Origin of the sequence: uncultured Helicobacter sp. (assembly GCF_949282165.1) — a bacterium.
In the GTDB taxonomy this organism is placed as follows: domain Bacteria; phylum Campylobacterota; class Campylobacteria; order Campylobacterales; family Helicobacteraceae; genus Helicobacter_F.
On record NZ_CASDOV010000016.1, the window covers coordinates 1 to 57,504 of the forward strand.

Genomic DNA, 57,504 nt, shown 5'->3' on the forward strand with positions numbered 1-57,504 from the left:
GTTGCTTCGAATCTGAAAGACTAGAATCTAAGCTTTCCTTAGAATCTGAATCCGCTCTAGATTCTAGATTGTTTGGATTCTGTGTTGTAAATTCTGCAATTTTTTTTAGGCTTAGATTCTGCATTTGTGTATCTTTTAGACTTCTGCGCATCCTAGATCCTGTGTGCGAGAATCTGTGAGGAATTGCACAGATTCTATGCTGCTTAGATTCTGTATTTTTTCATTTCTTAGAATCTCTTTGGATTTTTTGCTTGTCTTTGAATCCGCGTTAGATTCTGTGGAATTAGATTCTGAATCTAACTCCAAACCTTGAATCTAGATTCTGAATCTGTGCTAGATTCTAAGTTTCTTAGAATCTAGTGTTTTATGCGAGAGGGGGAGCGAGGCTTACAATGTGCAGGTAGGGCTAAGTGGCAGCCTAAGTGCGCGAAGTCGCTCCTCCTCGTTTTTTTACAACTTGGGCGGGCGGGTAAGCACTCTTTAGCCTCCCTCCACCCCGATTGAGCTTTTTATCGGTGCGTCCCGCACACTGAATCTATCTAATTGGATTTTTGCGCTACAAAAATGGTGCAATTTTGCTAGGCTCGTGCTACCGCACGCCCCATTATTTGAATCGGGCAAAGTCTTGATGAGGTTTTTTGAAGTGGGGAGGTTTGTGAATCTGTTCTGGATTCTGAATCTGCCCTAGATTCTATATTGCTTGGATTCTGTGTTGCAGATTCTGTGGATTCTTTGGGACTTAGATTCTGTCGTTGTGTGTTTTTATAATCTCGCTAGATTCTGCGATTGTTTCAGAATCTGTTGGATTAGATTCTAAATCTGCATTAGATTCTGTGTCTCTTAGATTCTGTCTTTGCGCATTTTTTAAAATCTCTGTTTTGGATTTTGTAATTGTCTTAGAATCTGTGTGTGGGGGTAGGTTTTATAAGGCTAGATTCTAAGCTTAAAACTAAAGTATCGAAGCTAGATTCTATGTTTTCCCTATATTTTGAATCTATTAGGCTAGATTCTATTTTTTTGAATCTTACTTGGATTCTGTAAGACTAGATTCTAAATCTATGCTTGGCTTTGTCCTCTTAGTCTCGTGTGGATCGCGTAAGTCTGCCGCTAGCCAATTGCCATTGTGCGAGTGTGGGCGGGTGTTATCACAACAGGTGCGGTGTGGTTTGGAGGGAGTTTGCGCTAAATTTTAAAAAACTACGGTTTTGCCTTATTTTCTAAAGAGCTGCGTTTTCTAAAAACCTTAGATTTTGCGCTTAAAGCTTTAAATCTAGACTCCAAATCCATTAGATTCTAAAATTTTTTAAATTTTTGGAGTGAGATTCTCATTGCAAATCCAAAACTTTACATGTAGATTCTATGCTTTGTTTTTGAATCTGTTTTGGATTGCGCGGATTTTGTAAATGTCTTGAATGTTAAAAACTTTCGTTTGTTTCCTTTGAGCCTCAACCTTTAATCTAGCTCTTAAAGTTGCGTTAGATTCTCTAGATTTTGCAATGTTGCTTATGGACTTAGATTCTATAATGTAACCTTTCTATACAAATCTGTGTAAGTTAGGGCTTTGTAATGGAGAAAAATGAAAAGTTTAGTAGCAATCGCTAAAGAAAAATGAGTAAAAATGTAAAAAATCTTAGAATCTCGCCCAGATTCTGTATTTGGCTTAAAGACTTGCTTTGGGGGCTTTTGGATAAAAGGTAAGGGCGGAGTAGGGCAGGCGGGGATATATGATTGGTTAGGGCGCAGCTTTTTGGATAGCAGGCTTTAAGGGCGGAGTAGGGCAGGGAGCAGTGAGCAAAGGGCAGCCACCATCAAGCCCTAGATTCGCGTCCCTATGAGTGATAATCCAAGCTATGAGCGATAATCCGAGTTTATCTCCACATATTTGTGCCCCAAATCACAGCCATAGCTCACATACACCCCCTCGCCAATCCCCAAATCACACACGATTTTAAACTCCGCAGATTCCATAGCCTTGTGCGCCTTGGACTCCACTTCGGGGGTGAATAGGATCTCGCCCCTGTCATAGACAGCCACGCCGCCGATGCTGATGCGCAGCAGCTCCTCGCGTGCCTCTATGCCGCTCGCGCCTATGGTGGAGGCGATACGCCCCCAATTAGGATCGCCCCCAAAAATCGCGGTTTTGACAAGCAGGGAGTTGCTAAGGGCTTTGGCAGCGCGCCGTGCCTGTGCCTCATCGCGCGCGCCTTTAACCTCAAACGCCACGACTTTGCTCGCCCCCTCGCCATCGCGCACTATATCAAGCGCGAGTTTGTGCGTGATCCTCTCTAGCGCGATACCAAACGCCTCCTCGTCATAGACGCCACTCGCGCCATTAGAGAGCAAAAACACCGAGTCGTTGGTGCTCATATCGCCATCGACACTGATGGCATCGAAGTTCTTTTTGGCGTATGTTTGGAGCAGTCTTTGCGCGTGGGCTGGGGGGATAGGCGCGTCGGTGGTGATGAAGCAGAGCATAGTCGCAAGCGAAGGGGCTATCATACCCGCGCCCTTTGCCATCGCGCCGATTCTAAAGCTCTTACCATTTTCTAGCTCCACTTCTAGGGCGATTTCCTTGCTAAAGGCGTCAGTGGTGCGTATCGCGTCACTAGCGCGCTTGTGTGAATCTGGGCTAGATTCTAGCTCAAAGCTCTCAAAAGCCCCTATGATTTGCTGCTTTGGCAAACGCACGCCAATCACGCCCGTGCTTGACATAATGGGGTTTTGGACGCAGGGAAAGCGCTTTTGCAAAGCCTTTAAGATCTCGCATATATCTTCCACTCCCGCCTTGCCCGTCATCGCGTTGGCGTTTTTGGTGGTGATGAGCACGAAGTTACTTTTTTTCCCAGCGACATATTGCCTAAAATGCACGATGGGCGCGGCGGCGAAGGTATTGCTTGTAAAAAGTGCCTCCACGCTAAAGCCCTCCTTGGCGTAGATGAACGCCATATCAAGGGCATTATCTTTTTTGAGCCCCGCTGCCACACCATCGGCTATGAATCCACGCGGCGCGCACACGCCCCCGCTGATAGGATAGAGAGTAAAACCCTTAGACATAATCCACCTCCCTAGGTTTTTGTTTGCGCATAATCAGACGCTTTGTTACCCTTATATCCTCCGAGCTCCCAATAAGTAACATTTTGCACTCGCTCGTAACGATGGCATCGCCCGTGGGCATCGTGATGAGCTTGCCATCTTTTTGGGTAATCGCCACGACAGAGACATTCGTAACCTCCCTAAAATGCGCGTCTTTGAGCTTGCGCAGCACAAGCCAGCTGTATTTTGGCACGATGATCTCTTCTAAATCTAGCTTGGTGTTGCGTTTGTAGAGGAATTGCTCTAGGAGGTTTTCCATATCAGGGCGGATTGCCATCGCTGAAATCCTTTGTGCAAGGAGCTTAGAGGCTGATACGACAAAATCACAACCGAGTTTTTTTAGCTTATCGACTTCCTCTTGGGTGTTGGCGTTGGCGATGACATAGTAGGGTTTGCGCCCTAGTTCTTTTTCAAAGAGTCTCACACTCGCGATAAGTGCGATGTTTTCAGTGATATTTGGCGAAAAGGTAACAATGCCCTTTGCCGATGAAAGATGGGTTTTTAGCATCGCAAGCTGCGTGTGTGGATCGCCTATAATGTAGTAGGGGTATTTGTGCAGGCGCGCTTCTTGCTCAAATGTCGGGGTGTTATCCACCACGACAAAGGGGATTTGGGATTCTTTAAACTGCTTAGTGAGCTCGATAGTGTGTTCATTATGGTAACAAATCACATAGTGATTGCGCAAGCGGCTGATTTTGTAGATCATATTTTGCTCCTTGATAAGCGCGATGAGCGTGCTGTTGTTGAAAATACTAATCGTAAATGCGACACTAAAAGTAACAATACCCGCACCACACACCATTAATATCGTGGTAAAAATAATCGTGATAGTGCCAAAATCCCGCTCTTTTAGCGCACCAAAGCCGGTGTTGGTAAAAGTATAAGTCGTCTGAAAAAACGCCTGCATCAAGTCGTAATCCTCTAGGACAAGGTATCCTATCGTCCCAAATACGACAAAAAACTGGATAAGAATGAGGGGGATTCTAAAGGGCTTAAGCTGCTGATAGAGTTCAGAGCTCAAGCTTATATCGGGCTTTGCGTGAATCTCGGGCTTGAGATTTTTTTTTACCCTAGCCAAGGCGTGGAGGTATCCTGCTCTAAGACTTCTTTCTCATCGTGCGTAGTGTCGAGGCAGCCACACGCACACGCACGCTTGTGCCATCTTCTAGTTGGATTTTTATCCTGCGTAGGTTTGGTAGAGAGCGTTTTTTGGTTTTGTTGTTTGCGTGGCTCACATTGTTGCCAACCATCGGACCTTTTCCTGTAAATACACATTTTCTAGACATACTTGCAACCTTTTTAAGTGAAATTAAGCCCGCAATTATACAAAAATATCGCAAGGTTTTGCTTAAATGTGTCAGCTTTGCTGCGGTGCGGGCATAAGATTCTAAAAAATACAGAATCTAATGCGCACATGCGCCCTTAAGCCTTGTCAAAGGCTCGCGATTATGGTATAAAAGTTTGTGAATACTTAAACATTGGAGCGATAATATGAAAATTCTAGGCTTTGATATTGGGATTGCCTCGATTGGCTGGGCGTTTGTGGAGAATGGGGAATTAAAGAAGTGTGGAGTGAGAATCTTCACAAAGGCAGAAAATCCCGAAAATGGCAAATCCCTTGCCCTGCCACGCAGGGAGGCTCGCAGTGTGCGGCGGCGGCTTGCACGGCGTAAAAGTAGGCTAGAGGCACTCAAGCGGCTTTTGGCAAAGGAATGGGGCTTGTGCTATGAGGACTATATCGCCCTTGAAGGCATGCTGCCTAGGGCGTTTGTGGGTAAAAATTTCACTAATCCCTATCAGTTGCGCTATGAGGGCTTAGAGAGGAGGCTAAGCAAGGAGGAGTTTGCCCGCGTGATTTTGCATATCGCCAAACATCGTGGCTATGGGAACAAAAACGCCAAAACCGCTAAGAGTGAGGAGGGCAAAAAGGAGCAGGGCAAAATAAAGGCGGCATTGCAAGAAAATAGTGCCAAACTCGCAAAATACCGCACGATTGGCGAGTATTTTTATAAGGAATTTTGTGAAGTGGCGGAGGTAGGCAGCGAGAATCCCACGCAAGCGGGGGCACAAGGGGTGCAAAAGAGCATACGCAACAAAGGTGGGGAATACACAAATTGTGTGGCACAGGAGGATTTGCAAAGGGAATTGCAACTCATTTTTGAGTGTCAAAAGGGCTTTGGATTCCCCATTACACAAGAATTTCAAGACAAGATTCTAGATATAGCCTTTTTTCAGCGTCCCTTGAAGGATTTTTCACACCTTGTGGGGAGCTGCACCTTTTACCCCGATGAGCCGCGCGCACCGAAGTTTTCTTTGAGCACGATAGAGTTTGTTACGATAAGTAAAGCTATCAATTTGCTCTCTTATGTAGCTAAAGAGAGTGGCGAGGCGTGGGAGAAAGAGCAGTGGCGGAAAATGCTAGATTCTGTATTTAATGCAGTATGTGAGAAGGGGAGTGTGAGTTTCGCACAGGTGCGTAAGATTCTAAACATCGATGAAAATTTTCGCTTTAAAGAAGTGGATTACACCGCTAAAAATCCCGAGAGTAAGAAGTTTGTGGAGTTTTGGAATCTAAAAAGATTTTGTGAGATTCTAGGCGAGGCAAGGCAGGAGAGAAGCCTAGTGGATTGTGTGGCACGAGATATTACGCTTAATAAAAATGAAGAACAATTAAGAAAAAAGCTTTGTGATTATGGGAAATTTAGTAAGGAGCAAATAGAGAATCTCTTAGGGCTAGACTTTAGCCACCATATCAGCCTAAGCTTAAAGGCATTAGGGGAGATTTTGCCGCTTATGCGTGAGGGGGTGCGCTATGATGAGGCGTGCAAGCTAGCGGGGCTAAAGATGCGGCATAACGAGCAAAAGAGCAAGTTTTTGCCCTCCTTTAATGAGAGTATCTATGCGAGTGAGCTAACCAATCCCGTGGTGTATAGGGCGATAGCGGAGTATCGCAAGGTGTTAAATTCTCTTATCAAAAAATATGGGAGATTCCATAAGATTCACATCGAGCTTGCGCGTGAAGTGGGGAAAAACTTCGCAGAGCGTAGAAAGCATGAAAGAGAGATAGAATCTAACTACCAAAAGAGGCAGGAAGCCATACAAAAATGCGAGGCGATGGGGCTAAGCCCAAGTGAGGGCAATATCCTAAAAATGCGGCTTTTTATAGAGCAAGATGAGACTTGTATGTATAGTGGCAAAAAGATAAAAAGAGAGGATTTGTTGAGCCAAAAAGCCCTAGAGATCGATCATATTTTGCCCTATTCGCGCAGCTGCGATGATAGCTACAATAACAAGGTGCTAGTCTTTATAAATGAAAACCAAAATAAGGGCAACAAAACGCCCTTTGAGGCGTTTGGGAGTGATGCTACTAAATGGGCAGGGATAGAATCTCTTGTCTCTGGGAGTGGGTATCCTAAGCAAAAAGCGCGGCGTATTTTGGAGCGGCGATTTAGCGATAGGGAGGCGGGGTTTAAAGAGCGCAATATCGTGGATACGAGCTATATCGCGCGTCTGATTGCTCGCTATACGCGTGAGTATCTTGCTTTTCTCCCGCTAGATTCTAACGAAAATACTGCTTTGATTGCTGGGGAGAAAGGCAGCAGGGTGCATGTGGGCGTGGTGAGCGGTATGCTGAGCGCGACTATGCGGCATTTTTGGGGATTGCCTATCAAAAATCGCGATGAGCACACGCACCACGCTATCGATGCGGTTATCATCGCTTTTATCAATGCAGGGCTTATACAGCGGTTTTCGGAGTTTAAAAAGGCACAGGAGAGCCTAAAAGCCCGCTTGTATGCTAAAGAGCTAGCAAAAGAGGAGTTTAAGAAACAACGGGCATTTTTTGAGCCTTTTGCAGGGTTTAGAGAAAATGTGTTACAAAAAGTATCAGAAATTTTTGTCTCGCGTCCGCCGAGGAAAAGGGCACGAGGGGCGTTGCACGAGGAGACATTTTATTCCTTTGATGATAAAAAACTGCTCAAGCAATATGGTGGCAAAGAAGGCTTGCAAAAGGCATTGGAGCTAGGCAAGATACGGAGAATTGGGACAAAAATCGTGGCAAATGGGGCAATGGTGCGCGTGGATATTTTTAAGCACACACAAAGTGGGAGATTCTACGCAGTGCCTATCTATACGATGGATTTTGCCCTAGGGGTGCTGCCTAATAAGGCGGTGGTGAGTGGCAAGGAAAAGAGTGGGATCATCAAGGATTGGCTAGAGATGGATTGTGGCTATGAGTTTTGCTTCTCGCTTTTTAAAGATGATGTGATAAAAGTGCAAAAGAAAGATATGCAGGAGGCGGAGTTTGGGTATTTTGTGTCGTTAGGAACGGCAACGGCAAGTATTGCTATCATAAAGCACGATAATAAATTCGAAAACCTTACGCCAAATCAGGCAAAGCTTTTTTCTAACGCAACACAAAAAGAAGTCGTCGCCAAAAGTCTAGGCATACAGAATCTCAAAGTCTTTGAAAAATACAAAGTCTCGCCGCTAGGGGAGCTAAAGCCTGCTAAATATGAGCCAAGGGAGCCTATCGCCCTCAAAACCACGCCTAAAAAACACTCCAAGAGACGCACAAGCACAAGCGAGGGCTAGCGATGGGCTATGATGAAGCCTTTAGAAATGTCATTATCACGAGTAGAGCGCACCTAAGCCTGCAGGACAATCATCTCGTGGTGCAAAATGGGGAGGAGAGGGCGCGGCTGTATATCAAGGATTTGCATTGTGTGATTTTAGAAAGCCCGCAAATCACGCTCACTCAAGCCCTCCTAAATGCCTTGGCCCAATCTAAAGTCCTCCTGCTTACTTGCGATAGGACGCACGCTATTAGCGGGGTTTTCACGCCGTTTTTGGGGCATTTTGCAAACGCACAAGTGGCACGCGAACATATCGCTGTGAGTGCAGAATCTAAAGCAAAGCTATGGCAGCAAATCGTGCAAAATAAAATCCATAACCAAGCTCGTGTGCTGCGCACTCACGGCTATGTGCGGGAGGCAGAGAATCTAGCGGGGCTGTGTGAGCGGGTATTGCTAGAGGATTCTAGTAATGTCGAGGCAAATGCGGCGGCGTTGTATTTTAAGACGCTCTTTGGCGAGGGCTTTTCGCGCAAAGCTAAGCACAAGATTCACAACGCCCTGCTAGATTATGGCTATGCTATCGTGCGTGGTTGTGTGATACGGAGCGTGTGTATGAGCGGGCTGCTGACTTGGGCGGGTATCAAGCATAGCAATCAGTTCAATCAATTTAATTTGTGCGATGACATTATCGAGGTGTTTCGCCCCTTTGTGGATAGGTGCGTGCTTGGGCTTTTAGAATCTAGGGCTAGGGGCGTTATGGAATCTAAGGGCAATGGTGGTGCCGTGGAATCTAGGGGTGATTGCGTAGAATCTACACAATATCAATCTTTAGATTCTAAGTTTGTGCGCGTGCGGGGTAAGGCGAGTGAGGATTCACTCTCTATGAGTGAGAGTGGTTTGTCAGTGGCACATTGTGGGGAAGCTACAGAATCTAAAACCACCAACGACATTATAGAATCTGAGCAATCCCAAAGCCTAGATTCAGAAAATGTATGTGCGCGCAGCGGAGGAATGAGAGGCTCTGGCTCAAACCCTGATAAACAAGAGCGAAGTTTTTGTAGTGAAATGAGTGAATCTAGAAGCGATGGTGGCGATGGTGGCGTTGTGGAATCTAGGGGCGATGGTGCGGCGGGAAGTGATGTTATGGATTTGCGTGTGTTAGATTCTAAAGAGTATTTGGAGACTCTGACTAAAGAGGACAAAAAGGCGTTAGTGGCAAACCTGCAGAGTGAAGCAAGGGTGGGTGCGCAAATTTTCCCGCTTGCTCGGGCGATAAACCACTATGTGCAGCGGTTTAAAAATGCCCTTTTGTATAGTCAGCCTCTGCCTTGGGTGGAGCTTGCGGGGGATTAATATGGTGGAGGATAAGTTTATGCGTGTGCTTGTGATGTTTGATTTGCCCACAAAAACCAAAAAGGACAAGCATCATTGCGTGAAGTTTCGTAACAATCTCATCAAGCTTGGGTTTTTTATGATGCAATTTAGTGTGTATATGCGGATTTGTAAAGGGGCTAGCTCGGCGAAGTCCTCTATCAACAATGTCAGGAAGTTTGTCCCGCCAAGGGGGAGTGTGCGCTGTATCACGATTACCGAAAAGCAGTTTGATGCGATGGAGATTTTGCTAGGTGGCGTGAGCTTTAATGAAGAGATGAATGCGCAAAAAAATCTCACGCTTTTTGGCTTTGATGAGAAAGCGGGGGATTATGTGTATAGGAATGAGGAGAAAAACGATGAGGGGCAAAATGCAGAAAATGAAAAGAGGGCTGTAGAGAGGGTTCCAAGGCAGGGGAGTTTGTTTGAATTGTACTAATGGGAAATATCGTAACAAAAGTTTCAAAAAATGTAGATTGTGAGGGTATGCAGTGTGGATTATAAGATACAAGGCGTCAGTCTAGGGATCTCCGAGCACTTATTAAAGCCTCAACCCTGCGCCGACTGACAGGCTTATTTTAGTCCCTTTCTGAATCTTTCTTTTGGAATTATAGCATAAGATTCTCATTTTTGAATCTATTTTACCATAGAAAGATTCAGAAAGGGACTAAAACATTCGTGTGTCATTTCTAATCGAATTGAAGATTTTACCATAGAAAGATTCAGAAAGGGACTAAAACTGTCCATCGCTTCCGGTGGTTTAACCCGTAATTTTACCATAGAAAGATTCAGAAAGGGACTAAAACCATCAAACGAGCCATCGTCTGCTGCGTCGTATTTTACCATAGAAAGATTCAGAAAGGGACTAAAACTGAAAGGAGGACCATCATGAAAGAAAAAAATTTTACCATAGAAAGATTCAGAAAGGGACTAAAACATCGGTATCAAGAATATCGGTACAACATGCATTTTACCATAGAAAGATTCAGAAAGGGACTAAAACTGATCATCTTTGGCCTAAAGCTTCAAGATTATTTTACCATAGAAAGATTCAGAAAGGGACTAAAACCCTAGCAGCTCTGACGCTGAAGTTCATTCCATTTTACCATAGAAAGATTCAGAAAGGGACTAAAACGCTACATCTGGCGCGTAGTCTATGGCGCAGATTTTACCATAGAAAGATTCAGAAAGGGACTAAAACAGTATCGTTATAATCAGCCCAAAGTCACCGATTTTACCATAGAAAGATTCAGAAAGGGACTAAAACTTGCCGACCTTCCAAAAGGCGAAACTACAAATTTTACCATAGAAAGATTCAGAAAGGGACTAAAACTGGGCAACAGCCCCGGATACACCCCCTCTTATTTTACCATAGAAAGATTCAGAAAGGGACTAAAACATAGGTACCAAGAATACCGTTACAACATGCATTTTACCATAGAAAGATTCAGAAAGGGACTAAAACAGGTGTATGGCGCCGCCATAGAGGCTTTCGATTTTACCATAGAAAGATTCAGAAAGGGACTAAAACATACAAGCCCGCAACAATGAGTCCGGTGGATTTTACCATAGAAAGATTCAGAAAGGGACTAAAACATTTTACTCTCTCTGGAACCTCTGGCGATTATTTTACCATAGAAAGATTCAGAAAGGGACTAAAACAAAATGATCAGATGGTAGTGAGCGCGGCCAATTTTACCATAGAAAGATTCAGAAAGGGACTAAAACATTTTTGCTAGCGATAACACACAGCCTGCTATTTTACCATAGAAAGATTCAGAAAGGGACTAAAACGTACCGGCCGATGTATCTATGCTTGCCGCCATTTTACCATAGAAAGATTCAGAAAGGGACTAAAACCACTATCTTGCGCTTATGAAAATCCGCCAGATTTTACCATAGAAAGATTCAGAAAGGGACTAAAACGTTCCCGTTTATCCTAGTAGTTCTGACGCTATTTTACCATAGAAAGATTCAGAAAGGGACTAAAACTATGCCGCGCGTGGCGTTTAAACTCTTGTGGGATTTTACCATAGAAAGATTCAGAAAGGGACTAAAACTAAGCCCCATTATAAATTTCACAGTAAAAGATTTTACCATAGAAAGATTCAGAAAGGGACTAAAACGCGGCGGTAAAGGCACCCTTCAAATCTCTGATTTTACCATAGAAAGATTCAGAAAGGGACTAAAACTAGCCTGCCACGTATTTGAAAGCCTTTTGAATTTTACCATAGAAAGATTCAGAAAGGGACTAAAACAAATGATTGGAGTAACTTTTGATGGAGATTATTTTACCATAGAAAGATTCAGAAAGGGACTAAAACTATAACAGAGGCCTCCGAGCAGCCCTTTGGATTTTACCATAGAAAGATTCAGAAAGGGACTAAAACCGATAGCTGTTCCCGCTGGTGCTGCTTTGCATTTTACCATAGAAAGATTCAGAAAGGGACTAAAACTGATCAACCCCCAACTTCTAAACGCATTCGATTTTACCATAGAAAGATTCAGAAAGGGACTAAAACGTGCAACCCGTGATAACATTCCAAGTCTTAATTTTACCATAGAAAGATTCAGAAAGGGACTAAAACAGCGTATCATTAGTTTTAGCCATAGCGTTAATTTTACCATAGAAAGATTCAGAAAGGGACTAAAACTGCTTTGGTATTCTAGCGAGCGGTGCGAATATTTTACCATAGAAAGATTCAGAAAGGGACTAAAACAAGCCCACACAAACAACGCAAGAGCAAGCAATCTTACCACAGAAAGATTCAAAATCCACTCTTCTAATCCCCCGCGCAACCCCTGCAGCCCTCCAAGCAAACTTTAGGCTATTTTAAGTTATAATGCCTCCTTTTGCATTCAGCAATCACACTACAAAGGCACATTATGAGCACATTTTCTAAAATCGGTTTTATTATGGCGACTCTTGGGAGCTCCATAGGTTTGGGGCATATCTGGCGCTTCCCCACTATGGCGGGGCAAAACGGCGGTGCGGCGTTTATCCTGCTTTTTATCATCATCTCCGTAGCCATTGGCGTATCGATGCTCGTAGCCGAGATGCTTATGGGCAATCGCACGCACAAAAACGCCCAAGACGCCTTCTATGAGCTCGATGAGAGCACGCATAAGCGATGGCATTATGCGGGGCTTACCGTCATTGGCGGTCCGCTTATCCTTACCTTTTATTGCGTGGTGCTAGGCTGGGTGTGCTACTACCTAGCGGCTATCAGCCTGCACCTGCCCGCGACTATGGCAGATTCTAAAGCCCTCTTTGGCGCGCTCACACTAGATTTTAAGGCACAGATTCTAAGCTTTGGCGTAGTGATGGCACTCACGGCGTATTTTGTCGCCAAGGGTGTGAAAAATGGCATTGAGCGGCTCAATTTCGTGCTTATGCCCTTGCTCTTTGTCATCTTTATCGGGCTGCTTGTGTATGCGATGAGTATGGAGGGCTTTAGTAAGGGCGTGAATTTTATGTTTGTCTCGGGCTTTGACTTTGCAAGCACGCAAGATAAGGGATTTATAGAATCTACCCAAGCCCTCTTTAGCTATCTCTTTGACAAAATCACGCCAAAGACGCTCATAGATTCTATGGGGCAGGTGTTTTTTTCCCTCTCGCTTGGCATTGGTATCGTGATTACCTATGCAGCTTCCACAGAAAAAAGCCAAAACCTCTTCCACGCCGCGCTCTGGGTGCTTATCCCGGGTATTATCATCTCTATCATTGCGGGGCTTACGATATTTACCTTCGTGTTTGAGTATGGCAGTAGCGAGGATGTGGGCGCTGGGGCTGGGCTGGTGTTTATCACGCTACCCGTGATGTTTGAGAAAATGGGCGTGGCGGGGAGCGTGATTTGTATGCTTTTTATGATAGGCTTGGGCTTTGCGGGGCTCTCTAGCACGATTTCCCTGCTTGAGCCATCAGTCAAATGGCTAGAGGAAAAGACAGGCAAGAGCAGGGTGTCGCTCTCGTGGGGGCTAAGTGTGCTCATTTTCATCGTAGGGAGCGTGCTCATACTTTCTTTGGACGAAAGCCACCACGCCTTGCAAATCGCGGGCAAGAGCCTCTTTGACTGGGCGGATTGGCTGAGTGCAAATGTCATTATGACGCTTGGGGGCATCGCGACTTCTGTCTTTGTGGGCTATGCGATAAAAGAGGAGCATTTGCGCGAATGGACAAGGGCGTATTTTAGTGAGGCAATGTTTAGATTCTGGCTTTTTGCGATTAGAATCCTCGCTCCGCTTATGGTGGCGGCTATCTTTGTGTATCAGATTGTGAGCCTTATGCAGGGCTAGGCTTTGTCTAGTTTTACAACAATGCAGAAAAATATCAAAACAAACACACCAAAAGGACATTTATGCTAGCAAACTATCTGCACAATATACGTGATATTACCCCACAGGATAAAGAGCACACGCACAGGGCTGCCCTGCAATATCTCTTGGAATCCCTCCTTAAAGCTTCCATAGCTAACGGGGGGGGGTAAATCAAAGCTCCCTAAAGTCTTGACGCATAATCCACGAACCAAAGAACGACAAAGAGGGTAGGGGTGCGCCAGATTTTTTGATACTTAATAATGGCTTAAGTATCGGCTATATCGAAAACAAACGCGTGAATGCCGACCTAGATTCTCTCACACAGAGCCCACAGATACACAAATACCTAAGCCTTAGTGATAACATTATGCTTACAGATTATCTGCGGTTTTGTCTCGTGCGTCCTAACCCTAACAACAAAGGGGAAATCACAAAAGAAGTGCGAATCTGTGAGCTATCCCAGCTAAAAGCCATAACTAAGGATAAATCCCACTTAGAATCCAAAGCCAAAGAGCTCCTAGAGCTTTTTACCCTCTTTTTTACCCATAGCCCAAAGCCCATAAACACCGCCCTAGAGTTTGCCAATACCCTCTCGCTTCGCACAAGACTTCTTAAAGATGAGCTTTTGACAAATCAAGTAAATACGGACATTGTTAATCTATATCATACTTTTAGAAAATCGTTATACCAAGAGCTAGAGTTTGATGTTTTTGCTGATTCTTTCGCCCAGACCCTGACTTATAGTCTCTTTCTAGCGAGGCTAAACAACAACACAAACAAAGAAATCGATCTCTTTAATGCTAAAAAATTTATCCCCAGATCCTTTCCTTTGATTAAGGCAATGAGCGGATTTTTGGACAACTTAGAGGAGTTGGATTCTATAAGGTGGCTTTTAGAGGAAATCCTAACGATCATCAATCACATCAACATAGCCGACCTCACAAAAGAGCTAAACGCCATTAATCAAAAAAACTTGTTAGGAGAGTATGAGCACAAAGACCCCTATTTGCACTTCTATGAGACCTTTCTCTCCAGCTATGATCCTAAGCTTAGGGAGCTTCGCGGCGTGTATTATACCCCTGCTTCTGTAGTGAGATTTATCATTAATGCTATAGATTTTTTGCTCAAAAGAGACTTTGGTCAAAAGCAAGGCTTAGCCTCTGCTATGAGCAATGAGCATATCACGCTTTTGGACTTCGCTACAGGCACTGGGACTTTTCTCTTAGAGGTATTTCGCAAAGCACAGGAAAATATCCCCAAAAATAGTCCAAAATCCAACCCCAAAGCCCTCATACAGAGATTCTATGGCTTTGAGTTTCTCATCGCGCCCTACACGATCGCTCATCTGAAAATCTCCCAATGCTTTAAAGAGGAATTTGATGAACCCTTAAGCGAGAACGAAAGCCTCAATATTAAGCTTACAAATACCCTTTATTTTAAAACCTTTAGCCAAGAGGAGTGGGATAGGATGATGGAGGGGCTTCCCAAAGATCTCGCAAAAGAATCCCGAGAAGCTCAAGAAATCAAAGAGGGCAAAATCCTCATCATCACAGGCAATCCTCCCTATAGCGGAGCAAGTAGCAACAAAGGCTTGTATGAAAAAGAAGTGCAAGAAGCTTATAAAGAGCCAATGGAGAGCCTAAATAATCCAACAGCACTGAGTAAAAATGGCAAAATACAAAAGGAGATAAATTCCAAATGGCTGCTTGATGATTATGTGAAGTTTATCAGATTTGCCGAATCTAAGATAGAGAGCCAAGATTCTGGTATCTTTGCCTTCATCTCTAACAACAGCTTTTTGGACAACCCCACCTTTAGGGGTATGCGATACCATCTGATGCAGAGCTTTGATAAGCTTTATATCCTAGACCTACACGGCAGCACTCGCAAAAAAGAACTCACTCCAGATGGCGGGAAAGATGATAATGTCTTTGATATACAGCAAGGCGTGAGTATCAACATCTTTGTCAAAACTCGCAATGACAAAAGAGAATCCAAAGAGCCACATTGCCAGATCTACCACTATGACCTCTATGGCAAAAGAAAGGATAAATACGACTTCCTCTATGACAATACCCTAGATTCTATCCCTTGGCAGATTCTTAACCCAAAGCCGCCTTTTTACCTTTTCATCCCCCAAAATGAAGCTTTGAGGGAGGAATACGATAAGGGTATCAGTGTGAAAGATATGTTTAGGATCTCAGGTGTTGGAATCTGCTCTAAAAGAGATCATATCGTCTTTCACAACTCAAAAGAATCTCTTAAAAAACTTTTGCAAGACTTTATTGTAAAGCCAAAAGAGGAATTATACAGAATCTACGATATAGGCGAGGATTCTAGAGATTGGAAATTAGATTGGGCTATTGAATCCATAAAAGAAAATAAAGATAATTTAGAGGATTTTATTATGAAATGCCACTACCGCCCCTTTGATTATCGCTATACGTACTACATAAACAAGTCACGCGCTTTTATGGCATATCCTGTTTATGATATTTTTGAGCATTTTTTGCAGGATCACAAAAACAAAGCCTTGCTTGTCAGCAGACAAGCAAGTGCGATCGGAGAAAAAGACTTTGATGCTGCATCTACTAAAAAGAATCTCAAAAAAGGTGAGCAAGGGACACTAGAGCTAGGCAGTGAGGATATGTTCAATGGGCAGGATAGGATAGAGAATTTTACCCCCGAGTTTCGAGCCTTTGTAGATTCTAAATACACTTGGGATTCTAAGGATATAAAGGCAAATCCACATTTATTTTTAGAATCTAACACCCTAACCCCCGAAGCGATTTTAGGCTATATCTATGCCATGCTTTTTCACAAAGACTACCGAGAAAAATATATAGATTTTCTTAAAATCGACTTTCCAAAAATACCCTTTGTAGAATCTAAAGAAAAATTTATAGCCTTAAGTAAATTAGGCTTAGAGCTTATGAGTGTGCATTTAATGCAAGACAATCGAGAGAGAGAGAGAGAGACGAGGGCGCATGAGAATGAGTCGCAATATAGCGTTAAATATCGCCAGACAATCCAAACTAGCAGGGAGTTGGCAATATGTGATAGTAACCGATACGATAGTGGATTTATGCCTTATGGGCGGGGGCAACACGGGAGCGGGGCAGATATTCCCTCTCTATCTTTACAACACCGAGCGCGCAAGGAAGATTCTATGCAAAATATAGGCTTAGTCTGTGATAGAGGCTGTAAGTTAAATAAGATAGATAATATCTTTATCACGCAAAACATTATCGATTTGCACCTAGTAGGAAGCGGGAGCTATGTTTTCCCGCTGTATTTGTATGATAAGGAAGCGCAATGAAAGAAAGTAGAGAAACTATCGGTGAGCCTTTGTTTTTGGATTCTAAAAACAAAGATTTGAGTATTCAAAAGCCAAACTACAAAGAAAAAGAAGAAAAGCTTTTTGTCAATGAATCTTTGTATTTTGAAAATGTTAGCAAAGAAGTGTGGGAATATAAAATCGGCGGCTATGCTGTCTTAGACAAATACCTCAAGTCTCATAAGGGCGAGGAGATAGACTATGAGCATTTTCAACAAGTGATTCAATCTCTCGCAAAAAGCTTAGAGATAGAAAGCAGGATTGCTACAATAGCTCTTAAGTAATGGGGATTGTGTCAGATACATTATGACAAGAATCTCTGCTTTTGTTTTCGTATTGTGAGGGAGAGTATCGCTTACTTTATTTACCTTATTTGGCGACCTTGTGGCATTTTGGAATCTAAGGAATTATTGAGATTTTACAATACTGCTAATGGCTGTGGATTCTACTATGTATTGTAATTTGTCTGTGGCAGATTCTATCATTTGTGGGGAGCAATCCCCTATGCTTGCATATCGCACACATATACAATGTTTCTTTATGATAGAATCTAAACTCTCAATCAATAGGTTGAGGTAGTGTGTATGCGTCAAAGCTTAATGATGAGGGAGTGAGGGTGGATTCACTCTCTGCGAGCGGTAGCAAGTTTTGCCAAAGCAAAAACTTGCATTAAAGAATAGCATCTAGCAAATACGCAATCTCTTGGCTCTCGCCCTCCTGCTTTTGATTCTGTAATGTGCTTAGAATCGTGTGGCTGATATGAAAGAGGCGGGATTGCTTGGCTTTAAGCACGCGTAAGATATGGCTTGCCTCTTTGGCATTTAGGTGGTTTGGGCTAGAAGCCTTTTTGGGAGTGTCTTTGGCGCTTTGGTCTTGTGCGTGGGTGTGTGGATTCTCTTGTGCGCCAGCATCCAAAAACGCCACATCAATAGCTACGTTCTGTAAAAACTCCAAACTCTGCTTCCCAACGCCCGCACAATCGGTAAGATAGGCGATATTCTCATTTGGTGTCTCTATGTAATAGCCATAGGTGAGCCTAGAGTGTTTAAGCGGAATGGGCGTAAAGGCATAATCCCCCAAACGCAAGGCCCTAAAGGGCTCGAGAAACTCATAACGCACGGATTTGGTGTGCTTAAATAAATCATCAAATCCTCGCTCATCTCTAGGGCAAAAGCACACAATCCTATCGGCACTATAACGCAAACGCAGCAAGCCAACGACATGATCAGCGTGGAAATGCGTGAGGAAAATCGCCTTAATTTTCGCTCCATCAAACAAATCCGCCACGCACTCAATCCCGCAATCTATGAGGATAAACTCCCCATCATCACACAAAATATACGCACTTGTGGCGTGGTTTCTCACCCCTCTAGCCCGGTAGCTTCTGCACGCCTTGCATTGGCAGTTATGCACGGGTATCCCTTGGGAATCCGCACTCCCTAGGAATCCCACAACCTTTGAAGGATTATTGCGTGGGGTAAAAAAGGCTTGGAGTTTGTGGAGTGTGGCTTGTGGGGGCAAGGTGGGGGAGGCATTAGGGCAGTCTCTAAGAGGTGTGCTAGGGATACCTAAATCCTGCGTTAGTGCATTCTTTTGTGCGTTATGGGCGTGTGGGTGAGAGAAGTCTTTTTTAGATTGCTCTATTTGTATGCCTTGAGGATTATTAGAATCCCCTTTATCAGAATCCCCCGTATAAGAATCTCGTTGGCAAAAATCCCCATTTTGCAATGCCTTTTGTGCTTCTTTGATCTCTAAGATTCTCTTTGTAGCAGATACTGCCTTGCAGGCTTGGGATTGCTGAAGTGGCATTTCTAGCAAATCACAAAGCAGTCCAACAAAGTCTTTTACACTCTCTTTTAAGGGCTTGGTATTTTCAAACACAATGCAATGCTTAGCATGCACGGGCTTTGTGGCATTTTCTAATCGCCTTGCAATCTCGCTTTCACTCTCCCTCCCACGCCCCTTTAGCCGCTCATAGAGAATCTCCTTTGGCGCGGTGATATGCACGACACACACGCTCTCATATTGTGCCTCAAAATCCCTTATCACCGCTCGCGAAACAGAGATAATGTTATGTGTCCCTAAATCCTTTTTAGCGATACCATAGATATGGCTATTTGCCTCCCAAATACTCACAAACTCCGCTTTTCTTTTCTCAAACTCGCTAGATTCTAAAAAGAGGTTATCCTCATTGCTATCAGGCTCTCTATCGATATAGCGACGCACAAACACGGGGGCTTGTGGAGATTCTAAAAAGGAAGAAGCTAAATGGGGCTTGTTTGTGGATTCTAAACTCGTAGAATCCAAATTTGCAGAATCTAAGTCCTTTGAATGCGTATTTTTCAAATCTAAACTCACAGAATCTAAGCCCTTGCTAAAATACTCCCTAGCCCCTCTTAGCAGGCTGTCTTTGCCCACGCCACTTGCTCCGACTATGAGAATGATTTTTGCGGAAGTATTTTGGGTAAAGTTTTTTGGCGAGATATTTTGTTGCCAAATCTCTTTTAGCACGCCCTCACTTTTTGCAGATTCACATTTTATAGAATCCTTATCCGCTAATTCATGCTCTGTGCTTTTGCTAGGCACGCCCTCACGCCTCACACGCTTAGATTCCAACGCTACGCCCCCTTTTGTAATTCTAAAGAATGCAGTGCATAATAGATATTTTGCCCCCCACGCACACTCCACACGACTTCAGGGAACTCCGCTTCCCTAACCACAATAATATCCGCCCTTTTCCCCACTGCTAATGCGCCCCTATCCTCTAGCCCGATAGCCTTTGCAGGTGTGGCAGTTATCATACTAAAGGCTTTTGCTAGCGGGATATGCGGATTTTCGCGCGCTATCTTAAAGGCAGCATAGAGCATAGAATGGGGGTGATAATCCGAGCACAGATAGCTACACGCCCCCTCTTTGATTAAATCCATCGCCGCGACATTCCCGCTTTGAGAGCCGCCCCGCACGACATTAGGCGCACCCATACCCGTGATAAGCCCTAGGCTTAGGGCATATTGTGCCACTTCAAGGCTTAAGGGAAATTCTGAAAGCTTCACGCCCCAAGAATGCAGCTTATCTAGCTTGTTTTTGCAATCATCATCGTGGCTTAAAAGGGCGATGTGCTTCTCTCTAGCCACGCTTAAAAGCTCCTCTAGGGCTTGCATATCCTTTTGCACCCCTTTTTTGTCAATCATCGCGGCAATCTCAGATTCACTAAAGCCATGGTGCTTGGCATAGTATTGTGAAAACGCCTCAATGCTCTTAAACTGCCCTTGTCCGGGTGTGTGATCCATAATTGAGAGAATATCCACCCAGCCCTTATTTAGGCATTCATACAAATCGGGCAGAGATTCTACCGAGCTTATCTCAAAGCGCGCGTGTATGCGATTATCCACTAGCAGGCTATCCCTATGCGTGATAAACTCCTCTATTTGGTGCTTGGCAAGCTTGGAGTTTCTGTGTTTAGAGGGATTTTCCTCAAAGCCTATGGCGTGAAACATCGTGGTAATCCCCGCGGCTGCTAGCTTTTTATCGAGATTTTTAATAGCAAACTCTAGGGGAAAGTGTGCATTAGGGCGTGGCTCTATCTCTTTTTCTAGCGCATCAGAATGCAAGTCGATAATCCCGGGCATTACTAAAAGATCCCCCAAATCCCTGCACTCACTTCCACTTCCACTTCCGCCCACACTCCCATAGGGAGCAATCTCTGTAATATATCCATTTTCTATCACTATATCAGCGGGGGTAAAAGATTCCTTAATAAGCACTTTTTGACTGCGTATTTTCATAATTTATCCTTGTATATCATAGATTTCGTTGCTGATTTCTTCCATACTTGCTTTATCGTGGAAGATTCCTATCATACTCACGCCCTCATTTTTAAGCGTGTGGAGTTTTTCTAGCACCTTTTTGCGGTTTGTCGCATCAAGTGAGGCGGTAGGCTCATCAAGCAGCAAGAGCATTTTAGGAGCGATAATGCCCTTAGCGATATTTACTCTTTGTTGCTCCCCACCGCTAAAGGTTAAAGGAGAGAGCGAGAAAAGCTCCTCTTTTATCCCAAAAAAATCAAGCATCTCCCTTGCTTTTTGCTTAGCGACTGCCTCACTCTCTCCTTTTTGCACTAGCGGTGTGGCGACAATATCCACCGCCCCGATGCGTGGCAAAACCTGCAAAAACTGCGAGACATAGCCGATATAGCGTTCTCTTATCTCTAGCATAGCACTATCGCTTACCTTGGCTAAGTCATAGATTCCCTCATCAGTATGCAGACAGATTGCGCCCCCGCTGGGTAGATAGGAGCGATAAATGGTTTTTAGCACAGAGGACTTCCCACTCCCGCTACTGCCGCGCAAAGACAGGAATGAGCCCTTTTTGACACTAAAGCTAATATCGCTAAAGCCCTCTATCTCTACGCCACCACGCGTGTGGATGGTGAATCTTTTGGCGAGATTTTTTACTTCTAGACGCATACAAACTCCTTATAAAATACTAGAAACAAGTAGTTGGGTATAGGCGTGCTGCGGATCTTGCAGGACTTGGTCACTTAGCCCCTGCTCGACAATCTGCCCATTTTTCATCACGATACACAAATCCGTCAAATGCTTAATCACGCCCAAATCGTGGCTCACCACAATCATGGCAAAGCCTAGGCTTTTTTGCAGGGCTTTGATGAGGTCTAAAATCTTTGCTTGCACGGAGAGATCAAGCCCCGTAGTAGGCTCATCAAGCAATAAAATCTTAGGCTTAGCCGCTAGGGCTTTTGAGATTTGGATTCGCTGCTGCTGCCCGCCACTAAAGACATCAGGATAGGCATCAATGCGAGAGGTTGGAATCTGTGTTTGCTCTAGGAAATACAACGCCTGCTCTCGTATGCTCTCATAATTCCTGCACCCCTTTAGTAAGATTTTCTCAGCAATATTGCCCCCCGCACTAAAGAAATAATTAAGCCCTAAGCGTGGATTTTGATAAATCATTGACATAATGTGATTACGCAAGAGGCTTAATTCATTCAAATTTGCCTCTAGCGTGTTTTTGTGCGGGCTAAAGTCGCGTATATACACTTCCCCACTACTTGCCTTGGTATCTTGATAGAGGAGCTGAAGTAGCGTGCTTTTGCCACTCCCACTCTCGCCCACTATCCCTAGCACTTCGCCGCTTTTAAGCGTGAGATTGACGCTATTAACCCCAACCACACTCTGGCATTTAGGGCAGATGGAGGAATCCACCCTAGCACCGCTTAGCTCTAGGCATTCCCCACACACTCCCTTAGGGCTTGGGAAGATTTTACTAAGGTTTGTAATGCGTATCAAAAAATCCTCTTGCTCTCTTTGTGTAGTATTAGTCGTGGCACTCATAGCTGCCCTCCTTGTCTTTTTTCACAATAGGAAGTATCGCTGCAACAATACACCTTCTCTCCATTGTCTAAAAAAATCGTATCCAAATAGCTCTCTTTGCTCCCACATCGCTGGCATTCCTTGCCCTCAAAGCTTTCAATCTTAAACTCCCTATCCTCAAAGCTTAAAGGCTCTACATTAGTATAAGGCGGTATGGCATAGATTTTTTTCTCCCTCCCTGCCCCAAAGAGTTGCAGGGCTTTGCTCTGGTGGAGCTTTGGCGTGTCATAACGCGGGATTGGACTTGGATCCATTGCGTATTGACTATTAACAATCACGGGATAGCGATTAGAGATTCGGCTATCGCCTAGGATTGAAGTGTCCTCATAGAGGAGCACCCATAGCTTGGCATAATCCTTAAAGGCGTGCATATCCTTTGCCTTTGCCGTATCTGGCTCTACAATCTCAAGCACATCAGGCGTGGGGACTTGAAAGATGAGAATCTGATTATCACTCAAAGCCTCCTCTGGGATTCTATGGCGTGTTTGGATAAGCGTGGCTTTTGTCGTATCTGTCGTGGTAGCGACATTAGTCGTAGCAGCGATAAAGGCTTTGAGGTTGAGCGCATTGACACTCTCATCACTGCCTTGGTCGATGACTTTTAGCGTGTCTTCCTCTGTGATAAGTGAGAGGGTGAGCTGCAAGCCACCCGTGCCCCAACCCTTTGCCATAGGCATTTCCCTTGAGGCAAAGGAGACGAGGTAGCCCGGGATTGCAATAGCCCGCAAGGTAGCACGGCGGATTTCTTTTTTGGCTTCTTCATCTAAAAACGCATAATTCATTACAAAACTCCTTTTTGCGTGTATTCTCTTTCATACGAGCATTCTTGATTTTTAGAATCTTGCTGTGTGGATTCCTCATCATTCTTAGAATCCTCTAGCCCTGCTTCTTGTTTGGATTGTCTAAAGGCATTTGCCTTTTCAAAGACTTGCAAAATCGCTTGGAAGGTTACATAATGTGGGAGCTTGTAGTGATTAGCAAAGCCCATAGAATCCACGCCATCGATATGGTGCAATATCATCTCACAACTTGAGGCAAAATGCTGGGCGTTTTCCCTATGCCTTGTGGCATAGAGGTTTAAATCCAAAATCCCCATACAAATTGCCTTAGTCTCATTAAAGCCAAAGCAAAAGCCAAAGCCCGTATTTAGCTTCACACTGCCATCAAGCTGGGTTTCTACCTCGCCCACGCACTCTACTGCACTTACTTCTATCTCGCCTATGACGACTTCTTTTTGCGTGATAGGGTGGGTAAATCGCACCGCCACGCTTCCTAGCCGCAAATCCCCAATGGTAGGGTGTATATCGCCATAGCCTCGCATAGAGGTATAAGCAAAGCCTAGCATACTCCCACTCTCGCCCCTACTCATCGCCTGCATCATCGCACTACGCGAATAAGGCGGTGTGGGGAAAACGCGCGTGATGTCATCAGGACTCTCTTCCCTCTCGTGCTTGCGGATATAGCCTGCCTCACGCAAGGTTTTGAGGGCAGAGGGGAGAATCTTATCCCTCTTATCGTATTGTGCTAAGTGTGCTGCCTTTGTGGGGTTTTGGGTATTTAGGAGCTTGATTTGGTAGTCATTATTTGCCCCTAGAATCTGCCCGCCCTCGATTTCTTTAAAGGCTGAAGAGATTCTACGCACAAGCCGCATAGAATCCGTATCAACGCACTTTGCCACCCCAATCCTCTCGCAACTGCTGCGATGAGCGCGTAAGAAAAAGGCGGCATTAAAGGTATCGCCACTTGCTTTTATAAGCGATTTTGCCGCTAGTTTCTTGCTATAAAGCGAACCCTCACTCATCACCCTATCTACGCCTAGATGCATTCCCCTGCATACAGAATCTAGGCTTATCTCCTCGCTAATAAACTCCTCTTCAAACAATCCCAAAGAATGCTTTATCGCCTCTTCGCCACCTTTGACTGCGACAAATCCCATTACACCACCTCCAAATGTGTTGTGCGGCCTAGGGCTTTGATTGCCCCATTTGCCATATGTAAAAAATACATCTCAAAACCGATAGGAAACTCCTTATTTAGCTCCACAAACTGCCTAGCTAGTGCTGGCTCTAGCGGATAGGAAGCCTCTTTGCTCCCTTTAATCCCGGGTCCCTTAAGCACATAGTTAAATTCCTCATCGCCCTTGTGGCAGTAAATCAGGCTAGCACTAAACTCGGGCTCTTTAAAACTTCCCCTTTTTACAGAATCTAAGAGGCTAGATTCTAAACTCTGGGTAAAAACATAATCCGCCCCCGCACACTCTGCTTTTTGAGAGCGCGTAAGGGAATCTAGCAGGCTAAAATCCTCATTTGTCAAGTTGCAATAACTCACTTGTGAGAAAAGCAGCACGCTCCCACAACCTAGCACATAAGAGCCAAAGGCTGGAAGCAAGCTACCACTCTCCCCCGGGCGTGAGAGGACTTGGGTTAGGGTGCGGAAGTTGTAGCGATTGATTTGTGGAATGTCTTGCATAATCTCTCCTTAAATCTATTTTACATAATCTCAAATTGCACGCGGGTGGAATCGATTTTTTGATTCTGCTCCTCTTGTGCCTTTTGCTTTGCCTCTTTTGCCTCTTTGGTGAGTGCAAAGATAGCTTGACTTAGCGCATCTTGCTCCCCAAAGCCCACATAGGCATCAAGCAGGGCGATATGGTAGGAATACTCCTCATTGTCATCAAGCACCATAGCAAAGCCATCGCTATGCTTACCGCCTCGCTCAAGACGCACCAAAGTCGTGGTAACAAGCACCTCACCGCCATAAAACTCCCCTTGGGAAATGGGATCTTTGATAGGTAAGAGTAGGGTTTGAGCCGTGGGGGCTTGGATAACCTCAATCTTAGAATCTAGCTTGGCACTTAAATTTTGTAAGTCGCTTAAAGCGGCGTATTGTAGGTAAAAATTCAAATCTTCGCGTTGCATAAAAACTCCTTAAATATAGCGTTTGCGGATAAAGGCTGAAACCTTGTCGATAACAAAGACAGAAGCCACAATCACGATGAGAATCGTGCAGACACTGCCATTTTCAAAAGCCCTAATGGAATCAAAAAGATAAAATCCAATGCCCCCAGCCCCAACAAATCCCAAAATCGAGGCAGAACGCACATCGCTTTCAAAGCGATAGAGAATCATCGAGATATAATGGGGCATCACTTGGGGGATAATCCCATAGCACAAGGTTTTCACAAAGCCAACGCCCATCGTGTCTAATGCCTTAATGGGTCCGGGGTCTATGGATTCATTGCCCTCGCTCAAAAGCTTAGCCAACGCCCCTGTGGTATGCACCGCTAGGGCTAAAATCCCAGCCATAGGTCCTAGCCCCACGGCTGAAACAAAGATTAACGCCCACACGATTTCATTTACCGAGCGGCAGATATTAGCCAGCAGCGTGGCAAAGAGATAGAGCGTGCGTCTAAGCAGGGCAAAAAACCACCCTTTTTGTGGGAAAATAATCTCTAAGATATTACGCGAACAAAGAAAAGAAAGCGGCAGGGCAAAGATGACGGATAGCACAATCGCAATGACTGCCATCTGCAAAGTCTCAAGCATTGCTAGGCAGTATTTGGCTAGCCCCTCACTCTCTAAGTTTGGCGGGAAAAACCCACTATTTGGGATTTCTTTATTCCCTGCTAGGTAGCTTAAGATATGCTCATAGCCGCTAAAGAGCGCACTTAAGCTCATCTGCGTATCAATCCACGATTGTGCTATCACACAGAGCACAAGGATAGCGATGAGGATATTGGCGGGCTTAAAGGGCGAGGCTTTTGCTTTGAGTTGTTTGAGGGTAATTTTTTGTTGTGTCATACATATCCTTTTGCAATGTAGTTTCTTTGCCTTATGAAAACGGCTCCTTGGGTATGCAATGCGTAAGATTGAAAAATTTGTGAAAGGCACGGACTCTAAGTCCGCTAACCTTCCCCAAATTTTTCAAAACTTACACAGCCACACCGCAAATACTAATTTTTTTGTTTGCAGTAGTAGCCTTGCAGAATCCACACCACGCCAAAGGCAAAGCCTTGATAAGATTTTGTGAAGCGGTAGATTCTGAATCTATTGCTTTGGATTCTCCGAATCTAAGATTTTTAGATTCTGCATCTGCTTTGAATCTTGTGTGGCTTGCCAGAAATTCTAGGATTGTGCGTAAGATTTGCTTGTTTTGCAAGTGAGGACGCAGGGAGCTACCTTAAGCGGTAGTGACCAAGTCCGAACGAAGCAATCAAGCAAAGATTACGTGCAAGCCGAATTTCTACTTGCCTTTTGCTTTGATAAGCTCCCTTATCACATCATAATCGCTATCTTGCGCCCTCACAAAGCCCCCATTTTTCATCTGTGCTAACGCACTCTTATCTTCATTAAGCCCTAAAAGTGCCTCTTGGATAGCCATTAAAAGCTCTTTGGGCAAATCCTTACGCCCAGCAATCGCACTTCCCACGATTAAATCTGAAGTCCATATCACATTAAAATCCTCTGCCTTATACAGCCTGCCTAAAGCCTTTTCAAAGTCCAAATCATTGGTAGAAGCCCCATCAAGTCGCCCCGCTTTGACACTTAGGATTGATGCCTCGTGCCCGCCAGAATAGATGACTTTAGAAAAATACTTTTGTGGATCTATGCCTAGCTTTTTAAAATGCAGGCTTGGGACAAGCGTGCCAGAGGTGGAATTAGGATCAGTAAAAGCCCAAGTCTTGCCCTTTAAGTCCTCTATGGTGTTAAGCCCGCTACCTTTTTTAGTAATGATGATACTATGATACCCCGCTATGCCACTAGCACTTTTTTCCGTAACCAACGCCACAGCTCCCGCCCTAGCAGCAGCTTGCACATAGGATTCGGGTCCAAGGTAGGCTATATCAATATGCTTATGCTGCATACCTGTGATGAGTGCGGCATAATCCCCGACATATTTCATCGTGATTTTCACGCCAAATTCCTTTTGCAAATGCGTAATCACGGGCTTCCAAAACTCCTCTAGTGAGCCACTACCCACCACGGGGATAGCGGCAAATCGTAGCTCTTTTATCCCTAGCTTTGTAGCCACTTCTTTGGGCGAATCAGCAAATAGCCCTTGTGCAAGGGCGATTGCACACAGACACAACGCACCAAGTAAGCGTAAAAGTCCTTTCATTCTCTATCCTTTCTTTTAAGGTAAGTGTTAGGCTAACACTTGCATCTCTCCACGCATTAGGGGAGGAGTGGAGAGGTGTAAGTGCTAGGGCTTGATACATTTTGGCTTAGCACATGCCCTAAGTCTTGCTGTATCCTTGCCCATCTTTCATCTTTAGCCTTGCTCTTTTTTAAGTCTTTAGATTCTTAGAATCTTTGTCTTTAGAATCCCTAGAATCCTTTTTGCCCTTTGTCTCTTTAGATTCCTTTTTTGCCTTGTCTTTTTGTGGGGCATTAGCGTGGGATTCTGGGGCTTGGGATTCTAAAAAATGCGAATCTAGCCCCCGAAAATCGCTTACATCTGTTGTGTCTTGTTTGTGGGATTCTGTAGTATGCCCCTGTGCAGTGTGGGTATTGTGAGATTCTAAAGCTTCTTGTTTGTGCGAATCTTGATAGATTCTCTCTATCATCTTTTCACTTAGCTCCTTTGGGCTACCATCAAAGACTACCCTACCGCCATTTACGCCTAGAATCCGCGTGCAATATTCCTTGGCATACTCCAAATGGTGCAGGTTAGTAATGATACTCACGCCATATTCTTCATTGACTTTTTTGAGGATTTCCATAACCTTTGTGGCACTTTTGACATCAAGTGCCGAGATAGGCTCATCGGCTAAAATCATCTTGGGATTCCCCATCAACGCCCTAGCGATCGCCACTCTCTGCCGCTGCCCGCCACTTAGCTCATCACATCGCTTAAGCGAGTATTTTTCAATATCCACGATTTTCATAAATCGCTTCGCTAGTTTTAGCTCTTTATTTTGGTAATAGCGGATAATGGCTCGGGGCATTGGCATATCTTTTAAAATCCCGCTTATCACATTATCTAGCACGCTAAGCCTATCGACTAGGCAATACCCCTGAAAAATCACGCCTACTTCTTTACGCAGGGCGTTTAGCTCCTTTTTTTTGAGCTTATTCATATTGTATTTAAGGACAGAGAAATGCCCATCAAAAACCTTTATCCCCCCAGCAATACTCATCAAAAGCGTGCTTTTACCCGCCCCAGATGGTCCGATGATGCCCACAAACTCCCCTTTTTTAATCTTGAGATTGAGATTTTTTAGGATTTTTTCCTTTTTGTATCCTAGGGTGAGGTTTTTCATCTCTATCATAGCCGCTTTGTCCTTTTTTGGGTTTAGTAAATGGCATTATAGAGAGCGCGTGTAAAATCTCTAAAAAGTTTTTGTAAAGCTTTTATAAAATTTTTGGGGCTTTGCTCCTCTTGATTTTTGGGCTCTATATAGTTATAGAATCTACAAATCTCTGAAGTGTCTCTGTTCTCAAGTGTCTCTTATAGATTCTGTATAAGCCCTAGTCCGAGGCATAGAAGATGGGGCAGGATAGCTTTTGTGGATTTTTGATGCAAAAGGTGTAAAATCACTCAAGGATTTTTGTAAATAATGCTTTATTAATCAAGTATTAAAAGAAAATTATTTATCATTAAGTGTCTTTTTCGAAAGATAATTTTTATTGTTTAAAGGAGACAGTATGGCACGGAAAGGTTTCGTTCAGCTTACTACGACTACAGGCAGACCCGTGGCGGATAATCAAAATGTGCAAAGCGTTGGACCAAGAGGACCACTTTTGCTACAAGATGTTTGGTTTTTGGAAAAACTTGCGGCATTTGATAGAGAGAGGATTCCCGAGCGAGTCGTGCATGCTCACGGGAGCGGTGCGCATGGTGTGTTTGAGGCAACTGCTGATATTAGCCGATACACAAAGGCTAAGGTATTTAAAAAGGGCACAAAAACCCCTATGTTTATTAGATTCTCTACCGTGGCGCCTGAAAAGGGAAGTGCTGATGCGGTGAGAGATCCTAGAGGCTTTGCGGTGAAGTTTTACACAGAAGAGGGGAATTGGGACTTGGTAGGAAACAACACGCCGATATTTTTTATCCGCGATCCTTACAAATTCCCTGATTTTATCCATAGCCAAAAACGCCACCCCAAAACAGGTATGCAAGATCCACAAATGATGTGGGATTTTTGGAGTCAGACACCAGAATCTTTGCACCAAGTAACCTACCTCATGGGAGATAGAGGGATCCCTGCTAGCTATCGCCATATGAATGGATATGGTAGCCACACCTTTAGTCTTATTAACGACAAAAATCAGAGATTTTGGGTGAAGTTCCACTTCCACACCTTGCAAGGCATAAAGAATCTAACAAACGAAGAAGCGGCGGCTATGAGGGCTAGGGATATGGATTCTCACCAAAGGGATTTGTTTGAGGCTATCGAAAGGAGAGACTTCCCAAAATGGCGTGTTTCTATCCAAGTCATGCCAGAATCTGATGCCAAAAAATACCGATTCCACCCCTTTGATGTAACCAAAGTGTGGAGTCATAAAGACTATCCGCTTATCGAAGTTGGGATTATGACGCTTAATAGAAATCCCGAAAATGCCTTTGCCGAAGTGGAGCAAGTGGCTTTCACACCTGCAGCGATTGTGCCGGGTATCGGACATAGCCCAGATAGGCTTTTGCAAGGACGCCTATTCTCTTATGGCGACACACACCGCTATCGCTTAGGGGTAAATCACCACCAACTTCCCATCAACGCACCAAAGGTAAAGATTAACAGCACCGTGCGCGATGGCTATATGACAAATGGCTATTATGGAAGCAATATCAACTACAATCCTAGCCTTTTGGGCGGATATGAAGATGATTGGAAATTGCGCGAGCCTCTTTTTGATCCCAAAGTGATTGAAGATGAGACAAGGCTTGGACAATGGGATTATAGGGCAGATGACAATGACTACTACACGCAAGCAGGAGATCTCTATCGCCTTATGTCAGCAGCAGAAAAAGAGCGATTGTGCAAGACGATAGCGGATATGATGAGGGGCATTGATAAGCGTATCATTGAGACACAACTAGGGCATTTTAGGAAGGCTGATCCCGCTTATGGCAAGAGAGTCCAAGAGCTCTTAAGCGCTAAAAAATAATCACTTAATTCCCCTTTGTCGCTCACAAAGGGGGCTATTTTTGAAAGGATAGAATATGAAAGATTCTCGCATTACAAGGAGAGGTTTTCTAAAAGGCGTTTGCGTAGGCACAGGGGCGGTTTTGGGGAATAGTTGCTTTGTCTTAGCCAACACAAATGCCACAGAATCTATGCGGAAGTTTCATCTCGCTTTTACGCAAAAGGTGCAGTTTGAAACCGCACAAAAGGTTAATCTCTGGTCGCCTCTAGCACTGCCTCATAGCTTCCAAACTCCCTATAACCTAAAAGTTTCGGGCAATCACAGCAGCTATCGCATTGACAACGCTAGCAACACACCGATTTTGCACGCGACTTGGGATAAGGGTAGCACAAAGACAAAACAGCTGCAAATCTCTTTTGACATTGTTTCGAGATTTACACAAGATTCTTTTGATAGCACTACTAGGCAGGTGCTGCCAAGCCATGCCCAAGATCGCTATATCAGAACCGATGGCAGGATTGGCGAGATAGCTAGGACAATCACGCAAGGTGCTTTTACACAATCTCAAAAAGCAAAAGTGATTTTTGCATGGGTGGCAGAGAATATTCCACAGCAAGAGGCGCGAAATACCCATGGTATCCGCAGTATCAAAGACAAAAGCGGTGAAGTCATCATACGCGGCGAGGATTTGAGTGCGACATCGGTATTTGTAGGAATGTGCCGTGCAGTTGGTTTGGAAGCGTATGAAGGCTTTGGGCTAAAGATGGATGGCGGACGCTATAGCAAGGCCAAGCTAGATAAGCCAGAATTTTACACAAGAAGTGTCGTAAAAATCGGCAACGCTTGGGTGCCAAATGATATATTGCTCGCTATCGAGGCTTTAGGCACAGCAGATTCTAAAAACTCTAGAGCCATTAGCGAGCTTGCCTTTGACACTTGGGATAACAATTGGGTCTTGTTTAACTTCTCGCGTGATATTGCGCTAAAAGATTCACAAGCTCTCCTTAGCACCATGCAAAGCGTGTATGGGGAGATCGATGGGACAAAATTAAGCAGTTATAACGACACGCATTTTGCGGGTTATGTGATTGCATAATTTGTGCTTGTAAGAGCTTAGGTAGAGACTCTGCCTAAGCCACAGATTGCTAGCAAGCCTCTTTATGTTTGGCTTCCCCCCCCCCCATTTTATTCTTTGTTTTTCTCCTTCCCATTTTTTTCCTCCTGATAGTCATAATCCGTGTTAATCTCCCAGAGGTTTATGCCCTCTGCACCTAGAATCTTATCCGCGCATTTAAGCCCCATAAGGATGCTATGATCTTGATTGTTGTATTTAAAGCTCCCATTGCGCCCGATACAATACAGATTGCTAAAGCCTTCCAGTGCCTCATAGATTGCGTGCAAGCCCTCTTTGTAGCCCGAGGCATAGATAGGATAGCTTTTGTGAATCTTTAGCACAGAGCCATTTAGGATTTGTGCTCTTTGCACCAGCTCCGCGCCCACCAAATCCTCTATGGCTATGGCGATAAGGGCGTTATCCTCTAGCTGCCACAGCTCCTCATCATCGTTTGCCCAATACTCTAGGCACAAAATCGCGCTTTGCTTCCCGCAGCGCAAGTCGTTTGTCCAATTTGCAAAATTTGTGATACGCCCTGTGCGCGTGTCTTTGGAATGCACATAAATCCAATTGTCCGCAAAGATTTGCGCCTTAGAGGGTTTGGCGGTTTTGAATTGTGTGCTTGTGTCAGAATCTATGCGGCTAGATTCTCCGCGTGTCTTAGATTGTGAATCTGCTTTGGATTGTGCGCCCTCTACATTTGCTCTTATAGATTCTGTAATCGTCCTTGGATCTTCTTTAGATTCTGCGCTTGCTTCAGAATCTATATGGCTAGATTCTGTAAATGCCTTAGACTCTGCGCCCCCTAGATTCTGTATTTTTTCATTTTTTAGAATCTCTTTGGATTCTGTGATTATCTCAGAATTTATGTGGCTAGATTCCGTGAATGCCTTAGATTCTGAATCTGCTTTGGCTTCCCCAAGTTCCGCATTACTTAGATTCTGTCCTTGCCCATTTTTTAGAATCTCCGCACTAGATTCTATAGATTCTAAGTTTCTCAAAGTCGCATTCTCACGAATATTTTCTAGATTCTCAAAATCGCTTTGTTTTTTCGCAAAAAGGGGTGTTATCCCCTCCCCGCTCGCTAAAGCCCCGAAAAAGCCGCCGCTTTTTCGGCAGCCAAAAGTATATCTTTTGGCGGGAGAGCCTCGCTTATCCTTGTCTAGGCAAAACGAAGTTTCTTTAGAAAAATCAGCGGCGGCACTGCTGCCACCTTTTTCCTGATTTTCGCCACCACGAGTGTCGGTATGCGCTGACGCGCTACATATCTTATTTGATTTTTGCTCCGCAAAAATGGCAGAATCTAAAGATTCCAAATCTTTAGATTCTGCTCGGCTCGTGCTTGCGCACGCACTATTATTGATATTTGGCAAAGCCTCGCTAGGATTTTTTGGCGTTGTGGATTCTGTAAGCTGCTTAGATTCTGAAAAGCTAGATTCTAGATTTTGAAAGCTAGATTCTAGATTTTGTTTTTGTGAATCTATCGGGCTAGATTCTGTAGTGTCGCTTGTCGTGTCTTGAATCTCCACAACGCCATCAACATAGGGATTGCTCTCCCAGATGAGTTTTATATATTGGGCGTCTCTAGAGGGGCTGTGCAGGCGCACATAGACTTTGTCATAGCCTCCCCCCCCCCCTTATTAGTCCTATCCTTAGCAATGCGCGGGATATGACTCCAAAAAAGCTGATCGCCTAAGCCGCCATAGCGCAAGTCGATAGTGAGCACGCGTTGTGAATCCATACAATCTCCTTTGGTTGAGTTTTTGTGTCTGCTTAAAGCATTGTAGCACAAATCGCCCCCACCTAAGCGTTCCACCTAAAGCCTCAAAGCCCCCGTGTCCTTAAGCTCTGAGAGCATTTGCGTGGCGGTGGTGATGTCGTGGGCGATTTGGGCTTTGAGCGATTCTAAGTCGCTAAAGTGTTGGTTGTCTCGGATTTTTTGCACAAATCCTAGTGTGAGTTCTGCAGGCAGAGTAGGGATAGAATGCCCTAAAATGTGCGTTTCTATGCTAAATGCCCCATCGGTGCTCACGCGATGCCCTACAAAGCTCACGCTCCCATACGCCACCCCATCAAAGCTACTCACGCTCGCATACACGCCATTTTGGGGCAGTATATACGCATCGCATACGAGATTGATAGTCGGATAAAGCGCGCGCGAGCCGAGATTTTGCCCGCTAGTCGTCGTGGCGTGTATGGCATAAAGCCTCCCTAGCAAAAGATTGGCAGTGGGCAGATCGCCCGCGATGATACGCTCCCTAATCACGCTAGAATGCACGCCTATGCCGCCAACGCTATACTCTGGCACGATGAGCACTTCTATCCCGAGGGGCTCACAAAGCGCGCGCAGATGGCTAGCATCGCATTTGCGATCTTTGCCAAACCAAAAGTCATAGCCCACCACGATGCGCTTTAGTGCGCCAAAATGCCGCGCTAAAAACGCCACAAACTCCTCGCCGCTTAGGTTTTTGATACGCGCCAAATCGACATAAAAGATTGGCAGGTGGGTGTAGGATTCTTTGTGCGGAGTGAGGGCGCGTGCGTGGCTTGTGTGGATACACAAAATCGCACCTTGAGAATCTAGCTGCCCTAAAAGCTGCAAGTGTGCGAGGTGCATACCATCGAATTTGCCCATAGCTAGGGAAGTGATACTACTTGCGCTGCGCGAGGATAAAGTATTCAGCATTGCCTTCCTTTCCTAAGATATTGCTCTTGTGGGTTATGTAGGCGTGTGTGGGGGCGAGGAGGGCGCAAAACTCCTCTAGGCTTTGGCGCGCACTATGTGGCTCTTGGAGCACGCCCTTTTTGTTGCGCTTGGCGGCTTTGCCCACTTCAAATTGGGGCTTAAAGAGCAGTATGAGATTGGGGGCGTCAAAGCGCAAAATCGCGGGTAAAACTAAGCGCAGCGAGATAAAGCTCACATCGCAAGTGATGAGTGTAAAGCGCGTGGTGGTGTCAAAATCGCGGATATCGCAGTTTTCAAAGAGCGTGATACGCGGATTTTGGCGCAGGCTAGGGTGGAGTTGATTGCTCCCCACATCCACGCACACGATATGTTTGGCACTAGATTCTAAAAGCACTTGGGCAAAGCCTCCCGTGCTAGAGCCTATGTCCAAAACCACGCTTCCTGCGATATGTAGGGGCTTTAGGGACTTAGTGAGGGCGGGGAGGTGGGCGAGGAAGTCTTGGAGCTTGTAGCCTGCGCGCGAGATGAGATGGGAGGCGATCTCTAGGCGCGCGGGATTGAGTGAGAGGGGCTCTAGCTCTAATGATGGCTTAGTGAGCACTGCGCCCTCATAGCGCACTTTGTGCTCTAGGATGGCTTCTTTTGCTTTTTGTCTGCTTTGGAAATAGCCCATTTGGTGCAGGAGGGAATCTAAGCGCATCAGCGGAGCTTGCTTTGAAGCACGGGGTAGCCAAAGTCAAAATTCATAGAGCCCTCGTCCTTGATACTTAGCTTTAGCTGCATTCTCTCGCGATGCTTTTTGCTAATGCTCTCAAACTCCACGACAAAAAGGGCGTTGTAGGGATTTTTGGGGCGCAGGATATCGGTGTATTGGCTAGGATTTAGGCGTGTGATAAAGAGGGATTGCATACTCACATTATGCGAGATGAGCTCAAAGGAAAGCTTGCTTTGGATTTTAGAATCTGGCTTTTTTTCATACAGCTCTATGAGGAAGACCTCGCGCTTGGCGTTTATATTATCCACATCATTGAGATAGGTGGCAATCGCCACAAAGGGCGTGTATTTGCCCCGCACAATCTCGGCTTTGCGCGAGGATTGGATTTTGCGCTCGAGACGTTTTTCTTGATCAGTATCAGAATCTTTGGCTGAAGGTATGAGGGAGTTTTTGCTGATATCGCTGCACGCGCTAAGGGCGATGAGCGCGATGAGTGCGCATAGCAGGGGAGTAAAAAGGCGCATTGCAAAAGCGCGCATTAGCTTTTAAACCACGATTTGATTTTGCTAAAGCATTGCTCAAGCGCGCTTAAATGCGGTGCGCTCTCATTCCCAAAGCTTTCGTGGAGCTTTTGGAGGAGCTCTTTTTGCTCGGAATTGAGCTTTTTGGGATAAGTGATGGCGATTTGTGCGACAAACTTCCCATACGCAGAGGTATTGAGGATTTTTACCCCTTGGTTTTCAAAGACAAATTGCGCGCCATCTTTGGCATTAGTGGGGAGCTTTAGCTCGACTTCACCGCGCAAAGATGGGATTTTGATACTCTCGCCCAAAAGCACGGAGGTAAAAAACACGGGCACTTGGATATAGACATTCTCGCCATCGCGGATAAAATTCTCATCATCTTCTGCCACGATTTGCAAAAACAAATCGCCTCGCTTGCCATTGCTATTAGCGTGCCCCTTGCCTTGGAGGCGGATTCTATTGCCACTATCTATGCCCTCAGGAATTTGCACCTCAAAGCTCTCTTCTTTGCTTTCAAACCCCTTGCCCTTGCACTCGGGGCAGTCTTTTGTCTTTTGCACTCCCGCCCCGCCGCACACACCACAAGTCTGCGCGAAAGTCACAAAGCCTTGGCGCAAGTAGGTTTTGCCCTCGCCCCTGCACGCGCTGCAAGTTTGGAGCTTGCCCTCTTTTGCGCCCGTGCCATTGCATTTTTGGCAGGGGATTTTGTAGGTGTTTTTGATGGCTTTACTACAGCCAAAGACGGCTTCTTTAAAGCTTAGATGAAGTTCTTGGAGTGAATCGAGATTTTCGCCCCTCTTAGTGCGCGCCCCGCCGCCAAAAAAGCTCTCAAAAATGCTCCCAAAGCCCTCAAAAATATCGCCAAAGCCCTGCGCGCCACTGCCACTGCTTAAGCCCTCTTTGCCATATCTGTCATAAATGGCGCGTTTATTCTCATCGCTAAGCACCTCATAGGCTTCGTTGATGAGTTTAAATCGCTCCTCGGCTTCTTTGTCATCGGGATTTCTATCGGGGTGGTATTTGAGAGCAAGTTTGCGATAGGATTTTTTGATACTTTCTTTGTCGCTTGTGCGCGTAACCTCTAGCACTTCATAATAATCTAGGCTTTCCATTGGTATAATGCTCCTTTATGTGTGCAAAATTGTGGGGGGATTCTCACTTTAAACCTTAAAAAACAAAAGCGCAAATTGTAGCACAAGAACATTAAACTTGATTTGATAAGCCTACACAGAGGAGATATGATGAACACTTACAAAATGGGATTGCGCTCGTTTTTCGCGCTTGTGGAGACGCTCGAGCAAATCCCAGCTATCGGCAAAAAAAGCGCGCAAAAAATCGCCCTTAGCCTTAGCGTGGAAGATAAGTTTTTGGGGCTCAAAGTCGCCCATACGCTTGAGGAAGCCGCGCGCAATGTGCGGGTGTGCGAGCGGTGCTTGGGGCTTAGTGAAGATGAGATTTGTGAGATTTGCCTAGATTCTGCGCGCGAGAATGGGGAGCTGTGTATCGTCGCCCATCAGAGGGATATCTTTACTATAGAATCCATGGGGGAGTTTGGCGGGCGGTATTTTGTGCTAGATTCTAAAGCGCAGGTGCAGGATATTGACTTTGGGCTTTTAGCTAAGCGCATAGAATCTGAAGGTATTGCAGAAGTGATTTTTGCCCTCTCGCCGACATTGGCAAATGAGGCGATTATGCTCTTTGTGGAGGATACGCTGCAAAACCCTAGCCTTAGATTCACTAAAATCGCGCAGGGCGTGCCCACGGGGATTGGGCTAGATTCTATCGATCAGCTCTCGCTCTCTAGGGCTCTTAGTGCGCGCGTGAAAATTTAGCAAAATTTAAGGTTTGTCTAAGTCTTAATTGCGCTAGAATTCTAGGGTTAAATTTCACACACAAAAAGGAGAAGGAAATGAAAAAGTTAGTATTACTCATCGCAGCAGGTTGTGTAAGTATGGCATTAGCAGCCGAGGCACCCGCCATCTATAAGAAGTGTATAAGCTGCCATGGTGTCGATGGTAAGAAGACAAGCTTTGGCAATGATGCCATCGCTGGAATGCCAAAGGCAACGCTTATCGAGGATTTGAAAGGCTACAGAGCCAAGACGCTTAACCGCCACGGCAAAGCAAACCTTATGAATCCAAACGCAGCAAACCTCACAGATGAGCAAATCGAAGAGCTTGCTACTTATATCTCTGGTTTGGCAAAGTAACGCCCACGCACAGGGGCGAGAGCCCCTGCTACAAAGACTTCCTAGATGTCAGAAATCCTCTTAGATTCTCAAGCATTTTTCCACAATCTCACCTTCATATCCCACCATCTGAAAAAACATTCTAAATCCACCAAACTCGCACTCGTGCTCAAAGATAATGCCTATGGGCACGGATTAGAGCAAATCGCGACTTTGGCTAGGGAATTTGGCGTGGAGGATGTGTTTGTCAAGACGCATTATGAAGCAAAGATTGTGCAAGATTTTTTTGGCTCTATCACGATCCTCTATGGCGCGCCACAGGAGCCCCTCGCACCTCATATGGCAATCGCGATTAATAACAAAGAAATGCTGCACTCCCTGCCCCCCGGGACAAAAGTTGAGCTCAAAGTCAATGCCGGAATGAATCGCAATGGCATAAGCCCTAGCGAGCTAGAGGAGTATATCGCGCTCATCACACACAGGGGCTTGGAGCTCTTTGGCGTGTTTAGCCACAATGGCTATGGCGATGAGGTGGGCGAGGATTTTGCGCTGGGGTGTGAGAATTTTTGCGCGATTAAAGATGAGGTGGCGCGTATGTGCGCAGATTTGGGCATAGCCCTGCCGCGCTTTCATACGCTAAACTCCTCGGGCACTCTGCGCTCAACCCATATCGATGATGATTTGGTGCGCGTGGGGATAGCGGCGTATGGGTATTTAGAATCTGACGCCACGCCCCATATCGTGAGGCAGCTAAAGCCCGTGGCGTCGCTATGGGCGGATAGAATCTCGCGCAAGATTCTGCCTCGTGGCGCAAAAATCGGCTATGGCGGCAAAAGCGTGCTTGAGAGCGAAAGTGTCGTGAGCACCTATGATGTGGGCTATGGCGATGGATTCTATCGCGTCAATGAGCGCAAAACTCTCCATACCGCAAGCGGCGAGCGGATTTTGCCGCGCACCTCGATGGATTGCTTCTCGTGTGTGAGCGATGCGCCTAGAATCTGCGTGTTTGATGACGCTTTGGCACTCGCGCGGGAGTTTGATACGATTAGCTATGAGGTGCTCACGCGCCTCTCGCCATTTATTAAGCGCACGATTGTGCGGGATAAGGGAGAGTGATGAAGTTAGCGGTTTTTGACTTTGATTCTACACTGATGGATGGCGAGACGATTGATTTTTTGGCAAAAGAATGCGGTGTAGAGGCAGAAGTTGCGCACATTACCCATAGGGCGATGAGCGGGGAGCTAGATTTTTATGAAAGTCTCAAAACGCGCGTGGGGTTGCTCGCTGGATTGCCGCATTCTAGAGCAAAAGAGATATGTGAGAATCTCCCGCTAATGCCCGGTGCGCGAGAGATTGTGGCGTTTTTGCACGAGCGTGGGTATAAAGTCGTGTGTTTTAGTGGTGGCTTTAGTCTGGCAACAAGGCATTTTGCGCAGATTCTGGGGCTCGATGGGGATTTTAGCAATATTTTGCACGCCAAATCAGGCGTGCTAAGCGGCGAGGTGGGCGGCGAGATGATGTTTGGGGATTCTAAAGGCGTGCTGCTTGCGCGTCTGCAAAATCTCCTAGGTATAAGCGCGCGAGATACGCTCTGTGTGGGCGATGGGGCAAATGATGTGAGTATGTTTGCCTATGCACACACACGCGTGGCGTTTTGTGCCAAAGATGTGCTCAAAAAGACTGCCAATATTGTGGTGGAGCAAAAGGATTTGCGCGCTATTATCCCAAGTCTTGAGAGCGGCGGGGCGTGCTAGTGTGCGAGTGGGTGAGTAAGAGAAGTGTGAGGGATTTTGTATGACGCGTTTTTCAAAAATCGGTTTTATTTTAGCAGCGGCAGGCAGTGCTATCGGGCTAGGCGGGATTTGGAAGTTTCCTTATATGGTGGGGGAGAGCGGCGGTGGCGCGTTTGTGTTCGTGTTTATCGTGGCGTTTTTGGTATTTGGGCTTAGCGTGTTTATTGTGGAGATGATTTTGGGCAGGGCGAGCGAGCGCGATTGCTTTAGCACCTTTGAATCTCTCGCACCAAAAGGGCGCAAATACCTCAAATACGGCGGGGTAATGGTGTTTTCGGGCGTAGTGATTTTCTCGTTTTATGTCGTCGTGCTTGGCTGGCTTATGCATTATATGGTGCTTAGCCTCACAGGACTGCCCAAAACCTTAGAATCCACGCGCGCGCTTTGGGGGGAGTTTGTGAGTGCGCAGGTGGGCTATCAGATTCTGTGGCATTTTGTGATTGTCGCACTTTGCGCGCTTGTGCTAGGGCAGGGCGTCAAAAAGGGCATCGAGCGGCTCAATCTCATCTTAATGCCTCTGTTGCTCCTTATCTTTCTAGGGCTTTTGGGCTATGCGATGTGCCAAGATGCGTTTGTGGATTCTGTGCAGTTTTTGTTCGCGCCGGATTTTAGCAAGCTCACGCCAAAGGTTATCGTTGATGCGATAGGGCAGGCGTTTTTTGCCCTCTCACTGGGCGTTGGCGTGATTTTGACTTATTCTAACTCCCTGCCCAAAAAGGGCAATTTTATCCGCTCCGCGCTCATTGTCGCGCTGCTAAACTTTGCCTTTTGTCTCGTGGCGGGGCTTGTCATCTTTACCTTTATCTTTGGCTATGGAGCACAAGCCAATAGCGGAGTGGGGCTTGTGTTTATCTCGCTGCCTTTGATTTTTGCCAATATGGGGCTAAGCGGGCAGATTATCGCGTTTTTGTTTTTTGTCGCGCTGATTTTTGCGGGGATTACCTCGGCGGTTTCTATGCTAGAGCCACTCAATGCGTGGCTTATTGAGAGATTTGGCTTCTCACGCAGGAGGGCAAACCTCACGACTATTGGCATCTCTTACGCACTGGGCGTGCTGCTTTTACTTAGTAATGTCGCGCTCTATCAGGAGGATTTGAGCTTTTTTGGCAAAAATCTCTTTGGCTGGTTTGATTATATCAGCGCGTCGTATATGCTGCCGCTAGCGGGCGTGTTTTTGTGCGTGTTTGTGGGCTGGGTGCTACCCAAATCGCAAGTGTATGCGATGTGTGAGGGGCATTTGAGTGGCGAGGTTTTTGAGGTGTGGTATTTCATCGTGCGATTTATCGCCCCCGTGGGTATCGTGGTGGCGATGATACGGCTAGCGATGGAGAATGTATAAGGGGCTTTAGGCGAGATTCTCTACGCTTTTTTGGAGCTGCCCAAAGCTCTCATTGATAGAGAGGGATATGCTATGCACATTTTGGGAAGTCGCGAGATTGTGCTGGGCAAACTCGAGGATTTTTTTCATATCCTCATTGATGATTATGAGATCCTTGCTCATCACATCGCTATGGCCGATGAGCTTTTGGGTTGTTGCAAAGCTCTCATTAAAGACGCCCTCAAAGGTATCGATTTTGGTGTTTGCCTCGTTGGTGCGCGAGAGGAGATCCTCGACATTTTGCTTATTTTGTATGATGACTTCCTTGCTTTCATTGACATCTTGAGTCATCGCCTTGACATTGCTATCGATCTCACTAAGGCTATGCTGGGTGTTTTCTGCGAGTTTTCTCACTTCATCAGCCACCACGGCAAAGCCCCTCCCATGCTCGCCCGCCCTCGCGGCCTCGATGGCGGCGTTTAGGGCTAGGAGGTTGGTTTGATCGGCGATAGCGCGCACGGTTTCAACGATGCCTATAATCGCATTGGTATTATTCTCTAGGGATTCAAAATGCTCGACTAGGTTGGCGTTTTGGTTAAAAATACCCTCCACTAAGTTATACACATCTCTAAGCAGCGTGCGAATCTCCTGCATAGAGGCAAACATCGCTTCTTGCTCGGATTTGGTTTGCAAAATTTCTTCATTAAAGGTGCGCAAAAGCGCGCTTGTGGAATCTGCCTTGGAGTTGGTGGATTGTATGATTGCATTCATATCTTGCGTGAGATTGTGCAAAGAAGTGGCGATTTGACTAAGCCCTTGTATATCTGTGTGTCCGCTCTCTACTTTTTCATGTATCGTGCTCACCACGCTTTGTATGCGTGTCTTAAAATCATCAATGAGCGCGAGAATCTTGCCATTTTCTAAGCTATAGGAGGTATTGACTTTGATTTCGGAAGCAAGGGTTATGGATTTGAGTTCTTTGGCGATGATTTTTGTCATATTCACACCCCAAGTTTTCTCATCAATATCATGCACGACAAGCACCGCGACGATGACAAACTGCACGATTTGCCCGATGAGATTCTCGGTAAAAAAGAGGGCGTTGGTAGTCAGTATGAGAATGCCTAGTATGTGGATAACACGCATACGAAAATAGAGTGATTTAAGCATAGCAAATCCTTTGTGAGTGTGCTAAAGTGGCAAAAAGCGCGTAATACTAGCATTAAAATCCTAAATGCTCTGTTAATTTAGAATCTTTATCCGCTATCCCCATTGCCCTTAGGGCACTAGCGGCTTTTGGGATATGGGCTTAAAGGTTACTTTAATGTCTTTTTCTAAAAGCCCAAAGGTGCGCAGTGTCCTAGGGAAACTCGGGGCAAACCAACCATTCCAATGATGATGCCCAAAATGCTCGGGCACATAAATCTCGATATGCGTTTTGCCCTCCATTTGGGCTTGCTGCATTTGCTCTATCCAGCTTTGGGAGTGGGATTTGAAGTAGGCATAAGAGAGCCTTGGGCGTTCGTTGTAGGGCTGCAGGCTTTGGAAAAGCGCGATAAAAAAGAATAGAGAGATAAGAGCATAGCTAGCCCTGTATCGCGCTACCAAAATGCTCATAGCCACCACCATAAAGACAAGCATAGCCATAAATAAGCCGCTCATCAGATACCAAGTCGCCCCGCATTTGGAAGTGGTAAGCGTGTAAAATACCACGAGGCAGGGAATCCAAAGAATGAGCGCAAAGAGCGCAAGGCGGTGTTGGGGAGATTTGATAAAAAAAGCCCCAAGGAGTGAGAGGATATACGCAGCCCCAAAGAGCCACAAAAAGCCCCCTCGTATGCCCTTTAGCGTGGTATCAAGATAGGCTATGCCCCGCGTGAGATCAAAACTCGCGCAATACTGAGCCCTGCCCGAGTGTATCATCTGCCACAGCGCGATCGCCCAAAGGATAATGATAACTAAGAGGCAGAGATCAAAAAAGGTGCGCGTTTTGAGCACTGCTATGAAGCTTTTGTGCTCCCTGTATGTGGCAAATGTCCTAGTGAGCAGCACGCACCCAGCAAAGCTTGCAAGCAGCACACTCGCGCTCTCCATAGAAAAAATCGCCAAATACAGCGCGATTGCTACTGCCCCCCCCCCCATTACGCTTTTAGAAGTCAGAGTAGAGGGCTTGGCAACAAGGAGCGTGATGATACCCACGACAAATCCGAGATTGACAAGATAGGGCAGTGTGTAAAAACAAACCATCGTGAGGAGGTAGCCCATACCTTGGGCATTGAGATCTGCGGGGAGCAGGAGGGGCATCATCTGGGGCTTGGCGAGTGCTAGAGAGCCTAGGAGGAAAATGCTTGAGAGCAGCAGGGCGCGGATTCTATGCCCCGTGAGATAAAGGGCGCAAACATAGAGCAAAATATGCAATCCCACAAAGGCACTTGATAGGACAAGCGCGCAGGCAAGCGCGATAGAATCCAAAAAGTCCAAATGCGTGAGGGGCGCGATGACATACACACCGAGGTTTGCGATATTTGTCTGCAAGTATTGTGGTAGCAGGCGCGAGGGTATCCAAGAATTAGCGCTAAAAGATAGCGTAGGGTAGAGGCTCATATGCTGAAAGTCATCGCCCCAAAATGGCACGATGGGATAGGCATACCCATAAAAAAGCATAAGCGCGAAAAATTCCAACACAAAGCCAAAAATCACGAGTTTTTTCATATGTTCTCCTTGTAAATCACAAAATTACGCAAGCCAAAGTTAAAAACAAATGCCACGCCTATGGCAAGGACTTTGGTAAATACAGAATCTAGCTCGCACACATCCACGCCCACATACATCACACCCATATCTATGCACGCTCCTAGCGCGCTAACAAGGTAGATGAGCAGGCTTTCTTTGAGCGCAGAATCGTATGTGCTCACAAACACGAATTTGCGCGCTAGGATAAAATTCCAATAAGTGGCGAGCACAAAGGCAATAAGCGTGCTAAGTAGGTAATAAATCCCAAAGATTTTTTCACACAGCGCAAATACCGCGAGGTTTATGAGCGCAGCACTTGCGCCGACTATGCCATATTTATAGAATCTCTGCCAATGGGCTTTGGGGGATTTGTGAGACATATCTATCCTTGTGTTTGTGACTTTTCGTGGCATTGTATCATTTTTATCCCCTCATCTCACGCGCTGATGGCTATTGCAGCACCTTTTGTGCTTTGAGGAAGTTATTCATACCGCATTGAAAATAACTATGCTTGAGGAGTTTGAGGCGCGGCACCTGTGTAAGAGATTCTATAAAGTCGCGCTTGTTGTAGTAGCGTTTGTGATCGCGTATCTCACGCTCATCGATGAGATGCAGGCGATAGGAGAGAAACTCAAGCACGGGCTTTGCCGCGTGGCTTGGGGCGGTGAGCAGCAGTATGCCATTTGGCACGAGCACGCGCTCAATCTCTCTTAGCATTGCAATGGGTGCGCACAAATGCTCAATAACCGCAAGCATCGTTACTATCTCAAAGCTCTCGTTTTCAAAAGGCAAGGTGATGGCACTAGATTCTGTAATATCATCGTGTGAGAGAATCTGTGTCTGCCCCCCCCCCCATTTGCCTACTAGAAGCCTTTAATCCAAGCTCGTGCTTGCTCTCAAAGACATAGCTAAAGGTGTGGAGCTTGTCTGTGCGTATATCGGGGGCTTTGTAGTCTATCCCCACGCCCTTGGCGATATAGCCCTCCACCTCACGCAGTAGCCGCGCCTCAAAGCCACAGCCAATATCAAGCAAACGCGGATTGTCAAAGGATTTGATACTCGGGAGCACACGCGCAAGGCGCATAGTGCGCAAAAGCTTGTCAAAGATGGATTCATTTATCATTTTTGGTTCTCCTTTCCTGTGTTGATATAGGCTTTGCGCCCCATAATGCTCTTAAGCTCAATTTTTGGATTCCAATAGGGCGTGGTGGGCAGTGGCTCATACTCGACGCCCTCAAACCCCTCCGCTTGTCCGTCTTTGCGCACATAGATTTCTGCCCCAAAATCCGTCAATCTTTTTTGCACAAAGATAGTCTTAATCTTTTGTGGATCTTGCACGCTCTTTAGCACGCTCGCGCCAAAGATATTGTAACTACCCCAAAGGCTAAGGACTATCATCGCGCTAATAAATACTCTTAGGCGCACATTACAAAGCACTATCCACACACCCCAAACCCATATCACAAAAGTTTTTATCAACAGATAAATGGGCGTGAGTGTCGCGAGGAATGAGCCAAATCCAAGGATTCTTAGGATTTTGGATTGTAGGTTTTGGATAAGTGTGAGATTATGCGCATAGAGTATCCCCAAAAGTGGTATGAGATACACCATACCAAAGCGCGGATCGGGACCGCTTGCAAACCAAAATGCCACGCCACACAGAGCTCCTATAAAGAGCAGGAGGAAGTCTTTGTATTGCTTGCGTGTGTAGAGGGACTTTGGCAATATGAGCAAAAGCACGCTAAGCCCTAAAGCCGCCCAATACCCATACACAAAATATTTAAAATACCAATTAAAGTATCGCGTCTCCATTAGTAGCCATTTTTTGAGCCACGCAGAGCTTGAAAGCACTTCCTTGCAGTTTATGCCCGGATCTCTAGCCCAGCTCATCACCCAGCACACTTCGCCAGCGCGCTGCTCATCACTCACTGCCCACGGCAGAGAGGGGATATAACCCACTGCAGCGGGATAGGCTATCATACCTGAAGTCATATAGCCCTTGAGTGCCCAAGGCAGGGCGTAGATAAGCGCAAATATGCCAAGGTAGGCGAGGTATTTGAGCGAGATTTTAGAAACTATTTGCTTTTTATATAGATAGAGAGCACAGATTGCCACAGCGGCTAAAAGCCCGGTATTTGCGATTTTAACTAGTGCGGCAAAAAAGGCGATGATAAAGCTAAGGACGAGTGTGTGGGCTAGGAGTGCGGGCTTATCGTGCTTAGATTCTGTGGGATTTTGGCTTATAGAATCCCTAGCATTTAGCGCACGCAAAAGCATAGCAAACACCAATATCCCAAGCACTGCGCCAATCCCCTCGCAATACAGCCCCCTAAACTCGCCCCATCGCAAAATAAAAGGAAAGGCAAGTGCGGCGCACACGACAAAGAGTGCGGATTTGTCGCTTAGTAGAGAATCTTGTCGTGCGTGCTTGTGGAGTGGATTGAGCAAAATCAAAAACACACTAAAAAACAGCCCAAAATACACTATTTCATTGCCGATAAAACTCCGCAATCCGGGGAAGATTTGACTCACATCACTAAGGGCATAAAAATTATAAATAATCCCATTAAATCCCAGCCGCCCATGCACATTGCCAAGCCCAAAGATTATGGGCGATTGCTCGATCCAAGTAACGATTTGGATATGGTAATTGACACTATCGCCATAGGAGTCGTGGTGGAGGCTTAAGATCCCAACGATAAAAAACGCGCATAAGCCGCTTAACCCAATCTGCCAAGAGCGCAGAATCTCTCTGTATAGCCACACAAAAAGTCCAAGCCCAATAAGCAAAAATCCTAGAGAAAGAAACGCATAAAGTGGTAAGAAAAAATTTAGCACTTGCACGATGAAGCTCAAAAACGCCACGCCAAGTATGAGACTAACAAATAGCTCAAGCCACAAGGTATGCGCAAAGACTTGCACACCAAATACACGCCCATAGATTCTATACACAAGAGCGCCAAAGCCAAATACTGCCATAATCCATAGCCCAAGTGCTAAGAGAATCTTAAAATCTATCATCAGCCAATCTGTCATTACAACTCCTTTGTGTGGTTTTGTTTAGTGATTTTTAGAGAGGAGCGTGAGTGCCCCATCGCCCATTTTGTGCCAAAAATGCGACTTAGTGAGAATACCCCTCACTATGCCTTAGTAGCACACTGCCTTTTAGAGAATCTAAAGATTACTTAGATTCTCTAACGCCATTGGTGGCTTAGATTCTCTCATTTTGCCTCCTTGTAATACATATCTCTGCCCAAAAAGTTTTTTTTGCTAAGCTTGGGATTAAAATATGGTGTCGCGGGGAGGGGAGCATCATAGACTCTATCGCCCTTTGTTGGGAGAAACACTACCATACCAGAATCTGTGGTAGCACTCTTTAGCTCTATGTGAGGGATTTTGTCTGCAGTGTCTATGCCTGAAGTGGCAAGGTGTTTATTGATATGTATGCTGCATATGCATAAGATGATGATAACCAAATGGTATTGTTTGCGCTCCAAGAGGACTAATACACAAAATGCTACCAAAAATGCGCCCAGAGGGAAGAAGTACTGATACCCAAACCTAGGATCAGGAGCACTCAAAAACCAAAAGACAATCCCTCCAATGAGGCTAAGCCCAAGCACTGCGTATTTTTTGAAATGCACAAATTTGAGCCAGCCAATCACTCTTAGTAAGACAATGCCTACAATCCCAGCTAGGCAAAATTGCAAAAAGAGTTTAAAATTCCCAACCCACACATATTTATCCCACCACAATCCCATCCAAGTGCCATTATTTAGCAGCTCTTGTCCATTTGGCGTGCCCGCGACTCTCGCCCAGTTTGCGATGATGGTGACTTCTCTCGCTCTTGTTGTATCATCTATCGCCCAAGGGAGTTTAGGAAAATACCCCACGCTTGCGGGATAGGCTATCATTCCCGAGGTTATGATGCCTTTTAACGCCCACAATGAGCCCAAAAAAGCCCCAAAGAGCATAAAAAGTAAAAAATCTCGCAAACATTGCTTTGAGATTCTAAAACACTGCCAATGCACCAACACAACGCCTATAAGCACAAAAATGGCAGAAATCTTGATAAACACGCAAAAAAATCCAATCATATAGAGAATGAAAAACGAAAATCTTAGATTCTGTAATGGGGCTTTGAGATTGAGTAGTTTTAGGCAATACCCACAAACGCTAAGCCCTAGGATACCAAGCACGCCCTCGGCATACATTCCGCCACCAAGCCAATAGGAAAATATGAGGGCTAGACTTAAAGCAATGCCCATAAAAATATCATCAAGGTTTTTGTGCTGCAAATGCACCAATCCTAGGACGCCTGAGACAAAAAAGAAAAAGCAAATAATCTCCACTGACAAAAACGAGCGAATCTGTGGGAAAAAATGTGATACTTCAGTAAGGGCGGCGAAGTTGTATAAGATATTGTTAAAACCAAAGCGTGTATGGATATTGGCAATGCCAAAATGTAGGGCTTCTTGCTGCACCCATTTGACGGCTTGGATATGATATAAGCCCGTATCGTAGGCACTCTCTGGGCGCATCGCAAAGACTGCGCATAAGATGAAAGCCAAAATGATGGCGATAAACAATGTCGAGCGTTTTTGCAAAGTATCCTCTACCATCGTTTGTGCCCTCTTGCCTCGGGGCAGCAAATACGCAAACAAGCCAACGCCAAGCCCCATAAACACAGCACTCACGCTTGAGGAAATGGGAGTGATAAAATGCAAAAACTGCATAATGAGGCTAAGGAAAAATACTCCGAGCAAGCCCACAAAGAGGATATAGAACTTCGTATCGATGGCAAGTGTGTTGTCTATTTTGAAGAGATGAGCGATTTTTTTAAGACACACCAAAGCCAAAAAGCCAAAGCCACAATCCAGCCCAAAAGCACGAGAGCGATTTTTGCATTGACAATCCATACTTCCCATTTGCCTATCCTTTGAGATTATGATTTAATGCAATTTGCTTGTGGCAAATTGCTATCGCTCGTGGGGAATAAATCCCCACTCGCTCCGCTTACGCGCACATAATCACAGAATCTATTGACTTAGATTCTCTAGATTCTGTAATGTCGCGAGTTGGCTTAGATTCCATACTTCACAATCGCCCACAGGGCGCGAAATCCGTCCTTGATACCAATCTTTTTGCCCTCCTCATAGGTGCGCCCATAGTAGGAAATCCCCACTTCATAGATTCTAATGCCCTTAATCTTTGCTACTTTTGCCGTGATCTCTGGTTCAAAGCCGAAGCGATTTTCTTCTATGCTGATACTTTGGATAATCTCGCGTTTAAAGACTTTGTAGCAAGTCTCCATATCGGTGAGGTTGAGGTTTGTCATCATATTTGAAAGCAGCGTGAGCAGCCCATTGCCCATTCTGTGCCAAAAATACAGCACGCGATGGGAATCCCCGCTCACAAAGCGCGAGCCAAACACCACATCGGCTATGCCCTTTTCAAAGGGCGCGAGAAGCTTTGGATACTCGTTTGGATCGTATTCTAAGTCGGCATCTTGGATGATGACCAGATCGCCGCTAGCGTGTGCTATGCCCGTGCGCAATGCCGCGCCCTTGCCTTGGTTTTTCGTGTGGTAGAGGATTTTGAGCGTTGAGGTGGTGGGGGATTGTGTGATTTTTGGGGATTGTGGAGCGGGGTTGTTAGCTGCCCCCCCCCCCAATTTGACTTAAACAGCCCACATCTAGGGCTTGTGATTGCGCAGCGTTATTTGTCATAAGGGATTGCAAAATCTCTCTTGTGCCATCATTTGAGCAGTCATCGACTACGATGATTTCTTTGTGGTAGGGGATATCGACATTTTGCACGACGGAGAGAATGCTTGTAATCGTGGCTTTTTCATTGTAGCAGGGAATGACGATGGAGAGGGTTTTTGGCTTAGATTGTGTAGGGTGCGTGAAGTCGTTAGATTCTTGCATTTATAACCTTTGGGCGTGGAATGAAGCGCATATTGTAGTGTAAAAAGCTTTTGCTAAGCTTAGGCGTGGGCTTTGCGCGCATTCACAGAATCTAGGGCGAAATTCTATAATTTTTCACTCGGTTTATAGAAAAGGTGTTAGCCCAAGCGGCGTTCCTGACGCGATTACACCAAGAGATTCTATAATCTTACTAAAAAACGCAATGTATGTTCGCGAAGCGGAGGGGCGAGGGGCTTTGCCCCAAACCCCGATAACAAATTTTTGCTAAGCAAAAATTTGCATTAAAATAATGGAATCCTTTTTGCTCCACTTCTCAAAGAAAATGAGACAAATGGCTCATAGGGATATGAGTGTTGAGCGTTTAAGGAGATGTATGAAAAAGCTTGTTTTGTTGCTAATGTGTGGTGTGGGGCTTGCGTGGGCGCAAAAGATCGCAGAGCTTGCCCAAATCGTGGGGATTAGAGAAAACTCGCTCGTGGGCTATGGGCTCGTGATAGGGCTCAATGGCACGGGAGATAAAAACGGCTCGAAATTCACTATGCAAAGTATGGCAAATATGCTAGAGAGTATGAATGTCAAAGTCTCGGCAAATGATATAAAGTCAAAAAATGTCGCGGCGGTGATGGTAACGGCAAATATGCCCGCCTTTGCGCGTGCGGGGGATAAAATCGATATACAAGTCTCCTCCATCGGCGATGCCAAATCCATAAATGGCGGCACACTCGTGCTCACGCCCCTAAGTGCGGTAGATGGCAATATCTACGCCCTAGCGCAGGGGGCTATCACGCTTGGCGAGAGTAGCAATACCCTCTCGGGCACGCTCATAAATGGCGCGACTATCGAGCGCGAAGTCGCCTACAATATCGCCGCACAAGACTCCGCCACGCTTAGCCTCAAAAAATCCGATCTCCAAAATGCCGTGAAGATTCAGCAAACGCTCAATGAGACTTTCAACGCCAATGTCGCCCAAGCCATAGATTCACGCACCATTAGGCTACATAAGCCCGAAGTGATGAGTATGGTGGAGTTTTTGGCACTTGTGGAGGAAGTGGAGATTGAGTATATCCAAAAGCAGCGGGTTGTCATCGATGAAAAAAGCGGGACGATTGTCGCGGGGCTGGGGATTACTATAGAACCTATTGTGGTTACACACGGCGAGCTCACGCTTAAAATCTCTGATGAGATTCAAAGCGATCCAGAGGCTCTAAGTATCGGCGATGATGTGAGTATCTCCAAAGCCCAAAGCACCATCGCCACCAATGGCAAAAAGCCCACAATCGCCAATGTCGTGCGCGCGCTGCAAAAAATCGGCGCAAGCCCCAAAAATATCATCTCAATCCTAGAGACGATGAAAAAAAGTGGCGCGATAACTGCGGATATCGTGGTGATGTAGATTCTATAAAGGAGGTGTGAAAATGAATGTGTCGCTGCAAAATGGTATCAATGCGTATGAGAATCTAAAAGGCGATGCGCTACTACAAAATCTAAAAAATCGCCAAACCATACAAAGCGCGCAAAGCATAAAGGGCGCGCAAGCTATGCGAGGTGGGCAAAATGCTCAACCTACACAAAACGCGCAAAATGCGTCCTCCTCACTCCAAAAACTCCAAGCTAATGAGGATAAGAAGCTAAGAGAGCAGACGGATAATTTTGAGGCGTTGTTTTTGCAGATTATGCTAAAAGATGCGATAAAAAATGAAAATCCACTCTATCCCAAGCAGCCCGGGAGCGATATCTATCACTCAATGTATATTGAAAATCTCGCAAGCACTCTTAGCGGAAGCTTTGGGTATAGCGAGCTACTCTTTAATTACCTTAGAAGTTTGCAAAAGTAAAGGCTAGATTCTAAAAAACAAAGGGAGTGCGTATGGAGGATTTGCCACAGGAGAGTTTGCTAAGCCATAATCTCATCGAAAGCCTTGATACTAATGACAAGCAAAAGGTGCTAGATTCACTCCTAGAGCTCATTCAAGGCACCTATCAGCTCGAAGAAGAGTTTAAAAGTCTAAAAAACCTCTATAACAATGTCCTAGAGCTCCTACCCCAAGCCATTTGGGTGCTAGAGAAAGATGGCAAGCTCTTTTATCAAAACAACCAAGCCTATGCGATGCCTGAAGTCCTAGCCCTTATCCAAACGAGCCTAAGCCTCTCGCCTATTAGCATAGGCGAGATTTATGAAAGCGAGCTGGAGTATAACAACAACGCCTACATGTTTAAGATTAGCCCGCTAAGCGATAAAACCATCATCACTGCCTTTAACATCACTAACCAAAAACGCCAAGAGCGACTAGCCTCTATGGGGCAAGTCTCCGCACATCTAGCCCACGAGATACGCAATCCCGTGGGCTCTATCTCGATTCTGACTTCTAGCTTGCTAAAGCGCGGTGATTGTAGTATCCAGCCTATCGCCACAGAGATTAAAAAATCCATTTGGCGTATCGAGCGGCTCATCAATGCCACCTTGCTTTTTTCTAAAGGCATTAGTGTCAATAAAAAGCCCCACACGCTCCAATCTATCGAGCAAGAGCTTAGAGAATCTATCGCGTATTACACATATTCTAAAGATATCGAGTTTAGATTCACATTTATAGAATCTAGCGAGGTGCTTATAGACTTTGATCTCTTTAGCATTGTGCTACAAAATTTTGTGTTTAACGCCATCGATGCGATTGAGGAGAGTGATGAGGAGCGAGGGTGCGTGGAGGTGTGGTGTAGCCAAGATGAGGCAAAAAGCGTGTTTTATGTGCGTGATAATGGCAAACCAATCGAGGATAAAAACCTGCTTTTTGAACCCTTTAAAAGCACCAAGTTAAAGGGCAATGGGCTAGGGCTAGCCCTAAGTCAGCAAATCGTGCAAGCCCATAATGGGCGCATTAGTTTGCAAGAAAATGGCGATAAGGTTTTTGTGATTGAAATCCCCGCGCTAATTCACAGCTAATCCACAACTTTTGCCTACACTGCACGCACACTTTTGCTTAAAAAGTGGATTTTACCCAATAAGGAGTAGTGTATGAAAAGAAGACTAGCACTCAGTGTATTCACAAGCCTCGCGCTAGGTGGCGCGCTCTGTGGAGCGGACTTTGGGAAGCAGAGCAACAAGGAGCTGCTCTCCCTCTCTGGCAAGGTAAGCCCCAAGGATATGCCTGAGTATAGGCTAGAGATAGCCAAGCGTATCGAGAATATGAGCGTGAAAGAGGCGCGGGAGTTTGAGGAGGGCTTGCGTGAGCAAGCCCAAAAGGTGTATGATGGTATGAAGGTTAAGGACTTCCGCGCTTACAAACACGAGGTGCATAAGGAAATGGAGCGATTTTGCCGTGAGAATAAAGAGCAGTGCAAGCTGCTGCACCCGCCAAGGCATTATAAGATTCATAGCGAGCACGATGAGGGAGCTAGAGCCCCTAAACCCAAAAAATAATGAAGGCAAAAAATGAGTGATAAAAACAAGCGAGGTGCGAGAATCTTGCTTCTAGAAGATGATGGTGTGCTCGCAGAGATTTTGTGCGAGTTTTTGGAGAGCGAGGGCTTTAGTATCGAGCTGTGTCAGGACGCCTCTAGCGCGCTTAGCTTGGCGTATGAGAGGAGCTTTGATCTGTGGCTGCTTGATGTGAAAGTGCCTCTGGGCGATGAGCTAGAGGCGATGGAAGCTCTCCCGGGCTTTGAAGTGCTCAAAGCCCTGCGCCAAGCGGATAAAACCACGCCTTGTATTTTTATCACTTCGCTTAGCAGCGTGCAGGATTTGCAAATGGGCTATGAGGTGGGCTGCGATGATTTTTTGCGCAAGCCCTTTGAGCTTGTGGAGCTGCGGCTGCGCATTCACACGCTGCTCAAACGCCCCTTTGCGCACCGCAAGGCACAAATGGAGGATTTTGGTAATGGCGTGAGCTTTGATGTCATCACCAAAACCCTGTATAAAGAGGGCGAGATCCTGCCACTCACCAAAAAAGAAACCGCCCTGCTAAATCTCCTCCTGCAGCACCCAAACACCTATATCCCCCAAGAGCGCATTTTTGAGACGCTTTGGGATATGGGGCAGGAGCCTAGCGAGCTCTCACTGCGCGCGTATATCAAAAATTTGCGCAAACTCATCGGCAAGCACAAGATTGTAAATCAACACAACAAGGGCTATTGCTATGTTCGCTAGCTCCACTAAGCGCACGATAGCTAAGATTCTATCCCTGTATCTGGGCACGAGCCTTGTGCTGCTATGCGGGCTGTTTTATTTTGTGTATAAGAAGGAAACGCGCAATATCTATTATGAGCAGGTTATCTCGCTGCGTGAGGTATCGCTAGGGATTACAGAAATTTTGAAAAAATACCCAAATAACCTAGAGCGCGCGCTTACAGAGATTAGAGAATCTAGGGCAGATCTCGCCTTTGGGATTTTTAGCAAAAGGGGCGAGGTGGTGTTTTCTAACCTCCTAGCCAATCCCACGCACGAGGAGTTTTTGGAGGGATTTTATAAGATAGATGATAGGGTAGTGCTCGATCCAGAAGCCTTTGCCCACCGCCATTACAAGCCCACGCGCTTCCCGTATAGAATCTTTATCCAAGATGAAAATGTCGATTCGCTCATCATCGCAAACAACATCAAGCTTGGCGTGTATTTCGTGCTTATCCTCCTAGCGATGGGGATTGTGGCGTATTTTTTGGTGCGATTGTTTCTAAAGCCTATCCACAACCACATACAGCGGCTTGATAGCTTTATCAAAGACACGACACACGAGATCAACACGCCTATTAGCATTATCCTAATGAGTGTGGAGATGCTCCAAACAAAAGCCCTAAGCTCTGAAGATAAGAAAAAAATCACGCGCATTAAACTCGCGTCCTTGCAGCTAGAGCATATCTATCGCACGCTTGTGGCGTATAACTTCCCCCATAGCCTCCCACAGACTAAGCAAAGGCTTAGGATAGATTTGCTTTTGTGCGAGCGGCTAGAGTTTTTCGCGCCATTTTTGGCACAAAAATCCCTCACACTCCGCAGTGATCTCGCCCCCGCACATCTATACGCAAACAGAGAAAAAATCATCACATTGTTTGATAATCTCCTAAGCAATGCAATCAAATACAACAAGCACGATGGGGAGATTTCTATCATTTTGCGCGAGGGATATTGTGCTATTAGAGATAGCGGGAGCGGGATAGATTCTAAACATAGGGCGATGATTTTTGAGCGATTTGCGCGCTTTGATAAAAGCGTGGGGGGATTTGGCATAGGGCTTAGCCTCGTGCGCGAGATATGCAGGGAGTATGGCATACGCATACGCGTGCAGAGCGCACAAGAGGCACAAAGCCAAAGTGGCGTGGATACACAAAGTGTGGATAAGGGCAGTGCGGATAATGCGAGTAATGCCAATAAGGGCGGCAGTGCGTTTGTGCTTACTTGGGATTTGGAGGCAGGAGATGGGCGTGCAGATTCTCAATAATCCTAAAAAGGGCGCGCTAGAGCTAAGGGAAAGTGCCGATGGGAGCGTTAGCGCATATAGCACGCGCTTTGATGAGTGCTATCATAGTTTGAGGGACGGGGCGCTGCGTGAGAGCCTCTATAAGCACATCATACCGGCTTTTAGCGCACTTGAGGGTGCGCGCGAGATGAGAATCTTAGACATTTGCTTTGGGCTTGGGTATAACACCTTGGCGAGTTTGTATTATGCGCGCACTCACAATCTCCCTCTAAATCTGTATATCTACTCCCCCGAGCTAGATGACTCCCTATTGACAAACCTCATCGACTTCCCCTATCCTAGGGAGCTTGCCACGCTACCCTTATGCGAGATTTTGTGTGCATTGCGCGATAGGGGCGTGTATGAGGACGCGCACACATATATAGAGGTGAGGCTCATCGATGCGTGTGTGTATGTGCGAGAAATCCCCACAGAGGGCATTGATGTGATTTATCAAGACGCCTTTAGCCCTAGGAAAAATCCCGAGCTTTGGAGTGAGGCGTATTTTGCGCAGCTTTATAGAATCCTCGCGCCAAATGGCATACTCACCACTTATTCCCAAAGCGCAGCCATACGCAAAAACGCCCTTGTCTGCGGGTTTGTCGTCTATGATTGTGTGCATAATGAAAATCTTGTGCGTGGGGGGAGTGTGATGAGCAAGCGTGAGCTCTCACTCCCACGCTATCGTCTCAAACGCTATGAGGCGCGCTAGGCTGCTTTAGGCTTGGTAGAGTAGTCCGCTAGCGATATTTTGGACAAGTGGAGTATGAAAGTCTGCATTGATCTGATACGCCCCTAGATTCTCCGTGTGCAGGATATCTGCGAGCCTTAGCGCAAACTCCATAGCCGTGGCAGGTCCTTGTGAAGTCAGGATAGAATCCACATAGCACACGCGCCTATCCACATAGCACAATCCCTCATCGGCGTGACTCTCTCGCAGTGCCTCGGCTTGGCAGGAGGGGTAGCAGGTAAATTCCTTTGATAAGATTCTAAAATGTGCGAGCACAATGGGCGCGGCACAGATGGCAGCGATGAGCCTATGTGAGCTGGCAAACGCCCTCAAAACCTCGCCCAAACCTTTATGCGCACGCATACGCTGCATATTTTCATAGCCCCCTACAAGCGCGATACACGCACACTCCTCATACTCATTTTGGGCAAACATCCCATCAGCTTGCAGCGTGATATTATGCGCTCCCACCAAGCTTGGGCTAGATTCTAATGAGAGAATCTCCACGCCTATCTCACAGCGGCGCAGCACATCCACCACGCTAATAAGCTCAATCTCTTCAAAGCCCTTTGCAACGGGCACGATCACCTTTTTCATAATCACCTCCTTAATTGTTAGGGAACTATAAAGTTTATTGTTAAATAGGTAAAGTTTGCTACAATAGCGGGCAAAAATTTAGGAGAGTTTATGCCACAAAGCAGCCACGAGAGTGCCACAGATACCGCGATTGAAGAACCCACATTTTATGAAGTGATTTTGTTTAATGATGATTGGACGACGATGGATTTTGTCATCGATGTGCTTATGCGTATTTTTGAAAAAAGCAGCGATGAAGCCGTGAATATTATGCTAAAAATCCACAAAGAGGGCTCTGGAGTGTGTGGCGTGTATCCCTATGATATCGCCGAGCTAAAGGCAAAAATCACGCTAGATTTGGCAAAGCAAAATGGCTATCCGCTCCGCGTGCAGACAAAACAACTCTAAAGGCAGACAATGACACATAATCTACCATTTATCATCAGCGAAGCTAGAGAAATCGCTAAGGATATGCAACACAATATTTTGACAACCGAACATATATTTTTGGCACTTTTATACAGCAAAGAGGGCAGTGAGTTTTTGGGCAAATTTGGGGGCAATGTCAGCGAGATGGCAAGTATCACTTATGCCTATCTCAAACGCTATGTCCCAAGCTCGCACAATCTCGATAATAGCCCTATGCACACGCCATCACTAGAGAGAATCTTTGGGCTTATGATGGGTCATCTGCAGGCTCAAGGCAGGCAAAGGCAGCCAGAGATTGGGGATTTTATTGCAGCGGTGCTTGAGGAGCAGCATTGCTATAGTGCTAAGATTCTAAACGCTCAAGGAATCGATCGCTACAGCGTCCTAAGCTACCTCACCCAAGAGCAGGAAAAGGACAACCAACAGCGAGGGAGTGGGAGTGAGGGCAACCAACGCCAAGAGAGCTATCTCGCGCAATTTGCCAAAAACCTCACACAAGCAGCCATTGAAGGCAAGATAGATCCTATCATCGGGCGCAATGAGGAGATTTTGCGCATTAGTGAGATTCTCTGCAGGCGCAAGAAAAACAATCCCGTGCTTATTGGCGAATCGGGCGTGGGCAAAAGCGCGATAGCCGAGGGGCTAGCACTAGAGATTAGCCAAAAGCGCGTGCCACAAGCCCTGCATAATGCGCAGATTTTTATGCTCGATCTCGCCTCTATGGTGTCTGGGAGCAAGTATCGTGGGGATTTTGAAAAACGCTTAAAGGGCGTATTGAGCGAGCTTGAGAAAATCCCAAATAGCATTGTGTTTATCGATGAGATTCACACGATCGTGGGTGCGGGAGCGGCAAATAGCTCGAGCCTTGATGCCTCAAACCTCCTAAAGCCCGCCCTTGCTAATGGCTCCCTGCGCTGCATTGGGGCGAGCACATTTAATGAGTTTAAGCAAACTTTTGACAAGGATAAGGCACTTTTGCGCCGTTTTTGTAAGGTGGAGGTTAAAGAGCCTAGCATAGAGGATTGTTATAAGATTTTGGAGGGTTTGCAGCCCATATATGAGAAGTTTCATAATGTCAAATACACGCACGCCGCGCTCAAAGTCTGTGTGGATCTCTCACATCGCTACATTACTGATAGATTTTTGCCCGATAAG

Annotated in this window: 54 protein-coding genes, 1 pseudogene and 1 CRISPR repeat array (1 of these 56 only partly in view); of the genes and pseudogenes, 24 read left to right on the forward strand and 31 right to left on the reverse strand. The window is 45.7% G+C overall.

Annotation, left to right across the window (positions count from 1 at the left end; genetic code table 11):
- Window positions 1-135: 135 nt before the first annotated feature.
- Window positions 136-306, reverse strand: a complete 171-nt coding sequence (locus ACH2BK_RS07770; protein WP_394996422.1) for a hypothetical protein — start codon at window positions 304-306, stop codon at window positions 136-138.
- A gap of 446 nt (window positions 307-752) precedes the next feature.
- On the opposite strand from ACH2BK_RS07770, the gene ACH2BK_RS07775 reads away from it, so the two are divergent.
- Window positions 753-941, forward strand: a complete 189-nt coding sequence (locus ACH2BK_RS07775) for a hypothetical protein (RefSeq protein WP_394996420.1) — start codon at window positions 753-755, stop codon at window positions 939-941.
- A 907-nt stretch (window positions 942-1,848) separates the two neighbouring features.
- Here the strand turns inward: ACH2BK_RS07775 and argJ are convergent.
- From argJ to rpmB, 3 genes are read right to left on the reverse strand one after another with little or no spacing between them, the layout of a single operon-like run.
- A complete protein-coding gene (gene argJ / locus ACH2BK_RS07780) occupies window positions 1,849-3,054 on the reverse strand; it encodes a bifunctional glutamate N-acetyltransferase/amino-acid acetyltransferase ArgJ (RefSeq protein ID WP_395003162.1) in 1,206 nt (401 codons plus the stop codon).
- Window positions 3,047-4,171: a potassium channel family protein gene (locus tag ACH2BK_RS07785; protein WP_395003164.1), complete on the reverse strand. Its 1,125-nt coding sequence runs from the start codon at window positions 4,169-4,171 to the stop codon at window positions 3,047-3,049. The genes argJ and ACH2BK_RS07785 overlap by 8 nt, the downstream gene beginning before the upstream one ends.
- Window positions 4,172-4,190: 19 nt before the next feature.
- Window positions 4,191-4,379 carry a 50S ribosomal protein L28 gene (gene rpmB / locus ACH2BK_RS07790; RefSeq protein WP_394954587.1) on the reverse strand — a complete coding sequence of 63 codons (189 nt, stop codon included), beginning with the start codon at window positions 4,377-4,379 and terminating at the stop codon, window positions 4,191-4,193.
- 205 nt (window positions 4,380-4,584) lie between these two features.
- On the opposite strand from rpmB, the gene cas9 reads away from it, so the two are divergent.
- The 7 genes and pseudogenes from cas9 (at window position 4,585) to ACH2BK_RS07825 (ending at window position 16,976) form a co-directional block, all read left to right on the forward strand.
- Window positions 4,585-7,686, forward strand: coding sequence for a type II CRISPR RNA-guided endonuclease Cas9 (gene cas9 / locus ACH2BK_RS07795; protein ID WP_395003166.1), 3,102 nt, complete (start codon window positions 4,585-4,587; stop codon window positions 7,684-7,686).
- 2 nt (window positions 7,687-7,688) lie between these two features.
- Window positions 7,689-9,020 carry a type II CRISPR-associated endonuclease Cas1 gene (cas1, locus tag ACH2BK_RS07800; protein WP_395003168.1) on the forward strand — a complete coding sequence of 444 codons (1,332 nt, stop codon included), beginning with the start codon at window positions 7,689-7,691 and terminating at the stop codon, window positions 9,018-9,020.
- Window positions 8,968-9,477 carry a CRISPR-associated endonuclease Cas2 gene (gene cas2 / locus ACH2BK_RS07805; protein WP_395003170.1) on the forward strand — a complete coding sequence of 170 codons (510 nt, stop codon included), beginning with the start codon at window positions 8,968-8,970 and terminating at the stop codon, window positions 9,475-9,477. Before cas1 ends, cas2 begins: the two co-directional genes overlap by 53 nt.
- Before the next feature lie 199 nt (window positions 9,478-9,676).
- Window positions 9,677-11,758: direct repeats of the CRISPR family, unit length 36 nt; unit sequence ATTTTACCATAGAAAGATTCAGAAAGGGACTAAAAC.
- A gap of 166 nt (window positions 11,759-11,924) precedes the next feature.
- The gene (locus ACH2BK_RS07810) at window positions 11,925-13,334 is read left to right on the forward strand and encodes a sodium-dependent transporter (protein WP_395003172.1); all 1,410 of its coding nucleotides are present in this window, start codon (window positions 11,925-11,927) and stop codon (window positions 13,332-13,334) included.
- Window positions 13,335-13,396: 62 nt separating this feature from the next.
- Window positions 13,397-16,359 (forward strand): annotated as a pseudogene (locus ACH2BK_RS07815) (type ISP restriction/modification enzyme); the annotation flags it as partial.
- Window positions 16,349-16,537: a type ISP restriction/modification enzyme gene (locus ACH2BK_RS07820; protein WP_395003247.1), complete on the forward strand. Its 189-nt coding sequence runs from the start codon at window positions 16,349-16,351 to the stop codon at window positions 16,535-16,537. The pseudogene ACH2BK_RS07815 and the gene ACH2BK_RS07820, both read left to right, overlap by 11 nt.
- Before the next feature lie 133 nt (window positions 16,538-16,670).
- Window positions 16,671-16,976 (forward strand): type ISP restriction/modification enzyme, encoded by a 306-nt coding sequence (locus tag ACH2BK_RS07825; protein WP_395003174.1) that lies wholly within the window; start codon window positions 16,671-16,673, stop codon window positions 16,974-16,976.
- Between the two features lie 385 nt (window positions 16,977-17,361).
- Here ACH2BK_RS07825 and ACH2BK_RS07830 read toward each other — a convergent pair whose 3' ends face one another.
- From ACH2BK_RS07830 to phnC, 11 genes are all read right to left on the reverse strand, one after another.
- Complete coding sequence (locus ACH2BK_RS07830; protein ID WP_395003176.1) at window positions 17,362-19,308, reverse strand: MBL fold metallo-hydrolase; 1,947 nt, start codon at window positions 19,306-19,308, stop codon at window positions 17,362-17,364.
- A gap of 2 nt (window positions 19,309-19,310) precedes the next feature.
- On the reverse strand, window positions 19,311-20,477 hold the full coding sequence (locus ACH2BK_RS07835; protein ID WP_395003179.1) for an alpha-D-ribose 1-methylphosphonate 5-triphosphate diphosphatase: 1,167 nt from the start codon (window positions 20,475-20,477) through the stop codon (window positions 19,311-19,313).
- A gap of 3 nt (window positions 20,478-20,480) precedes the next feature.
- The gene (gene phnL, locus ACH2BK_RS07840) at window positions 20,481-21,158 is read right to left on the reverse strand and encodes a phosphonate C-P lyase system protein PhnL (RefSeq protein WP_395003182.1); all 678 of its coding nucleotides are present in this window, start codon (window positions 21,156-21,158) and stop codon (window positions 20,481-20,483) included.
- Between the two features lie 9 nt (window positions 21,159-21,167).
- Entirely contained in the window at window positions 21,168-22,043 is an 876-nt protein-coding gene (locus ACH2BK_RS07845) for an ATP-binding cassette domain-containing protein (RefSeq protein ID WP_394997377.1), read from the reverse strand.
- Window positions 22,040-22,864: an alpha-D-ribose 1-methylphosphonate 5-phosphate C-P-lyase PhnJ gene (locus ACH2BK_RS07850; protein ID WP_394997375.1), complete on the reverse strand. Its 825-nt coding sequence runs from the start codon at window positions 22,862-22,864 to the stop codon at window positions 22,040-22,042. The genes ACH2BK_RS07845 and ACH2BK_RS07850 overlap by 4 nt, the downstream gene beginning before the upstream one ends.
- Window positions 22,864-24,018 carry a carbon-phosphorus lyase complex subunit PhnI gene (locus ACH2BK_RS07855; protein ID WP_395003185.1) on the reverse strand — a complete coding sequence of 385 codons (1,155 nt, stop codon included), beginning with the start codon at window positions 24,016-24,018 and terminating at the stop codon, window positions 22,864-22,866. The genes ACH2BK_RS07850 and ACH2BK_RS07855 overlap by 1 nt, the downstream gene beginning before the upstream one ends.
- Window positions 24,018-24,551 carry a phosphonate C-P lyase system protein PhnH gene (locus tag ACH2BK_RS07860; RefSeq protein WP_395003188.1) on the reverse strand — a complete coding sequence of 178 codons (534 nt, stop codon included), beginning with the start codon at window positions 24,549-24,551 and terminating at the stop codon, window positions 24,018-24,020. The genes ACH2BK_RS07855 and ACH2BK_RS07860 overlap by 1 nt, the downstream gene beginning before the upstream one ends.
- A gap of 20 nt (window positions 24,552-24,571) precedes the next feature.
- A complete protein-coding gene (locus ACH2BK_RS07865) occupies window positions 24,572-25,000 on the reverse strand; it encodes a phosphonate C-P lyase system protein PhnG (protein ID WP_395003190.1) in 429 nt (142 codons plus the stop codon).
- 9 nt (window positions 25,001-25,009) lie between these two features.
- Window positions 25,010-25,882: a phosphonate ABC transporter, permease protein PhnE gene (gene phnE / locus ACH2BK_RS07870; protein ID WP_395003192.1), complete on the reverse strand. Its 873-nt coding sequence runs from the start codon at window positions 25,880-25,882 to the stop codon at window positions 25,010-25,012.
- Window positions 25,883-26,324: 442 nt separating this feature from the next.
- Window positions 26,325-27,200, reverse strand: a complete 876-nt coding sequence (phnD, locus tag ACH2BK_RS07875) for a phosphonate ABC transporter substrate-binding protein (RefSeq protein WP_395003194.1) — start codon at window positions 27,198-27,200, stop codon at window positions 26,325-26,327.
- Window positions 27,201-27,369: 169 nt separating this feature from the next.
- Entirely contained in the window at window positions 27,370-28,353 is a 984-nt protein-coding gene (gene phnC / locus ACH2BK_RS07880; RefSeq protein ID WP_395003196.1) for a phosphonate ABC transporter ATP-binding protein, read from the reverse strand.
- Window positions 28,354-28,729: 376 nt separating this feature from the next.
- Here phnC and ACH2BK_RS07885 point away from each other — a divergent pair, with 376 nt between their 5' ends.
- Together ACH2BK_RS07885 and ACH2BK_RS07890 are read left to right on the forward strand one after the other, a co-directional pair.
- Window positions 28,730-30,190, forward strand: a complete 1,461-nt coding sequence (locus tag ACH2BK_RS07885; protein WP_395003198.1) for a catalase — start codon at window positions 28,730-28,732, stop codon at window positions 30,188-30,190.
- Between the two features lie 55 nt (window positions 30,191-30,245).
- Window positions 30,246-31,265, forward strand: coding sequence for a transglutaminase domain-containing protein (locus ACH2BK_RS07890; RefSeq protein WP_395003200.1), 1,020 nt, complete (start codon window positions 30,246-30,248; stop codon window positions 31,263-31,265).
- 89 nt (window positions 31,266-31,354) lie between these two features.
- On the opposite strand, the gene ACH2BK_RS07895 is transcribed toward ACH2BK_RS07890, so the two are convergent.
- The 6 genes from ACH2BK_RS07895 to dnaJ all read right to left on the reverse strand — a co-directional run bounded on the left by ACH2BK_RS07895 (window position 31,355) and on the right by dnaJ (window position 36,320).
- Window positions 31,355-32,890 carry a hypothetical protein gene (locus tag ACH2BK_RS07895; protein WP_395003202.1) on the reverse strand — a complete coding sequence of 512 codons (1,536 nt, stop codon included), beginning with the start codon at window positions 32,888-32,890 and terminating at the stop codon, window positions 31,355-31,357.
- Window positions 32,851-33,024 (reverse strand): hypothetical protein, encoded by a 174-nt coding sequence (locus tag ACH2BK_RS07900; RefSeq protein ID WP_395003204.1) that lies wholly within the window; start codon window positions 33,022-33,024, stop codon window positions 32,851-32,853. The genes ACH2BK_RS07895 and ACH2BK_RS07900 overlap by 40 nt, the downstream gene beginning before the upstream one ends.
- Before the next feature lie 75 nt (window positions 33,025-33,099).
- Complete coding sequence (locus ACH2BK_RS07905) at window positions 33,100-33,969, reverse strand: bifunctional riboflavin kinase/FAD synthetase (RefSeq protein ID WP_395003206.1); 870 nt, start codon at window positions 33,967-33,969, stop codon at window positions 33,100-33,102.
- A complete protein-coding gene (locus tag ACH2BK_RS07910; protein ID WP_395003208.1) occupies window positions 33,935-34,669 on the reverse strand; it encodes a TlyA family RNA methyltransferase in 735 nt (244 codons plus the stop codon). Before ACH2BK_RS07910 ends, ACH2BK_RS07905 begins: the two co-directional genes overlap by 35 nt.
- The gene (locus tag ACH2BK_RS07915) at window positions 34,669-35,223 is read right to left on the reverse strand and encodes a hypothetical protein (RefSeq protein ID WP_394994042.1); all 555 of its coding nucleotides are present in this window, start codon (window positions 35,221-35,223) and stop codon (window positions 34,669-34,671) included. Before ACH2BK_RS07915 ends, ACH2BK_RS07910 begins: the two co-directional genes overlap by 1 nt.
- The gene (dnaJ, locus tag ACH2BK_RS07920; protein ID WP_395003209.1) at window positions 35,223-36,320 is read right to left on the reverse strand and encodes a molecular chaperone DnaJ; all 1,098 of its coding nucleotides are present in this window, start codon (window positions 36,318-36,320) and stop codon (window positions 35,223-35,225) included. Before dnaJ ends, ACH2BK_RS07915 begins: the two co-directional genes overlap by 1 nt.
- Before the next feature lie 129 nt (window positions 36,321-36,449).
- Between dnaJ and recR the strand changes: the two genes are divergently transcribed.
- From recR to ACH2BK_RS07945, 5 genes are all read left to right on the forward strand, one after another.
- Window positions 36,450-37,040, forward strand: a complete 591-nt coding sequence (gene recR / locus ACH2BK_RS07925; protein WP_395003211.1) for a recombination mediator RecR — start codon at window positions 36,450-36,452, stop codon at window positions 37,038-37,040.
- Between the two features lie 77 nt (window positions 37,041-37,117).
- Window positions 37,118-37,417: a c-type cytochrome gene (locus tag ACH2BK_RS07930; protein ID WP_394994046.1), complete on the forward strand. Its 300-nt coding sequence runs from the start codon at window positions 37,118-37,120 to the stop codon at window positions 37,415-37,417.
- A gap of 45 nt (window positions 37,418-37,462) precedes the next feature.
- Entirely contained in the window at window positions 37,463-38,512 is a 1,050-nt protein-coding gene (locus ACH2BK_RS07935; RefSeq protein ID WP_395003213.1) for an alanine racemase, read from the forward strand.
- A complete protein-coding gene (gene serB / locus ACH2BK_RS07940; RefSeq protein WP_395003215.1) occupies window positions 38,512-39,150 on the forward strand; it encodes a phosphoserine phosphatase SerB in 639 nt (212 codons plus the stop codon). Before ACH2BK_RS07935 ends, serB begins: the two co-directional genes overlap by 1 nt.
- A gap of 40 nt (window positions 39,151-39,190) precedes the next feature.
- Window positions 39,191-40,528: a sodium-dependent transporter gene (locus ACH2BK_RS07945; protein ID WP_395003217.1), complete on the forward strand. Its 1,338-nt coding sequence runs from the start codon at window positions 39,191-39,193 to the stop codon at window positions 40,526-40,528.
- Window positions 40,529-40,534: 6 nt separating this feature from the next.
- On the opposite strand, the gene ACH2BK_RS07950 is transcribed toward ACH2BK_RS07945, so the two are convergent.
- From ACH2BK_RS07950 to ACH2BK_RS07990, 9 genes are all read right to left on the reverse strand, one after another.
- Entirely contained in the window at window positions 40,535-41,677 is a 1,143-nt protein-coding gene (locus ACH2BK_RS07950; RefSeq protein WP_395003219.1) for a methyl-accepting chemotaxis protein, read from the reverse strand.
- A gap of 108 nt (window positions 41,678-41,785) precedes the next feature.
- Entirely contained in the window at window positions 41,786-43,219 is a 1,434-nt protein-coding gene (locus ACH2BK_RS07955; RefSeq protein ID WP_395003221.1) for a hypothetical protein, read from the reverse strand.
- Complete coding sequence (locus ACH2BK_RS07960) at window positions 43,216-43,620, reverse strand: GtrA family protein (RefSeq protein ID WP_395003223.1); 405 nt, start codon at window positions 43,618-43,620, stop codon at window positions 43,216-43,218. Before ACH2BK_RS07960 ends, ACH2BK_RS07955 begins: the two co-directional genes overlap by 4 nt.
- 70 nt (window positions 43,621-43,690) lie before the next feature.
- On the reverse strand, window positions 43,691-43,996 hold the full coding sequence (locus tag ACH2BK_RS07965; RefSeq protein WP_395003225.1) for a hypothetical protein: 306 nt from the start codon (window positions 43,994-43,996) through the stop codon (window positions 43,691-43,693).
- Window positions 43,997-44,057: 61 nt separating this feature from the next.
- Window positions 44,058-44,363, reverse strand: coding sequence for a hypothetical protein (locus tag ACH2BK_RS07970; RefSeq protein ID WP_395003227.1), 306 nt, complete (start codon window positions 44,361-44,363; stop codon window positions 44,058-44,060).
- Window positions 44,360-46,276, reverse strand: coding sequence for an LIC_10190 family membrane protein (locus ACH2BK_RS07975; RefSeq protein WP_395003229.1), 1,917 nt, complete (start codon window positions 46,274-46,276; stop codon window positions 44,360-44,362). The genes ACH2BK_RS07970 and ACH2BK_RS07975 overlap by 4 nt, the downstream gene beginning before the upstream one ends.
- A gap of 185 nt (window positions 46,277-46,461) precedes the next feature.
- A complete protein-coding gene (locus ACH2BK_RS07980) occupies window positions 46,462-48,168 on the reverse strand; it encodes an LIC_10190 family membrane protein (RefSeq protein WP_395003231.1) in 1,707 nt (568 codons plus the stop codon).
- Window positions 48,169-48,323: 155 nt separating this feature from the next.
- Window positions 48,324-48,914: a glycosyltransferase family 2 protein gene (locus tag ACH2BK_RS07985; RefSeq protein ID WP_395003233.1), complete on the reverse strand. Its 591-nt coding sequence runs from the start codon at window positions 48,912-48,914 to the stop codon at window positions 48,324-48,326.
- Window positions 48,895-49,170 (reverse strand): glycosyltransferase, encoded by a 276-nt coding sequence (locus ACH2BK_RS07990; protein ID WP_395003235.1) that lies wholly within the window; start codon window positions 49,168-49,170, stop codon window positions 48,895-48,897. Before ACH2BK_RS07990 ends, ACH2BK_RS07985 begins: the two co-directional genes overlap by 20 nt.
- 373 nt (window positions 49,171-49,543) lie before the next feature.
- Here ACH2BK_RS07990 and ACH2BK_RS07995 point away from each other — a divergent pair, with 373 nt between their 5' ends.
- The 7 genes from ACH2BK_RS07995 (at window position 49,544) to ACH2BK_RS08025 (ending at window position 55,326) form a co-directional block, all read left to right on the forward strand.
- On the forward strand, window positions 49,544-50,563 hold the full coding sequence (locus ACH2BK_RS07995; RefSeq protein WP_394994070.1) for a flagellar basal body P-ring protein FlgI: 1,020 nt from the start codon (window positions 49,544-49,546) through the stop codon (window positions 50,561-50,563).
- Window positions 50,564-50,708: 145 nt separating this feature from the next.
- Window positions 50,709-51,005, forward strand: a complete 297-nt coding sequence (locus ACH2BK_RS08000) for a hypothetical protein (RefSeq protein WP_395003251.1) — start codon at window positions 50,709-50,711, stop codon at window positions 51,003-51,005.
- Window positions 51,006-51,037: 32 nt separating this feature from the next.
- Window positions 51,038-52,108 (forward strand): sensor histidine kinase, encoded by a 1,071-nt coding sequence (locus ACH2BK_RS08005; protein ID WP_395003238.1) that lies wholly within the window; start codon window positions 51,038-51,040, stop codon window positions 52,106-52,108.
- 72 nt (window positions 52,109-52,180) lie between these two features.
- Window positions 52,181-52,585, forward strand: coding sequence for a DUF1104 domain-containing protein (locus ACH2BK_RS08010; protein ID WP_394994074.1), 405 nt, complete (start codon window positions 52,181-52,183; stop codon window positions 52,583-52,585).
- Between the two features lie 12 nt (window positions 52,586-52,597).
- Complete coding sequence (locus ACH2BK_RS08015) at window positions 52,598-53,311, forward strand: response regulator transcription factor (RefSeq protein WP_394994076.1); 714 nt, start codon at window positions 52,598-52,600, stop codon at window positions 53,309-53,311.
- A complete protein-coding gene (locus tag ACH2BK_RS08020) occupies window positions 53,301-54,596 on the forward strand; it encodes a sensor histidine kinase (RefSeq protein WP_395003240.1) in 1,296 nt (431 codons plus the stop codon). The genes ACH2BK_RS08015 and ACH2BK_RS08020 overlap by 11 nt, the downstream gene beginning before the upstream one ends.
- Window positions 54,520-55,326 carry a tRNA (5-methylaminomethyl-2-thiouridine)(34)-methyltransferase MnmD gene (locus ACH2BK_RS08025; protein ID WP_394994080.1) on the forward strand — a complete coding sequence of 269 codons (807 nt, stop codon included), beginning with the start codon at window positions 54,520-54,522 and terminating at the stop codon, window positions 55,324-55,326. Before ACH2BK_RS08020 ends, ACH2BK_RS08025 begins: the two co-directional genes overlap by 77 nt.
- A gap of 6 nt (window positions 55,327-55,332) precedes the next feature.
- On the opposite strand, the gene ACH2BK_RS08030 is transcribed toward ACH2BK_RS08025, so the two are convergent.
- Window positions 55,333-55,941, reverse strand: coding sequence for a DJ-1 family glyoxalase III (locus ACH2BK_RS08030; RefSeq protein ID WP_394994082.1), 609 nt, complete (start codon window positions 55,939-55,941; stop codon window positions 55,333-55,335).
- Between the two features lie 90 nt (window positions 55,942-56,031).
- Here ACH2BK_RS08030 and ACH2BK_RS08035 point away from each other — a divergent pair, with 90 nt between their 5' ends.
- Window positions 56,032-56,328, forward strand: a complete 297-nt coding sequence (locus tag ACH2BK_RS08035; RefSeq protein ID WP_394994084.1) for an ATP-dependent Clp protease adaptor ClpS — start codon at window positions 56,032-56,034, stop codon at window positions 56,326-56,328.
- A gap of 9 nt (window positions 56,329-56,337) precedes the next feature.
- Window positions 56,338-57,504 carry the 5' portion of an AAA family ATPase gene (locus ACH2BK_RS08040; RefSeq protein WP_395003244.1) on the forward strand. The gene runs 1,044 nt beyond the window's last position, so 1,167 of the gene's 2,211 nt are visible here — the first part of the coding sequence; it begins with the start codon at window positions 56,338-56,340; its stop codon lies off the right edge, out of view.

Bases quoted from the DNA above. Each gene is read 5' to 3' on its own strand.
- argJ (WP_395003162.1), bottom strand. From the start codon at position 3,054: ATGTCTAAGGGTTTTACTCTCTATCCTATCAGCGGGGGCGTGTGCGCG.
- rpmB (WP_394954587.1), bottom strand. From the start codon at position 4,379: ATGTCTAGAAAATGTGTATTTACAGGAAAAGGTCCGATGGTTGGCAAC.
- cas9 (WP_395003166.1), top strand. From the start codon at position 4,585: ATGAAAATTCTAGGCTTTGATATTGGGATTGCCTCGATTGGCTGGGCG.
- cas1 (WP_395003168.1), top strand. From the start codon at position 7,689: ATGGGCTATGATGAAGCCTTTAGAAATGTCATTATCACGAGTAGAGCG.
- cas2 (WP_395003170.1), top strand. From the start codon at position 8,968: ATGCCCTTTTGTATAGTCAGCCTCTGCCTTGGGTGGAGCTTGCGGGGG.
- ACH2BK_RS07810 (WP_395003172.1), top strand. From the start codon at position 11,925: ATGAGCACATTTTCTAAAATCGGTTTTATTATGGCGACTCTTGGGAGC.
- ACH2BK_RS07820 (WP_395003247.1), top strand. From the start codon at position 16,349: ATGAGTCGCAATATAGCGTTAAATATCGCCAGACAATCCAAACTAGCA.
- ACH2BK_RS07825 (WP_395003174.1), top strand. From the start codon at position 16,671: ATGAAAGAAAGTAGAGAAACTATCGGTGAGCCTTTGTTTTTGGATTCT.
- ACH2BK_RS07835 (WP_395003179.1), bottom strand. From the start codon at position 20,477: ATGAAAATACGCAGTCAAAAAGTGCTTATTAAGGAATCTTTTACCCCC.
- phnL (WP_395003182.1), bottom strand. From the start codon at position 21,158: ATGCGTCTAGAAGTAAAAAATCTCGCCAAAAGATTCACCATCCACACG.
- ACH2BK_RS07845 (WP_394997377.1), bottom strand. From the start codon at position 22,043: ATGAGTGCCACGACTAATACTACACAAAGAGAGCAAGAGGATTTTTTG.
- ACH2BK_RS07850 (WP_394997375.1), bottom strand. From the start codon at position 22,864: ATGAATTATGCGTTTTTAGATGAAGAAGCCAAAAAAGAAATCCGCCGT.
- ACH2BK_RS07855 (WP_395003185.1), bottom strand. From the start codon at position 24,018: ATGGGATTTGTCGCAGTCAAAGGTGGCGAAGAGGCGATAAAGCATTCT.
- ACH2BK_RS07860 (WP_395003188.1), bottom strand. From the start codon at position 24,551: ATGCAAGACATTCCACAAATCAATCGCTACAACTTCCGCACCCTAACC.
- ACH2BK_RS07865 (WP_395003190.1), bottom strand. From the start codon at position 25,000: ATGCAACGCGAAGATTTGAATTTTTACCTACAATACGCCGCTTTAAGC.
- phnE (WP_395003192.1), bottom strand. From the start codon at position 25,882: ATGACACAACAAAAAATTACCCTCAAACAACTCAAAGCAAAAGCCTCG.
- phnD (WP_395003194.1), bottom strand. From the start codon at position 27,200: ATGAAAGGACTTTTACGCTTACTTGGTGCGTTGTGTCTGTGTGCAATC.
- phnC (WP_395003196.1), bottom strand. From the start codon at position 28,353: ATGATAGAGATGAAAAACCTCACCCTAGGATACAAAAAGGAAAAAATC.
- ACH2BK_RS07885 (WP_395003198.1), top strand. From the start codon at position 28,730: ATGGCACGGAAAGGTTTCGTTCAGCTTACTACGACTACAGGCAGACCC.
- ACH2BK_RS07890 (WP_395003200.1), top strand. From the start codon at position 30,246: ATGAAAGATTCTCGCATTACAAGGAGAGGTTTTCTAAAAGGCGTTTGC.
- ACH2BK_RS07900 (WP_395003204.1), bottom strand. From the start codon at position 33,024: ATGGATTCACAACGCGTGCTCACTATCGACTTGCGCTATGGCGGCTTA.
- ACH2BK_RS07905 (WP_395003206.1), bottom strand. From the start codon at position 33,969: ATGCTGAATACTTTATCCTCGCGCAGCGCAAGTAGTATCACTTCCCTA.
- ACH2BK_RS07910 (WP_395003208.1), bottom strand. From the start codon at position 34,669: ATGCGCTTAGATTCCCTCCTGCACCAAATGGGCTATTTCCAAAGCAGA.
- ACH2BK_RS07915 (WP_394994042.1), bottom strand. From the start codon at position 35,223: ATGCGCGCTTTTGCAATGCGCCTTTTTACTCCCCTGCTATGCGCACTC.
- dnaJ (WP_395003209.1), bottom strand. From the start codon at position 36,320: ATGGAAAGCCTAGATTATTATGAAGTGCTAGAGGTTACGCGCACAAGC.
- recR (WP_395003211.1), top strand. From the start codon at position 36,450: ATGAACACTTACAAAATGGGATTGCGCTCGTTTTTCGCGCTTGTGGAG.
- ACH2BK_RS07930 (WP_394994046.1), top strand. From the start codon at position 37,118: ATGAAAAAGTTAGTATTACTCATCGCAGCAGGTTGTGTAAGTATGGCA.
- ACH2BK_RS07935 (WP_395003213.1), top strand. From the start codon at position 37,463: ATGTCAGAAATCCTCTTAGATTCTCAAGCATTTTTCCACAATCTCACC.
- serB (WP_395003215.1), top strand. From the start codon at position 38,512: ATGAAGTTAGCGGTTTTTGACTTTGATTCTACACTGATGGATGGCGAG.
- ACH2BK_RS07945 (WP_395003217.1), top strand. From the start codon at position 39,191: ATGACGCGTTTTTCAAAAATCGGTTTTATTTTAGCAGCGGCAGGCAGT.
- ACH2BK_RS07950 (WP_395003219.1), bottom strand. From the start codon at position 41,677: ATGCTTAAATCACTCTATTTTCGTATGCGTGTTATCCACATACTAGGC.
- ACH2BK_RS07955 (WP_395003221.1), bottom strand. From the start codon at position 43,219: ATGAAAAAACTCGTGATTTTTGGCTTTGTGTTGGAATTTTTCGCGCTT.
- ACH2BK_RS07960 (WP_395003223.1), bottom strand. From the start codon at position 43,620: ATGTCTCACAAATCCCCCAAAGCCCATTGGCAGAGATTCTATAAATAT.
- ACH2BK_RS07965 (WP_395003225.1), bottom strand. From the start codon at position 43,996: ATGCTTGCGGTTATTGAGCATTTGTGCGCACCCATTGCAATGCTAAGA.
- ACH2BK_RS07970 (WP_395003227.1), bottom strand. From the start codon at position 44,363: ATGATAAATGAATCCATCTTTGACAAGCTTTTGCGCACTATGCGCCTT.
- ACH2BK_RS07975 (WP_395003229.1), bottom strand. From the start codon at position 46,276: ATGACAGATTGGCTGATGATAGATTTTAAGATTCTCTTAGCACTTGGG.
- ACH2BK_RS07980 (WP_395003231.1), bottom strand. From the start codon at position 48,168: ATGGGAAGTATGGATTGTCAATGCAAAAATCGCTCTCGTGCTTTTGGG.
- ACH2BK_RS07990 (WP_395003235.1), bottom strand. From the start codon at position 49,170: ATGCAAGAATCTAACGACTTCACGCACCCTACACAATCTAAGCCAAAA.
- ACH2BK_RS07995 (WP_394994070.1), top strand. From the start codon at position 49,544: ATGAAAAAGCTTGTTTTGTTGCTAATGTGTGGTGTGGGGCTTGCGTGG.
- ACH2BK_RS08000 (WP_395003251.1), top strand. From the start codon at position 50,709: ATGCGAGGTGGGCAAAATGCTCAACCTACACAAAACGCGCAAAATGCG.
- ACH2BK_RS08005 (WP_395003238.1), top strand. From the start codon at position 51,038: ATGGAGGATTTGCCACAGGAGAGTTTGCTAAGCCATAATCTCATCGAA.
- ACH2BK_RS08010 (WP_394994074.1), top strand. From the start codon at position 52,181: ATGAAAAGAAGACTAGCACTCAGTGTATTCACAAGCCTCGCGCTAGGT.
- ACH2BK_RS08015 (WP_394994076.1), top strand. From the start codon at position 52,598: ATGAGTGATAAAAACAAGCGAGGTGCGAGAATCTTGCTTCTAGAAGAT.
- ACH2BK_RS08020 (WP_395003240.1), top strand. From the start codon at position 53,301: ATGTTCGCTAGCTCCACTAAGCGCACGATAGCTAAGATTCTATCCCTG.
- ACH2BK_RS08025 (WP_394994080.1), top strand. From the start codon at position 54,520: ATGCCAATAAGGGCGGCAGTGCGTTTGTGCTTACTTGGGATTTGGAGG.
- ACH2BK_RS08030 (WP_394994082.1), bottom strand. From the start codon at position 55,941: ATGAAAAAGGTGATCGTGCCCGTTGCAAAGGGCTTTGAAGAGATTGAG.
- ACH2BK_RS08035 (WP_394994084.1), top strand. From the start codon at position 56,032: ATGCCACAAAGCAGCCACGAGAGTGCCACAGATACCGCGATTGAAGAA.